Source organism: Novosphingobium sp. BL-52-GroH, from assembly GCF_044813085.1.
Lineage (GTDB): Bacteria > Pseudomonadota > Alphaproteobacteria > Sphingomonadales > Sphingomonadaceae > Novosphingobium.
The window spans coordinates 1-56,618 of the sequence record NZ_CP171149.1 but is presented as its reverse complement, the minus strand read 5'-3'; the positions used below and the strand labels follow the sequence as shown (position 1 = coordinate 56,618).

Sequence of the window (56,618 nt, the reverse complement as noted above, 5' to 3'; positions counted from 1 at the left end):
GCGAGCGCCTTGGCAGCGAAGGTCGTTTCGTTGGCGCCTGCAATTCCCGCGAAGCTGGAGATCGCCCACTGGTTGTTGGTGACGCACAGGATGCAAGGCGCCCGGTAGACCGAAGCGAACGTCAACGCCTCGTGGAAGTCGCCCTCAGCCGTGGTACCCTCGCCGATATAGGCCAAGGCGATCTTGTCGTCGCGCTTGTACGCGGACGCCATCGCCCAGCCCACGGCATGACCGAAGCGGCTGCCGACATTGCCGGACAGGGAATAGAAGCCATAGGCGCGCGCCGAATAGAGGATCGGCAGTTGGCGCCCTTTCAGCGGATCCTCCGCGTTCGAGAAGATTTGGTTCACCATGGCAGTCAGCGGATAATCCCGCGCGTGCAGCCAGCTCATGACGCGATAGGTCGGAAAGCACATATCGCCTGGGCTGAGCGCCAGCGACTGCGCCGCGCCGATGGCCTCTTCCCCAGTGGACTTCATGTAGAAGCTGGTCTTGCCCTGCCGGTGCGCGCGGAACAGCCGTTCATCGAACGCGCGAGTCAGCAGCATAGCCCGCAGCCCCTTGCGCAGGACCTCAGGCGTCAGGCCGGGGTTCCACGGGCCAACTGCTTCGCCCGCTTCGTCCAGAACCCGGATCAACGTGTAGGGCAAGTCGCGCATCTCCGCCTCATCAGACGCGCTGTCCGGCCGCCGAACGAGACCCGCGGGCGGTATTGCGACATGGTCGAACGTCACCGGGTCACCCGGCCGCGCGGGCGGTTGGGGTATGTGCAGTTCCAGCCGAGGCAGATTCATATGGCGGGTGTCCGGTTTTTGCGGCTGCCCCATAGTGCCATGCGAAGGCAGGCATATCTTTGCCAATTTCGCGACATGGATGCCATTCTGAGCAAAGTTATCCTATCATGCCAACCTCATGTAGGATGTTTGTTCCAAAGATGATTCGAGGTGGATATGGATGAGATGGACCGGAAACTGCTGCGCCATCTACAGCATGACCCTGACCTGTCCGTCGCGGCCCTCGCGGAAAAGGTGGGGCTTTCGCACACACCCTGCTGGCGCCGGCTCAAGCGGATGGAAGCCGACGGGATAATTCTGGGGCGCGCATTGTTGCTCGATCCACGCCGTCTCGGTCTGGGGGTGGATGTCTTTGCCCATGTCCGTCTCAAAATGCATGACGAGCAGACACTGGAAGCGCTTGAAAGGGAAACGCTGGAGCATCCCCAGATAGTCGAATGCTTCTCGATGAGCGGCGAGTGCGATTACGTGATGCGCGTGGTGGTAGGCAGCATCGACGACTATGAGCGTTTCCTCAAAAAGGTTCTGCTCCATCTGCCTGGCGTGGCATCGATCAATTCCAGCTTCGCGCTACAGCGCGTCAAGATGACGACCGCCCTCCCCGTGTGAGACGATTACAGCGTTACAATGGCGAGGGCTGGAAGGGGACGGCGCAACGCCCCCTTCCCTACGGGTCAGAACCTGTAACCCACGCGCAATCCATAGGTGCGCGGCGGCAAGTAGCTCATCTGGATGGGCGCGCCCTGGAGGACGCTGCCGACCAACCCGCCGACAGCGACGTCAGCATCCGCCAGATTACGCACGAAACCGGCCACGCTCCATCTCTCGTCAGACGTGCGGTATGTGACAAATGCGTTCATCACGTCATAGCCTCTGCCGCTGAACTGCGGCTGGTTGAACGCATCGAAAAATACCGGGCCGGAGAAGGTATATTCGCCGCGCAGGGTAATGCCGCCGTCGAACGCCGGTATCTCGTATTGGGCCGCCACGAATCCCGAATGCTTGGCCGCCTGCGCCAACCGGTTGCCCGATAGATCGAGCACGCCCAGCGACCGCCGGTTGGGATCCGTGGTGCGATAGTCCGAATAGGTCGCATCAAGCAGCGAGCCGTTTGCCTCGATCGTGAAGCGACGCGTCGGACGGATTGTGACCTCCGCCTCCAGCCCGTTCACCTTCGCGCTCGCCGCATTGGTGACAACCGACACCAGCCCCTGAATGAAGCCGACCTGCAAGTCGGTATAATCGTAATGGAAGACGGAGATATTGGTCCGAAGCGACCCGTCCAGCCAGGTCGCCTTCACGCCCGCCTCATAGCTCCAGATCGTCTCCGGCCGGAACGCGGGGGTTTTCGCGCCGACTGCGTAGCCGCCACTCTTAAAGCCACGTTGCACGCTCGCATAAAGGAGGATGTCCCGCGCCGCTTTGTAGTCGATGCTGAGCTTGGGCGTGAACGAATGGAACTTCGCTGTTGATGGCCCCGCCACCGCATCATCACGCAGTACGCGGTTTGGCAGCGTCCCGGTGGCCTCGTACACCAGCGCCTTCTTTTCTTCGGTATAGCGGCCACCGGCTGTAATACCGATCCAGTCGGTCAGTTTGTACGTAGCCTGGCCGAAAACGGCGTAGGAATTGGTTTCCAAAATGCCGACCTGATCGTTGTTGAACAGGTTGATCGACGGGATCGAGCCGAAACCGTTGGCGAAATTATGCTCGAAGAAATAATAGCCGCCCAATACCCAGTTCAGCCGCGGCATGGTGCCGACCAGCTGCAGTTCCTGTGACCAGCTATGCCCATCCTCATTGCGGCCGACACGCGCCACATAGAGGTTTGTGCCATCGCCGTCGTTATACCAGTAATATTTGTTGCTGCGATAGCCTGTGATAGACCGGACCAGAATCCGGTCATTCAGATTCCATTCGACATTGGCCGAAGCGCCCCAGAATGTGCGTTTATTGATCGTATCCTGATCGAGATTGACATCCTGCTTGCCGGGCGCGCTCGCTCCCAGCACGACGCTCGTTGCGACGTAGGGGCCCTCGAAATGTGGGGTAAAGAAGCTGTCGTTCTGATGATAATAGTCCGCGCTCAAATCGATGCGCAAATCCGCCACGGGTTCGATGCGTATCCGCGCGCGCATGGCACGGGTCTTCAGGTCGTTGACGTCCCTACCGTTGGCGAGGTTCTTCCCGTATCCGTCATGGTCGTCGGTACGGAAAGCGATGCGCGCCGACACTCCGTCCGCGATCGGCCCGCCCACGGCGCCTTCGACGGTCAGCGCGTTGAAATTGCCATAGCTGGCGTCGATGTAGCCGTTCAGCGTATCGCCTGGCGCGTGGGTGATGATATTGACGGCGCCTCCGGTTGCATTGCGGCCATATAGCGTCCCCTGCGGTCCGCGCGCCACTTCCACCCGCTCAAGGTCATAGAAATTCGCGATCGCAGCGGCGGGACGGGACACGTAGACACCGTCAGTATGCACGGCCACGCCGGGATCCGCGCCGGCGGTCGCAATCTCGAACCCGATGCCGCGAATGGTGATGACCCCTGACGCACGGCGTTGCTGCACGTTCACACTGGGAATGGTCGCAGTGAAATCCTGAAGATTGGAGACGGCCCGCGCCTGCAGGCTTTCTCCCGAAACGGCGGAAATCGCGATTGGCACGTCCTGCAGCCGTTCCGACCGGCGTTGCGCCGTCACGATGATGTCGCCCTCCGCCTCACCGGCCTGCTTCGCGGCAGCAGCGCCCGTGGGCGTCGCATCCTGCGCCCAAACGGCCGTCGCTGGCAGACACAGCGCAAGGACCAACAGCGACGCGCTGCGAAATTCTCGATAATGCATGTCTTCCTCCCCCTCATGGTGCGGTATATCCACATCGTCCATTGTCGTAAGCTGCTGGGAGGAAAGGCGCTTCGTCGCCTGCCTCCTCTCCGGGGCCCGATAAAAAGATCACCCCCTCGCGAACCTGAAGGCGCGCGTGCCGACTTTACGATGCCTTTCTGACATCCGATTATGATTATGTCATCAAAATATCTTTTCCGATTTTGGCGGTAAGCTGATAAAGCGCGATGCGCCGGGAGTGACGATGGATTTACACATGTCCGCTCCAACGAAATGGGAAGTTCGATATGAAACTATGCCGGGTTTTCGCGGAGGGCGCGCCTTTCTGGGGAATTGCCCGCGATTCCGGGCAGGTCGATCTGATCGACGGTCCACTTGAGGCCTGGGCCCCCGATCTGGTTGCGAGTCGGTTCACTCGTTCCCCGCCGTTGACCGGGCAGAGCGTCCCGCTTGACGGGGCGGGGCTCCTGGCGCCGATCGACCGGGTGAACAAGGTCGTGATCGCGGGCGCCAATTACCGCAAGCATGTCGCGGAATTCGGGCTCGATGCCGATACGCCGCCGGTCGCCTTCCTGAAACCCTATGATGCGCTGACCGGCCCCCATGATGCGATCCGCTATCCGCCTGTCACCGCGCAACTCGACTACGAAGTGGAGTTGGTCGCGGTAGTCGGCCGCCTGCTTGCCGAAGCGCCCACGCCAGGAGAAGCGATCCTGGGCTATACCATCGGCAACGACGTCTCCGCGCGCGACCTGCAAAAGGGCACGCCGGGCATCGGCATGGACTTTTTGGGTGGCAAAGGGCTGGACGCCACCACGCCGGTCGGCCCGTGGATCGTCACCCGCGATGAATTCGGCGACGCGTCGCCCGATCTGCGCATGACTTTGTCAGTGAACGGCGAGGGGCGGCAGGACGGTCGGTCCTGCGAGATGACGTTCGACGTGCCGCGCCTGCTCGCCTTCGTGAACACGCGCACGACGATGCGGCCGGGCGACATCCTTTTCACGGGCACACCCACGGGCGTCGGCCAGGCCAGTGGACGGTTCCTGCAGGACGGCGACCGGATAGAGGCGTCGATCGAGGGCATCGGCACGCAGCGCAACATTGTGCGCAAGTTCACCGGGGAATCGCCGCATGGCTGATGCTCCCGCCCCCCGTATCCGCCCGCTGCCCCCGCAAGAGGCACGCGGCGGCGCGGCCAAGGCGCTCGCCTCGCCGGTCGGCGACATGACCATCTTCCGAATACTCGCCCATGCGCAGACCAACATCGTTCCCGTCATGAAACTGGGCGGCGCGATATTGAGCGATCAGCAGCTGGACGCGCGCAGCCGCGAGTTGATGCTGCTGGCCTTGTTCGCGCTGGAGGGGGGCCGCTATGAGTGGGCACAGCATGTCGAGATCGCGCTGGACGCAGGCATCACCGAACAGGAAATCACCGGCATCCAGCGTGGCGATTTCCAATCCGGTTTTTCACCGCGCGATCAGGCATTACTGAAATTCACGGAAACTCTCATTAGTCATCCGAATGTTCCTGGTAATATATTCAGTACCGTTCGCGAATTTCTTGACGAACGCGAGATAATCGAAGCAATAATTGCCATCGGCTACTACATGATGCTCGTGCGCCTTACGGAATCGGTTGATCTGGGTGCCGAGGCCGTCAACGGCCGGAACGTGATCTTGTCGCTGGCGGACAGGCCCTTGTTAGCGCCGGCCGCGAGCAAATAGCCGATCAAGCGCAGAACGGTGCGCTTCATGGGAGAGAAAGGACAGCATATGCTCGACGAGGTGTCGCCACGCCTTCAAGACGGCACCTCATTCGATGACCTGATCGATGTCGACATGCACGAGGTGTCATTGCGACATTGCGTGACCATGAAGTCCATCAATTCGAAATGGAACGCGTTTTATGACGACCCCGGCTACCGCAAGATTTCGGGCGAGCGCCGTGATCTGCTGCGCCGCTTGGACGAGGCCAAATGGTAGATCGTCCGGCGCGAGATCATCCTCGACCAGACGGTGATCAGCATTTCCAATCTGGCCATCGTCCTCTGACGGACGCCATATGCAGGCACTGGGTCGACGGCCCGCCCAAACAGGAGCAACGACATTGACGGATTTTACACGGCCCCTGAACGGAAAGCGGGCGCTGGTGAGTGGCGCCGGGGCGATGGACGGCATCGGCTACACGACGGCGCGCACCCTTGCACAGGCTGGCGCGCGCGTCGCAATCGCCGATATCTCCGCCGACGGGCTCGCCCAGGTTGCCGCAAAATTGGCGATCGATGGCCTCGAAACGCTGCAAATCCCGCTCGACATTTCGGATGAGGCCGCCGTCATCGCAGCGATGCAGCAAGTGAAGGCCCAGTTCGGCGGGCTTGATATCCTCGACAATAATGCCGCGAGCCAAGGTCAACAGGGCGACCGACTGATCGGCGACATGTCCACGGAGCTTTGGGACCGCATCTTCGCCGTGAATGCGCGCGGCACGATGCTCATGTGCAAGCATGCCTTGCCGCTGATGATCGAAGGCGGCGGCGGGGCCATCGTCAACATCAGTTCGGGGACCGCCCATGCCGGTGACCTGTTCGCCACTGCCTATGCCGCATCGAAGGGCGCGGTGAACACGCTGACCCGCTATATCGCGACGCAATATGGCGCGCAGGGCATCCGATGCAACGCGATCGCGCCGGGCCTGGTGATGACCGGAAAGCTACGCGAGAACATCCCGCCGCCAATGCTCGATATCTTCCTCGCGCATAGCCTGAACCAAAGGGTGAGCGAGGCCACGGATATCGCCAACGCCGTCCTATTCCTCGCCTCGGATGCCGCGCGGATGATTACTGGGCACATCCTTCCAGTCGATGGTGGTTTCTATGCCCACATCCCGACAGTGCCGCAGACGGTGGCGCTCTTTTCGGGGCAATAGGCTCGCGTCGGGAGATTGTCTTTGAAACTCTTGCGTAACATCCTGGCCTGCGCGACCGCGAGCCTATCGCTGACCTCGGTAGAACCCGTCATGGCCCGGAGTGGGTCGCCGGCCGCCGCAGCGCGGCCGGATGTTTCGGCTCAGCGGGCTGCGATGAGAGCCCTCGCCTTCCTCCATGGCCGCTGGGTCGGCACGGCGACGACGTATCAGTCCGATGGCAGTACCGTCACATCGCTCAGCATGGATGTGATCACGCCGCTGATGGACGGCGAATTGCTCGCCATTGCCGGGTCATCCTATGCCCCCGGCGCGACGCTGGACGATGCCCCTGTGATGCAAAATTACGGCATCCTCCATTTCGACGACCGCCACGCCACACTTGCCCTCACTTCTTTCGCCATGGGATCTCAACTGCGCGGAGAAGGGCGGATCGTGGCGGCCGGGCATGCCGAATGGCTGATGCCTTCGCCGGTCGGCACGCTCCGCTTCACGGTGACGGCGCAAGGTGGCGATGGATGGCATGAGTTGATCGCCGTCGCCCAGGACGATGGCAAGAACTGGCGCCCCTATGTCGAGATCGCCTTTCGCCGCCTACCGTAAGTAGCCGGAGTCGATCCGCCCTGCTGGGCGTCAGGCATCCTGCTCCACCGCGCGATGCGTCACCGCCCATCGCACCAGCGCATCGATCACCGGCTGCAGGCTTTCGGATCGCTCCGTCAGAGAATATTCGACGCGTGGGGGAACTTCCGCAAAGACGACCCTTGATACCAGCCCGTCCTGCTCCAGCTCCCGTAGACAGTTGGTCAGCATATGCTGGCTGATGCCATCGACAGCGCGCTTCAACTCGCCGAAACGGTGGGTCCGCAAATAGAGGTGCCACATGATCTCCAGTTTCCATTTGCCGGACAGCAGCCCAAGCGCATAACGCAATTCCGCGTGCATCCGCGAAGGGTCGATCTCGACTCCTCCAATAGTCACATTTTCCATGCTAATAGGCATAAATCCATCCTACTTGCCGGCTTGTTACCATTGGTTATCACCCTGTGTGACAAGTGCAATGGGAGCAAGACGATGGACGTCAGCGCATGGCTGGAGCGCCCGCTGCAACACGCCAGTTTCGTATTCTTCGGGGGGGGGGGCGGCAGGATCGGCCGGGCTACGGCGCATGCACCTGCCACACGCGGCGCTTATATCGCGATCGTCGTCCGCGGTTAAGCCGAAGGTGAAGCATGTGCAGCTGAAATGCGGGCCGCCGGCACGTCCAGCGCAGTGTTCATCAAGGTGGACCTCTCGACCCTCGCCGGCATGGAGGCGGCCGCTGGTCACGTGATCGAATGGCGTCACGCGCTGCATGGCGGTCTGCACACCGCCATGGCGACTTTCGATGCCAAGACGCTGGCCGCCGATCGATTGGAATGCGCCTTTGCGCTGCAATGTATGGCGCGCGCCGTACCCAACCGAAAGCTCGCGCTCGCGCTCGCTGCGACGGGCGACGGACGCATCGTTCGTATTGCCGGCAATGGGCCACCACGTTCATGCCCGACCTGGATGACCTCGAGTTCGAGCGGCGGAAATGGTCTTTTTCAAATCTGTTCTCGGCACCCATGTTCTCGGTTTCCTGTATCTTCAGGAAGCTGCGCGTCGTTTCACTGCCCCGCCGGTATGGGTGGAAGCCGCTTGCATCAAGTTGACCAAGACCAAGGCGATGACGGATCGTCAGATGCTGCTCAGCATGCGGTTGATGGGCAAGTTCGGCGCGTGCCCCGAAGATGCCGCCGTCAATGCCATCCGCCTGCTCACATCCCGAACCCCCGAAGTGCCCTCCGGCAGCATCGTGCGCAATCCAGGTAAATCATCCCCGAACCGATAGCACCAGACCCCGGCAAGGGTGCGCGGGGAGGCCAGGCGGCTAGGCTGCGACCTTCCCGTCCTTCACAGGCCGCAACGCGGGGCCGGATCCGGTGGCGCTGGAATCGAGCGGACGGACGGTGGTCCCCACCATCGGTCCCACAACCTTATGCCCCCAGGTGGATAGCGCCGTCGGATTGACCTCGAACCCGACATTGGCCTCGATCCAGGGATGCTCCTCCCATAGGCACTCGACCGGAAACTGGCCGGGCGTGAAATGATAAAAGGAAATGATAGGGTCGTTGGTGTGGCGGCCCAGCGTCATCTGCATCTTCAGTTCGCGCTCGATCACGCGGTCCTGCGTGATACCGACATCGTCCAGCGCATTGAACGCGAGCCCTAGATGCTGCAACCCTTTGTGACCCGGCACGTAGGCGTAGGCGATCGAGTGGCTCCGGCCGTTGAGCGGCGTCCGCAGGAAGGTCATGTTCGTGCCGCCGAAGCCGTAGCCGAACCATTCGAAGCCTAGGATGCCGATGAAGAACTCGTCGATCACCTCCAGCGGTTGCGGCGAAATCAGCACGACATGGCCCAACCCGTCGGGTCCGGCCGCAAATCCCTTGTGCCCGCGGCGAGGACTGGTGAACGAGTCCGGGTGCCAGCGCTGGCCGTAGAAGATCTCGTGCTGATAGCCCGCGGGATCCTTGAACCGGGCAACTTCGCGCACGCCGCGCAGCTTGACGAGATTCGCGTCGCCCAGCTCGAACGGGACGTTTCGCTCGCCAAGGCGCTGGAGCACCTGGCGATAGGCGGTACGGTCCTTCGCTTCCCAGCCGATATATTCGATGTCGTCCAGTTCAGCCGGCCGGATCGCAATCCGATGCTCGCGATCGTCCATTCGCAGGTACAGGGTTTCGGGATCATAGCCGGCCCGCGTCTCCGCGACTTCCATACCCAGAACTGCGGTCGCGTAGTCGCGCCAGGCCTCGACCGACGGGCTCGACAATCCGAGATAGCCCAATCCAAGAATATCCATGTCAGCTCTCCAATATACCGCCGGTTACACCGCCACGACGGGGTTGCGCAGCGATCCGATCAGATCGTTGCGGATTTCGACGATGGTGCCGTCGCGCAGCAGCACTGGTGGCTTGCGTGCGAGGCCGACGCCGGGGGGCGAGCCGGTGGTAACGACGTCACCCGGCCGGAACTGGAACTGGCGGGAATAATGCGCGATCAGCCATGGGATCGAAAAGATGAAATCGCTGGTGTCGCCATGCTGCATCTCATTCCCGTCCACGATCGTGGTGAACGTGACCGCGTGCGGATCCGTCATCTCGTCGGTAGTCACGATCGTAGGCCCAAGTGGCGCGAATGTGGGAAAGGACTTGCCAAGGGTGTTCGACATCACGGCCTGATTGGCCTCGGTCGTGTTCTTCGCCTTGCCGATATCCATCGCCCAGTCACGCGCCGACACGTCATTTGTCAGCGTATAGCCCAATACATAGTCCATGGCCTGGGCTTCGCTCACTTCATGGCAGTGGCGGCCGAAAACGAAACAGAATTCCCCTTCATAGTCGACCCAGTCGGGATGCGCGCGCGGCAGCCGGATCGGCGAATTCGGCCCGATCACCGACCCGCTATATTTGATGAACGCGCCCGGCCGCGTCGGTAGCTCGGCGTCGAACTCGCGCAGATGCGCCCTGTAGTTGGTCCCACAGGATAGCATCAGGCCGGGCCAGGGAATCGGCGCCTGCAGCCTGACCTCGGCTGCGGGCCGGATGGCGCCTATATCCCGCAGGCGGTCGCCATCGGCCCCTCCCGCGCGATCCACCACACGCCGGACCAGGCCCAGCCCCTCATCCTCGGCGGACAGGATGGCGCGCCAGCTTCGCGGGAGCAGGCGCGCGCCAGGAACGATCGCCGCGGCTGCGACGAGGTCCAGCACGTCCCCGTCCATGAGCACGCCCGCATGTCCGTCGGAATGATTATCGATTGTTACCAGCTTCAATTCGCTCTCCCAATCCGGTGCGCCCCGGTCGACGGCTGACGCAATGGTCGCGACGTCGGGCATCTGGGCGTCACTCTACGTCGCATCGGCGCTTCGTCAAGAAAATTAACTCAATTGAGTTATTCTGACGAACGTCCTACGTTGCCTTCACAAGATGACAAGCATGAAGGAGAAATGCTGATGACTGATACGGATGTGCTCGTCCGCAACGAAAGCGCGGTACGCGCCTTTCTGGACGGTATGGAACGGCAGGACGAGGCGCTCGTCCGTTCCGGTCTCCACGACGATGTCATTCTCCGGCTGCCACGGCCTGGCCTGGCGCATCGCACAATCGAAGGCGGCGACAATCTCGCCCGGTTCGTCACCGAGCTGAGCCAGACCGTCTATGTCGAACCCCAGGCTTCCACGGACATGCTGCTGGTGTCGCAAACGCACGCCGTAGCGGAATGGCGGCTTCGCGCAAAGCTGGTCCACGGCGGCGATTATGACCAGTTCTACTGCTGGACATTCGATCTCGCCGACGGCGCCATTACCGAAATCCGCGAATATATCGACACCGCCTATGGCATGGAAAAGAACGGCCAAGTCGGCCGCCCCGCGATCGAACGGCACAGTTGATCGCGCCATGGCCGGGCGCGGGTCAGATACCGCAGCGAAGCGCGACGGCTCGCGCCCGGTCGATGATTTCGGCCTTGCGGACGGGATCGGCGGGGCCGGCCATTCTTGCGGGCAGAGGCGCGGTGTCGAGCAGTTTGTCGTCGCCCATGGGCCGCCCCACGAACAGGAAATGCGTGTGACGGGCATTGTCCCCCAGATGAGCGGCGGCGACGAAATCGAACCGCTCATCCTCAACGATCGCCCGGCTGATTTCTCGAACGAACGGCCCCAGCGTCGCGGCCGCCGATTCCGAAATTGTTGCCAGCCCGGCATCGTGCGTGTTGGTCATCAACATGAAGGCACCTGGCACATGGCCGAGCGCGACGATCGTCCATTCCCGGCCACGATGGATCAGCTCGCTGCTCTGGCCGCTCGCCATGCCGCACACATGGCAATCATGCATATCACTCATTCCTGCTTCTCCCGTCAGCCGACCAGGCGGCCGCCATCGATGACGAAATCCGTCCCGGTGATGTAGGCGGCGGCATCGCTCGCCAGGAACAGCGCCAGTTCCACCACTTCCTCTGGACGTCCCGGCCGCTGGATCAGGCTGCGTTGCAGCACCATCGCGGTCAGTTCGGCATTGTCGACGATCTCTGCGGTGCCGGGCGTGGCGATCAGGCCAGGACTGATCGCGACAGCGCGGATGCCAGCCGCGGCGCCCTCCTGCGCGAGTTGCCGCGTCAGCGCCGACACCCCGCCTTTGGCCGCAGCATGCGCCGCGCAACCCGGCATGCCTGCCGCATGGCCATTTACCGAAGCAATGTTGATGACCACCCCGCCCTGCCGCGCCAGCCAGGGCCACGCCGGGCGCGTGACATGAAAAATGATGTCCAGCTCGTTTCGAATGGTGAATGACCAGTCCGCAAGCGTCATCTCCGCAAAGGGAGCGAAACGGGCCGCAGAGGCATTGTTGTAGAGAATGTCGATCCGGCCATGCAGTGCCGCAGCCGCCTCGACCCATTGCCCGGCGGCGCTCCCGTCTCCCAGGTCTACCCCGTCGAAGAAATCCGCGCGTCCGCCCTCGCGTTCGATTTGCTCCTTGGCATCGGCATGGCCGTACCCATGAAGGTCACAGCCGATTATGGTGGCTCCGGCCCCGGCGAAGCGGAGTGCGGCCTCCAGGCCCTGACCACCACCCGTACCGGTGATGAGGGCCACCCGCCCTTCCAGCGATCTCGTCGGGCTCATTTTCCCTAATCCTCTCAAATCAGTTCCTGCTGCGTTATTTCGGAAGGGCCAGTGGCATCCGGCTCGATGTGCCGCCATCCAGGTGCAACGTGGCGCCGGTAATGAAACGCGCCTCGTCAGAGGCGAGGAAAGCGGCCGCCGCAGCGACATCGTCGCCATCCCCGAACCGGGCGAGCGCCTGCATCGACTGGATGAGCGCCCCGCGCGGAGAGTCCGCGACCGCCGCCTGGCGCGGGCCACTGACGATGAAGCCGAGCACGAGCGTGTTGGCGCGAATGGCGTCACCGCCCAGTTCGACCGCCAGCGAGCGGGTCAGCGCCTCGATTGCGGCCTTCGAGGCCGAATGCGCCGTCATGCCATGCACGCCGCGCGTCGCCACTGAGGTCGAAATGTTCACTATGGCTCCGCCGCCGGCCGCCCGCAGCGCCGGAATCGCCGCCTGACACATGCGCAACGCCAGTGTCGCGGCCCCCTCGACGATGCCCCGCCAGTCCGCAGCGTCTATCGCCTCGACCGTGGAGTCCCGCGCCGTAATCAGATCCGTCGGCGCCGCGTTGTTGACGAGCAGGTCCAGCCGCCCAAAGGTTTCCCGCGTGCGCGCGACAAGGGCGGAGGGCGCATCGTCCACGGCAAGGTCGGCAGCCTGGAAACGGGCCTCGCCCGCAAACCCCGCCAACTCCGCGACGGCAGCCTCTCCCGCGACCCTGTCGCGCCCGGTCAGCATGACAGAGCCGCCCTCTGAGACGATCCGACGTGCGATCGACAGGCCAACGCCACGGCTCGAACCCGTCACGATCGCCACCTTTTCGGCAAAGCGCATGACTAGCCTCCGCAAGCTGCGTTCGGGCTACTCCACTGCACGGAAGCGCTCGACAGAATGACGGCCTTTACCGAACGCGGCGCAGCGCGGGCGACAATGCGCGCGACATCCGCAGTCGTGCCTAGATCGACCCCCATGTCCATCTGCATCTCCCAGCCTGGCGCCGTTCAGAAATTGCTCGCCCTGATCCCCGACCCTGGAATTTTCGCTCCGTCCGTTTCGTAGCGATAGACCCCGGCCCCGGTTTTTCGGCCGTAACGTCCCGACGAGACCATCTTCACAATCAGCGGGCATGGGCGAAATTTCTCGCCCAGCGTCGAATGCAAATAGCGGATCACGCGCAGCCGCGTGTCCCACCCGGTCAGGTCGCCCAGTTCGAGCGGTCCCATGGGATGATTGAACGCCAAGCGATGAGCGGTATCGACGTCCTCCGGCGTCGCAACGCCTTCATAGACCATCCACATCGCCTCGTTACCCATCATCGCCGACACCCGGCTTGTTGTGAGACCGGGGGAATCATTGACGACGATGACCTGCTTGGCAAGCGTCTCGCCATAGGCGCGCGCGCGTTCAACGGTCTCTACCGAGGTTTCCAGCCCCGACACGATCTCCAGCAGCTTCATCTTGTGGACAGGATTGAAGAAATGCATTCCCACCACGCGCGACGGATCGGCACAGGCGCCGGCGATTTCGGTGACGCTGAGCGCCGATGTGTTCGTCGCGATGATCGCATCGGACGCGACCACCTTGTCGACCCTGCTCAGAATATCGAGTTTGACCGTGATATCCTCGACAGCGGTCTCGACCACCAGAACTGCGCCGGTCGATGCCGCGATCAGATCCGTGGAAACCGACAGTCGCGCTAAGGCGCGATCCGCATCGGCCTGCGCCATCTTGCCGAGCTTGACGCCACCGGCAAGGATATCGGCGATCTTGGCACGACCGCGGTCCGCTGCGGCGGCATCGACATCGACCAGCGCTGTTTCATATCCCGCGCTCGCGAACGCGTGCGCGATGCCGTGCCCCATCAAGCCGGCCCCAATGACCGCCACTCTTCCCTGTTTCGCCATGTCTCTCAGATACCCTCGTCCCGCCAGATATTCGGCTTACCCCAGCCTAGCCAGCGGGCTCGCCCACATCAAGTGCCATTCTGTATAAGGATAAAAATTTCAATAATCGAATGCGACAGACGAAAATTCTCCATTGCGAGTTGACACCTTACATCAGAATTGGAAGAAGCGACTTCACAGCACCCGCTTTTCCGCGCAAATTCGGCGCATATGGCTGGAATCGGGCGCAACGCAGGCAGGATGAAAATGCTTACCTTCCCGGAATATATGAGCCTGTTCCCGCACGATCAGTGGACAGTGCCGGCAGTTCTTGAGCACCAGGCTCAAGCGCGCGCAGACAGTCCGTTCCTGAACTTCAATGACGGCGCCTGCCGCCTCACTTTCGGCGAAATCAATCGCGAAGTGAACCGCTTTGCCCATGGCATGACGGCGCTCGGCATCCGAAAAGGCGACCGGATCGGCCTGATGCTGCCCAATTGCGTGGACTTCCTGTTCGCCTGGCTCGCGCTGGCCAAGCTGGGGGCTGCGGAAGTGGCCATTTCGGACGCTTACAAGGGCGCGTTTCTGGAGCATCCCCTCAACCTCGCTTCGGCGCGCATGGTCGTCACGACGAACGAATTGCTGCCGGCGGTCCAAGAGGCCGCTCGCAATGTCCCAGGGCTTGAACGCATCATCGTCTGCGGCGGCGATGCCCTCGCCGAAGACGGATCGGTCCCGCTTACCGCCTTCGCCACCCTGCGGAGCGACAATGAGAGCAACCCCGGCATCGACGTGCGGCCGTCCGATCTGGGTGCGATCCTGCTCACATCTGGCACCACCGGGCCATCCAAAGGCGTCATGATGCCTCATTCGCAGATGTATTTCTTCGCTGAGGAAAATATCCAGATCACCGGCCTGACCGCCGACGACACCTATCTGACCGGCTTTCCGCTGTTCCACGGCAACGCACAGATACTGACCGTCTACGGCAGCCTAATCGCGGGTGCGCGCTGTGCGCTCTACCCCCGCTTCAGCGCCTCCGATTTTATCGGACGCATACGTCGTTCCGGAGCCACCGTCACCAATCTGCTGGGCGCGACAATGGCTTTCGTACTGGCCCAGCCCAAAGCGCCAGACGATCGCGAGCATTCGCTCCGGACGGTCTATGCAGCCCCGCTCTCCCCGGACCTGGGCGCGAAGTTCGTGGAGCGGTTCGGTCCCACGGAGTTTGTCGACGGTTTCGGGCAGACCGAGATTTCCCTTCCATTTCTCACGCCGCGCGGCGCTCCCCGTCCCGCGGGCGCTGCCGGCGTACTCAATGCCCAGTTTTTTGATGTCCGTCTGGTCGATGAGTCCGGAGCCGAAGTCGCGACGGGTCAGGCCGGGGAATTACTGGTCCGCAACAAGGCAGATGGCATCATGTCCATGGGCTATGTCGGCATGGCGGACAAAACGGTCGAGACCTGGCGCGACTTGTGGTTCCACACCGGCGATTCCCTGAAACGCGACGAGGACGGATGGTATTATTTCGTCGGGCGCGTGAAGGACGCGCTGCGACGCCGGGGCGAGAACATCTCCGCATTCGAGGTCGAGGAGGTCGTCCGCGCCTTCCCGGCGGTCGCCGAATGCGCTGTCGTGGGCGTGCGCGCCGATCAGGATGCCGGCGAGGACGAGGTCAAGGCCTGTGTCGTTCTGAAGGAGGACGAAACGCTCGATGTCCGAGCGCTGATCCAGTGGTGCGACACGCGCATGCCGGGCTTCATGGTCCCCCGCTATGTCGAGGTCTACGCGCGCCTGCCGCAGACCCCGTCGGAAAAAATCAAGAAGAACGAGCTTCGCGACGCAGGGATCACTGATACGACTTGGGACCGCGTGGCGGCGGGCGTGCTACTCGCTGGAGAACGGGATCGCACCCAGGCCGCCTGAACGACAGAGCAATCGATTATAGGGAGATGGAAATGGCTAATTCAGATCAGATTCTCGTGGAGAAAAAGGACCAGGTCGCCTGGGTTACATTCAACCGGGAAGATCGCTTCAACGCATTCGACTATGAAACCTTCGGCGCGCTGCGCGATGCGATCGAGGAGATCGGCTACGATCCCACGATCGGGGTGATCGTGCTGACCGGCGCGGGCGACAAGTCCTTCTGCGCTGGCGGCTATCTCGCCGATCTCCAGGATTTCGACATCATCACCGCGCGCAAGCTCTACAACATCTCGCAGGAGCTGTTCCAGACGATGCGCAAGGTGCCCCAGCCGATCATCGCAGCGGTCAACGGCTATGCGATCGGCGGCGGCAACGAGATCGTGATCTGCTCCGACCTCGCGATCGCGTCGGAACATGCGAAATTCGGCCAGACCGGACCCAAGATCGGCTCCTCTCCCATCTTCGGCGGCAACAACCTGCTAGCCATGTCGATCGGCGAGAAAAAGGCGCGCGAAGTGTGCATGCTGTGTCGCCAGTACACGGCGGCGGAAGCCGAAAATCTTGGTTGGGTCAACAAGGTCGTGCCGCACGAGGAGCTGTATGCCGAAGTGCAACGCTGGGCCGACGAGATTCTGGACAAGAGTCCCTCTTATATCGAGATCACCAAAATCTGTTCGAACGTATGGTGGGATTCGCTTACACCGACGATGGAACATGCCAAGCAAGGCATGCTGCGCTTGGCAGGTGGCCCGGAAATGACCGAAGGGGCAACCGCTTTCATGGAAAAGCGCAAGCCGGACTTCCGCAGCTTCCGCCGCTGAGGCCATAGTGGCACGTCTCGATCCGGATCGCTTGCTCGCTGCCCGGGTCGAGACGCAGCAGCACTATACGGCGCGAGACGGCATTCTATACGCTTTGGGCCTGGGCATCGGTGCCGACGCGGCGGCAACGGACCCGGCGGCGCTGCGCCACCTGCTTGAGCACGACCTCGTCCCCGTACCGACGTTCGCGACGATGCTGGCTTACCCCGGCGCCTGGTATGCCAACCCGGACTATGGGCTGGATCCGACGATGATGGTCAACGGCGCGCAATCACTAACCCTGCATGCAGAACTGCCTACCGAAGCCCTTGTCACCAGCCTTCTGGAAGTAGACGCCCTGACGGACAAGGGGCCGGGGCGCGGTGCGCTGATCCATACACGGCGGACGCTTTGGCTAGAGGAAGCCGGATCGCCATTGGCGACCATTCGCCAGACCTATTTCTGCCGGGGAGCCGGCGGTTTCGGGGGCGCCAGCACCGGGCCGGAGCTTGCACCGACTGAGATGCCGGATCGCGCAGCCGATGCAACAGTCCTATTGCCGACGCGCCGCGACGCGGCGCTGCTCTTCCGGCTTTCAGGCGACTGGAACCTGATCCACGCCAGTCCGGACGTCGCCCGCACTGCAGGCTTCGAACGGCCAATCCTGCACGGGCTGGCAACGTTCGGCATGGTCGCACATGCAGTGCATGAGTTCCTGCGCGGCCGACTGATCACCGTGGAGGCCCGATATTCGGCGCCGGTATTGCCCGGCGACCGACTGAATTGCGAAATTTGGAAGACCCCGGAGGCCGCGGCGTTTCGCGTCACCAATGAATCGACGGGCCAAATCGCCCTCGACCATGGCCGCATCGTCGTGACCCACGAAAAACAGAATCAAGGAACGATGCCATGAACAGTCCCAAGACCTTCCCCTCCTACGAAGTCGCGCGCTGTCCCTATCCCTTCTACGAGCAAATGCGTGGCTGTCCCGTCGCGCCTGCGGGAGTGGGCGGTGAGTTCATCGTCAGCGCCTTCGACGACGTCTCCTTCGTCCTCACCAATCCGCAGATTTTCTCCAGTGCAAGCACGTACCCTGAGAACGGGCGGCACCGCACGCGCACGGTGCAGGAAGCGCGCGGAGCGACCTCCGGCGGTTTCGTGATGCTCGATCCCCCGGTGCAGGCCAAGCGTCGGCGGGTCGCGCGCCAGATTTTGAAGGCCGACGACATCAACAGTCTCAAGCCGCTGATCGAGTCGACGATCGATGAGCTGATCGACGAGATCGAGGCACGCGGCTCGTGCGAATTCATCAATGACTTCGCCGAAAGGCTGCCGGCCCGCGTCGTGCTGACCATGCTGGGCCTGCCGATGGAGGACCAGGACCGCGCAATCGGTTGGGCGCGTTATGACGGCCGCGGCACGCGCTTCCATCCGAGCGAGCGCCAGGATGCGATCCAGGGCACGCTGCTGGATGTCGCAGAGTATATGAAGAGCGCCATCGTCGAACGTTACGAGACCCCGCGCGACGATGGCCTCAGTCGCTTCATCAAGGAGCATGTCGCGGCGGAAGGCGAATTCAATCTAGTCAACGTTCTGTCCGATGCATCCCTCCTGATGTTCGGCGGCGTGACCACGACTGCCCACATGCTTGGCAACACGATGAAAATCATCCTGGATGATCCGGCGTTGCACGCGCGTGTCATGTCCGATGCCGCCTCGATCCCCCTGATCCTGAACGAAGGCCTGCGGCTCGAATCGCCGGTTCAGTGGGTGGATCGACTGTGCATGGAGGATGTGGAGGTGGGCGGCGTGCATATCCCCGCCGGCGCCATTGTCATCGTGCTGCTCGGTTCGGCAAACCGTGACGAGGCTGTGTTCGAACGACCTGACACATTTGCCTTTCAGCGCCGCCAGCCGCATGTTGCCTTCGGCAAGGGTATCCATACCTGTATCGGTGCGCCCCTGGCATTGGCCGAGGGGAAGCTAGCGCTTGAAAAGATCTTCCGGCGCTTGCCGAACATTCGCTACGATGATGCGCGCAACAATTTCGACACGATCGGTGATACGATGCTCTTTCGCGGGCTGGATGCGCTGTATCTGACCGTAACATAGGCCGCCGAAGCGAGCCTGGCCGGCGGTCCAACGCCGCAGGCCCGGCTCCTCACCCACGTTTGAACTTACAAAAGCGCCGACCAGACTTGCACAAGTCTGGTCGGCGCTTTTGCCGGAGCGCGACACAGGCCGCGCCCCGCCCCCTTACTTGCCGAAGGTGAAACGCAAACCGACACCATAGGTGCGCGGATCACCCGGATAATTGGTCGCCACGCCAAGTGAACCCACGAGCGACGCGAACGTATTCGTGATGTATTTCTTGTCCGTCAGGTTCCGTCCGAACACGAACAGTTCAAGCCCGTTGTCCATCGTGTAACCGACCCGTCCATTGAGGAGGCCATAGGCCGGAGTCTTGGACAATTTGTTGGCCAGGTCGTTGAAGGCAAGCGCGGCGGCGGATGCGCCGGGCGATGCCGTGAACGGATTGGTGTAGGTGTCGCCTATCCAGGCATAGTCAGCATGCAACGCCAGTCTCCCCGGTCCGACCGGAACGGTATAGGTCGCGCCGACCGCAAACTGCCATTCGGGCACCTGCGACACAGGTTCGCCGCTGCGATCAACGGTGATGAAGCCCCCCGCCCCGTTGGGCCTTTGTTCGGTGAAGGTGCCAGCCTGATACCTGGCGTGTATGTAGGACACATTGCCGTTGAGCACCAAACCCTGCACCGGGTTCACGAACAATTCCAGTTCACCGCCATAAATGCGGGTATTACCGGCGGGCACGATATAGCTGGTCGAGTTGTTCGTAACCGGATCCACCGTCAGGATGCTGCGCTGCACCCCTTTGGTCCATGTGTGGAATCCGGCGAGATTGGCGCGCAGCAGGCCTGATGGGTGATTATATTTGATGCCCAGTTCGACGTCCTCCGCCCGCTCCGGATCGAACGCCGGCGCATTTTCCGACCCCTGCCGCACATTGAAACCACCGGACTTCGACGCGCGGCTGGTCTTTGCGTAGACGAACAGCGCGTCAGACACCTTGAAGTCGAGCCCCAGCGTATAGGCAGGATAGTTGAAATTGGCGTTGCGAACGAGCTTGCAGATGCCTGCTGCGGTAACGTTCCCCGTCACATTGGGGTTAACGCAGTTGAACCCGGTGCTCGAAGCCGGCGCAGGAATGGGCGTAGTGCCGGGCAGGCCGACCTGGGCCAGGTTCTTGATCACGACCTGCCGATAATCCCATGTCCAGCGCAACCCTGCCGCCAGCCGCAGCCGGTCCGTCAGGTCATAATAGCCCTGGCCATAGAGGCCCGTTGAGTCATTCTTCACATCAGCATCATTCAGGGCCGTTCGGGATGACAAGCCCGGTGGCGTCAGGAACGCGAAGGTCGCGAAGTTCGAAAACTCGACACCTGTTTCATGCGAATAATAGATGCCGCCGATATAGTTGAACCGGTCGCCCCAGTTGCCGCTCAACTGGAATTCCTGGCTGATCTGCCTGGACTCGAATGACGTCTCGGTCGCGATCAGATCGATTGGCGAGGCGTCGAGGTCGATAATTCCGATATTCTTGCTGTAGCGATAGCCTGAGATCGACTTGAACGCGAAATTATCAAGATCGACGTTGATGGTGAGCGAGCCGCCATAGGCATTGAGCCTGTCATAAGGGCGCCGACCCGCGCCATAGGTGCTGAAGTTGGCGAAGCCTTTGCCGTAGCTCGCGTAATAGTCGTTCCGATTCTGCACATAGGGTGCAAAGCCCGCAAAGATGGCGGCCGTGCTGAACGGCAGCGCTGGCGATCCGTTGGGATTATAATAGGCCAATGCGTTACCGACGCCCTTGTCCGTCATATGGCTGTAGTCAGCGGAAAGCAGGACACTGATGACGGAGTCAGCCGGAGCGAAGCGCAGCTTGATGCGCCCGGAATCGCTCTCGCTGTTATTCTGGTCGACGTTGAGAAACCGGTTGTAGACATAGCCGTCATGCTGGGAGTGCTTGTAGACGGCGCGCAGGGCCAATTCGTCGCCCTTGAGCGGAACGTTGACGATAGCACCCCCGCTCCAATAGTCATAATTGCCATATTCGGCGCGCACCGTCGCACTCAACGTCCCATCCGGATCGTTGGTGAGCATGTTGAGTGCGCCACCCGTCGTGTTGCGGCCGAACAGCGTGCCCTGCGGGCCACGCAACACTTCAATCCGCCGAATGTCCTCAAGTTCCACGACACCCTGCGAAGGGCGCGGAATATACACGCCGTCGAGATAGACGCCCACGGCCGTGTCGTTCGTCACGCCAGGATTGAGATTGCCCTGGCCACGAATGGACAGGTAGACGAAGCCCGATGTCGCGGGCGCGCCGCGCTGCGCCACCAGACCAGGTGCCGATCGCTGAAGGTCGGCCTGATTGGTGACTTGCAACTGACTGAGCTGGCCCGATCCCAGCGCGGTGACGGCCACGGGCGTGGTCTGGATATTTTCCTCCATCCGGCGGGCCGTCACCACAATATCGGCCATGCTCAAGCCGTCATCGACTGACTGCGTCTCTGATGGCGCCGTGGCCGTGCCCGCACTTGCCTGCGCGGGCGTCGCCAAAGTTGCCGCAACTGCCAGAAGCGCGCTCCCGGTGAGCATGCACCTGTGCGCGATGGAAATATGGTTCATCAGTATCCTCCCCAGGCTTTGCGGATACGAGCAACCCACCCGCTCCGCTTCATGCGCAATCTAAATTCGAAAGACTGTACCGTCTACAGAATAGTTGCTTTTACTGCCGGAGAAGCAGCAGTTTTCCATGCTCATCGGAACAAGAGATAGTAACAATAAGATGACTATAAGGAACTCCAACGGGAAACGCCGTAGGACAGAGATATGCTACCTCGACTCCAAATTCTTGATCGAGACCCTTTACATTACCATATTGTTGCAGCGCACAATTTTGCCTGCGAAATGGTCGGCATGCCCCACATTCGCTCGGGCAACTTTATTGAGCGGCTTGGCGTGTCTCATGGATGCCACGGTCTGATCCGTCCTACCAGGCCAGTGGGACAGCCTCCGGCTGGATCATGCCGCCCAGCCGAAACGTCATTTGCGTCCCTTCCTTCAATCGGAACGCGGGGAGCGTCGCCAGCATCTCTTCCATAGCGATACGCAATTCGCGGCGCGCAAGGTGCATGCCCACGCAGACATGCGGTCCGAAGCCGAAGCTCAACTGGCGCGGCTTGCGGTCCAGATCGACAATCTGCGGCGTTTCATATTCGTCCGGATCGCGCCCCGCGAGCGAGGTCGACATGGCCACCCGGTCGCCGGGCATGATCGTCACGCCCTCGATCTCCGTTTCCTGTACGCAGGTTCGGAACGTGGTAACCGCCGGATAGGCACGCATCAGTTCCGAAATCGCATCGCCGATCAGGGCCGGTTCCGCGCGTAGACGCGCCTGATCCTCCTGATGGGTCGCCAGATGCCAGAATTGCAGGCCCATATTGGTCGACACCGTATCCAGCCCGCCGATGAACAGGTTGAAGGTAAATCCGATCAGTTCGTCCCGGTCCAGCTTGCGACCGTCAAACTCGCTATGCACGCCATAGCTGATGAGATCGTCAGTGGGGGTGGCCCGGCGCGCCTCGATTTCCCCGTCGAGATAGTCCACCACCTTGCGCGTCGCGGCCTGGATGCCTGCGAGATCATGGCCGTGCAATAAGCCCATTTCCCATTCGAGAAACTCCTTCGTCCGCTCTAGCGGTAGCCCCATCAACTCCATGAAAACCTTGATGGGAAATTCGAATGCGAAGTCCGCCATGAACTCGCATTCCCCCTTGTCACGAAATGCATCGACATATTCGCGGGCGTAAAGGCGGATCTTGTCGTCGAGTGCCGCCATCGCCTTGGGCGTGAACAGCGGGTTGACGAAATTGCGATACAGGCGGTGCAGCGGCGGATCCTTTTCCGCCGGCAGATTGCTCCATTTCTCGCCGATCAGCTTGGCGAACGGCGCGAAATCGGCGCTCGAAAACCGCTCCGGGTCGAAGTAGATTGTGCGAAGTGTCTCCGCACGGCGAACGATCCAGGCCGGGGCGCCGCCGGGATAGGCATGGGGAGCGTAGAATATCGGGGGCGCCGTCTCATGCAGTGGGTCGATCAGATCGGTGAATGGATTCAATTTCGTCCTCGCACCGAAATTGAGCGGGAAGTCCGGTCGCACGAGTTCGGGCGGCACATGCGCCGGCGCGGACTGCGACGTTTCGGGAGTTTGCATCCTGTTTCCTCTTCTTATATCCAAATTAGATTTGTACATGAAAATAGCAGCCGCCAATGCTGCGTCCGATATCATCTGTGGGCGACCGAAATCGTGAAGCCCTGCCATCCCAGGAGAGGCCATCTTGGCGAACATCATTGACGTGCACGCCCATGCCATGCCGCAACGCTATACCCAGTGCCTGATCGACCTTGGCGTCACGTTCCCGGTCATGCCGCCGCCACCGCCGGGAGTCGTAGCCAACCCTATTGCGCCGATGCGCGATACCGATGCGGATATCGAGGCGCGCATCGGGTTGATGGACAGTGCCGGGGTCCGCGCACAGCTTCTGTCGCCCACTTTCGCCCCCTATCTGGAGGACCGGGTTGCCGCGACGACGGCCGCGCGCTGCATCAATGACTCGCTGGCAGAGCTGGCGACGCGGGCGCCGACACGCCTCCACGCCTATGCCTCGCTGCCGCTGCCCCATGTCGAGGCATGCATTGAGGAACTGCGGCACGCGCTCGACGAGCTCGGCATGATCGGCGTTACGATGCAAACGGCGTGCAATGGACGTTCGGTGGCCGATCCGGCATTTGATCCCATCTATGCCGAACTCGACCGGCGCGGCGCGGTCTTGTTTCTCCATCCCAATGTCAACGGCCTGTGCTCGCACTTGCTTACCGAATGGAAACTCGGCTCGGCCGCCGGGCCAACACTCGAAGACGTGGTCGCCGCGATGCACCTGATCGTCGCCCGCATCCCCAGCCGCTTTCCCAACATCCGGATCATCGTACCGCATCTTGGGGGTGCCCTCGCCACGCTGGTTGCGCGGCTGGACAACCAGCTCCCCTTCTTCGCGGAGCTGCCGGAGCCTCCCTCCGTCACCGCACGGCGGTTCTATTACGACACATGCTGCCACGGATCGGCGCCTGCCATGCACGCAGCGGTCGCGGCCTTCGGTGCCGATCGCCTGCTGCCGGGCAGCGATTATCCCTTGTTGACGTTGCATGAGGACTATGCCGAAACCTTTGCGTTCATCCAGCGGATCGGATTGTCGCAGGCCAATGTGGACTCGATCCTGGTAGAGAATGCGGCCGCCCTGTTTCCGTCGATCTAGCGCCCGGTAAATTGCGGCGGCCGTTTCTCGCGAAAGGCGGTCGCCGCCTCAATCCGGTCTTCGCTGGTCAGCAAAAGGGCGAAGGCGGTTTGCTCCAGTTCCAGCCCCACAGCCAGTGGCGAAGTCGCCGCGGCATGCGCCGCGCGTTTGGCAGCGATCACGGCATTGGGCGGCATGGCGGCGATGCCCTGCGCGATCTCGAACGCGACATCGAACAGGCGCTCCCGACTCTCCGCAAGTCGGGTGACGAGACCGATCCGGAGCGCCTCCTGCGCATCGATTGTCCGCCCGGTCATCAGCATGTCGAGTGCCGGCCCCAGGCCGACCACTCGCGGCAGGCGCTGCGTTCCGCCTCCACCCGGAATCAAGCCCAGCCTGGCCTCCGGCAGGGCAAAGCGGGCGTCGGGCGAGGCAATGCGCATGTCGCACGCCAGCGCAAGTTCCATGCCCCCACCCATACAGGCGCCGTGGATTGCCGCCAGCACCGGCTTGCGGGCTGTCGCCACACCCTCGATCCAAGGGTTCAGACCCATGCGACGCAATGCTTCGAGCGGGGTTTCCGCGCCGCGCTGCTCCTTGACGTCCGCGCCCGCGCAAAAGCCGCGATCTCCATTGCCGCTCAGGAGGATGACGCGAATATCGGGATCGCGGTCGAAACTCGCAATTGCGGCCGGCAGGCCGTTTCGAATGCTGTCATTGACCGCGTTGATCTGCGCGGGCCGGTTTAGCGTCAACAGTCCTATCGCCCCGTTGCGCGCGACCTGAAATGCCGGTTCGGTCTGATCGTTCATAATGACACCTATGGTTGAGAAGCCGGCTCCGGCGCGGGCCGACTATTGGGACGGGGCAAAAGCATAAAAGCAAAGGCAGCGACGCCGAGCAGAACCGACGACAGCAGCAGCGCCGCGAAATAGCTGCCTGTGCGATCGTGGATCGCGCCGAAGGCCAGAGGGGAAACGGACGCGGCAGCTACTGTCAAGGCATAGATGAGGCCATACACCCGGCCAAAGCGCGCCATCCCGAAATATTGCGCGACCATATACGCCATCAGATCGAATTCAGCCCCGATCGACAGCCCGATCGCGATCGCGCCGATCCACGCGAAACGGCTGTCCACATAGGCAAAGGCGCCAAGCATGGCCGCCGCGACCAGCATGATGATGGCAGCGAAGCGCGAAGCCGTTACCCGATCGACGATATAGCCCGACAGGAGACGCCCGGCGATCAGGAAGATGCCTGTCAGCCCGGCAATCGACGCTGCCTGCTGCGGCGGGACGCCGCGGTCGATCAGCATGGGGACATAATGGATTATCAGGCCAGTGGCTGCATAGGCGATCAGTGGGAATGCCAGTGCCAGGATCCAGAAGGACGACGTGCGCCACGCATCGCCCATCGTTCCACCCTGGAACCCGACCTGCTGGCGCTTGATCGCGTCGCGCGCCGACTGGGATCGAAGGATTGGCCAGACCACGAAGGGACTGGCGAGCAGGATGAAGGCGGCTACCGCCAGATATCCCCCGCGCCAACCGAACGTCGCGACGACCCAGGCAACGACCGGGGGGCCGAAGAGGGCAGCCAAACCCGTACCCGACAGCGCAATGCCCAGCGCGAGCCCGCGCTTCAGAACGAAATGCGTGCTCGCAACCTGCGAGAAAGTCAGTGTCGTCGCGCCAGTTCCAAACAGCGCCAGCAGGGCGAACAGAAGCCAGTAGATTTCCACCGACCCGTTCATCCGCGACAGCAAAAATATCGGAACGACCATCAACCCCAGCGAGGTCGCGACCACCCTGGCCTCGCCCCACCTGTCGTTGAGCAATCCGACCAGCGGCGATGTCAGCGCGAAGATGACCGGAACAATCGTTTGCGCAAAGGACAATTGCGTCCGCGACCAGCCAAACTCCTGTTCCAGCGGCGTGTAATAGACACCTGCGGTATAGGTGATGAGTGCCTGCGGCCCCACAAGCAGACCGATTATGCAAGCCAGAAGGATCGTCCAGGATCGCGCGAACTCGCCTTGTGGACGCGGCGAGAGGCGATCGCTCGCCCAATGCGCGATGAGCCTGTCGATCACCGAATTTGCGCCTGTGGGAAGCATGTCCCGGCCACTTTCGAGGCCACGTCCATCGTCAGGCACCCGCAACCCTGTTGTGATCGGGCACGCCGACCGACGCAACCAGCGAACGACATTGCGCGACCGTCGCATCCAGCAGTTCGAGGACGTGGCCGTCGGGATCGGTGGCGTAGACGAAATGATGGCCGCCCCATGGTCTGATCGGGAATTTGCTGTCACCGCCAGCGCGCCTGATCGCTTCAACCGTGGCGGGTACGTCATCAACCCAGACGCACAGATGCATCAGGCCAGCTTCGAACTGCTTCGTGTCACCTGTCGGCAGGCCGGGGACGAACTGGAAAATCTCGATCGCCCAATCGCCGAACGATATCAAGCGGTTCAGCCCACGCGTGCCGACCGGCGCGCCGAAAATGCTGGCGACGAAATCGGGCGCGAGCTCCAGCTCAATCACGACTTTCCCGCCGAAAACCGCCTCGTAGAATCGCGTGGAACGATCCAGATCGTCGACACGCAACGCCACGTGATGATAAGCATTGCGTGCCACGTCTCTCACCGTTTCAGAACGGACTGAGTGTAGCCGTCGATGTAGCTGAGGAAGAAGCTGTGCCAGTCGCGCGGCGGATATTTGCGCTGCTCCCCCGGCGCGACCGCACCAGGGACGGGATCGTTGACCGCCTCATCGTTGGGATTGATGAACACCGGCATCGATATGCGGTCCTCATTCGGCGCGGTCACGCGGTGCGGCGTCGCAAGATAGCGGCCGTTGGTCAACTGGTTCAGCCACTCGCCGGTATTCACGATCAATGCCTCGGGAGTATAGGCGGCGTTGATCCATTCCCCTTTGGGCGTTCGCACCTGCAGCCCTGGAACCGGCGATATCGGCAAGAGCGTAAGGAAACTGTGGTCGCTGTGCGGGGTCACGGCGACAGCGGCGGTCTTTTTCATGAAGTTGTTGCGCGAATACCATTCGAGCTGGGCGAAATCCTTCGCGAAATAATCGCGCGGCAGATCGAGTGAGAGCGCATAGACCTCTACCAACTTCAGTCCGAGCTTCACCATCTCGGCATGGTAAGAACTCACGATCGCACGATAGTCCGGCAACAACTCAGGGTTGGGCCATTTGTTCATGGCGCGGTGGCGCATGTTGGATACCACTTTGGGATCGTCCGCTGCGCGCTCGCGCAGAAACGTCCAACCACCCAGTTGCGACCCCTGCTCGCTCTCGCCTTCATAGCCGGGGCGGATCGCCACGATCGACTGCATCGGCCAGTAGCCCTGCATGTGACCCTGAAACTCATACGGGCGACGGGCTTCTTCGGGCAGCGCGAACAATTTGCGGTTCTGTTCATAGGCCTGCTCGATCAGCGCGGGATCGAAGCCAAAATTGACGATGCTGTAAAAGCCCAGGGTTTCCTGGATCAGCCGGATGTCCGCGGCCAACTGCAATTCAGCGCCCGGTTCGCCCGCGATGAACGCGCCAAGGTCGAGCACCGGCAGTGCGCGGCCCTCCTCAATGACGCGCACAACGTCGGCGCTCGGCGCTGGAAGTGTTTGAGCTAGCTCTGTCATTTCAATCGCTCCCGGCGGATCATTCGGATTCATAATCGGTGATCGTCAGTTCATCGACATGCGGCATCAGCACCGCTCCGAGTTCGGCATGCAAAGGGTGCGGGCCGTACCGTTCCAGCGCCGCTCGATCGCGCATGCCAACGATCAGGATGCTCTGGATGCCGCGGCCGAAGGCAGGCTGGGCAAGTGCCAGGTTGGCGTGGAACTCGACCGTTTCCACTCCTTCTATCCCCAACAGAACAGGTGCCTTCGCCTTGATCGCGGCGACCTGATCGGCGGTCGTGCCTTCATTCCACCGCGCCAGCACGAGATGCGTGATCATGTCACACGATCCGTCCGGCATAGGAGGTCGCGGGATCCAGATGCGTTCCGTCCTTGCGCCATGCCTTGATAGCCCGACCGATATTGGGATCGATCTCCATCGGCCACCGTCGACCATGCGGATCGCTGACCTTCACGGTGAGGCGGCCAACGCCCTCCACCTCCAGCGTACTGGTTTCGCCATCCTGCATCGGACCAAGTCCCTGATGGTTGGTGCCGCAGGCGATGATGTCACCGGGGTAGAGCCGCGTAATATGCGAGGCATACGCAATCAGGTTGCGGATCGGATGCTCCATGTCGCCGGTATGATAGTCCTGGCGCGGTTGATCGTCCTCCCAGAAGCGGACGGCCACGTCCTGCGGGTCCGGGATCTCGTCCTTCAGCGTGATCCAAGGCCCCATCGGACAGAATGTCTCGAAGCTCTTGTCGATGAAGCCCACGCCCGCACCCATGCCCCGGGCCGACACGTCGATGATCCCGGTGTAGCCGAATACCTGGTCGAGAGCGTCTTGGGGCGCGACGTCCTTGCATTCCTTGCCGATCACGACCGCAATTTCCGCCTCGTGATGGAAGATTTTGGCATCGTCGGACGGCAGAACGACCGTGCCTCCGGGATCAAGGATCGACGAGGACGCCTTGAGGAACAGGCCAAGCGGCCGCGATGTCCCTTTGAGGCCTTCATGATAATTGCCCATCGCGAACAGCATTTGCACCGGGCGGGGCACTGGCGCACGCAGACGCACATCGGTCAGCGAACGGCCTGCCCCCGTCCCGGCTGCCTCAATCGCGCCGCGCAGGTCCGCGAAGCGTTCGATCAGCAGGTTCATTCGATAGTGACCGGGCACCGCCATGATATCCGGGAGCACGGACGAGAGGTCAATGACGTCCTCACCGCGGATAAGCGCGGGAACATAATCGTCGATCAATGCAATTTTCATGATGTTGCTTTCAATGAACAGCCAGGATGCACTTGTTATTGGGGCGCAAAAGTAATCGCGCGGATTTCTCCGAATTCTCGCTTAACTTTTTCCCAGCTATCGCCGCCGTCTCGGCTGATATAAATATAGCCGTACATGGAACAGGCGACGATCGTGTCCGGCGCTTCGGGATGCACGGCAGCCCAGTACATTGTCGTGTTAGGCGGCACCGGCAATGGTAGCCGCTCCCATGAATGACCCTTGTCCTTGCTGCGATAAATTGCGCCGTTCTTGCCCGGCGTATAGTCGCCTACCGTAACGAAGATAGTATTCGGATCGTCAGTCTTCACAACGGTACAGCGGCAATAGCTGACGATGTCACGCTTGATGGCGGTCGGTTCGCGGTCGGGAAATGGTTCGAATACATGCCGGTTGAAGGTCTTGCCGTCGTCATAGCTGACCTGCACACCGCGCGGCGTTGCGATATAGAGGTTGCCCTCCGGCCCGATCGAGAAGCTGTGGATATCCTCGAAGATGTTCGCTGCAAGATCGGGATCGGCCGGCCCCAGCTCATCGGTCTTGGTCCAGCTCTGTCCGTCATCCTTGCTGTACCACAGGCCGCCGATCTCGGCGCCTGCCCACATCGTCCTTGGGTCGCGCGGATCATAGGCCACATGGGTGATATGGGTTGCGCCATAACCCGACCTGCCGATAAGCGGATGCTTCAAATTCTCCCAAGTCTTGCCTCGGTCGCGCGTTCGATAGACCGCCTTGTCGGTTTCAAACGGCGCCGCGCCAACGAGGATGGTGTCGGGTTCATGCGGATGCCAGGTCGTCGACCAGACCCGCATGCCATTCAGCGGGGAGTCGATGAACTCCCAGCGTTTGCCGCCGTCCTCGCTCAAGTGAATGCCGGAATCGCTGCCGCCGATCACATGATTCTTGTTGAACGGCGACACGTTCACGGACCGGAACTCGATCCAGGGCGCCCAAGGCGCAACCGGCATCTTGAGCACCGCCTGCTCCCAGGTTCTGCCGCTGTCATGACTCCAGAAAGTGCCGGAACCGATTGTGCCGATCACGATATTAATGTCGTTCATCTCGGATGTCCTTGAATGTCACTAAGCGGCGTTCAGCCGACTTTTTCCTTCAACAGATGGGGCATGTGTGCCGCCACGGTGCGGCGTATGCCGTCACGCCACTCAACCTGGGTCGCGCCCACCAGCGCCTTGCGCTTGGCTGGATCGGAAACATATGTGTCTCGCGTCGTTGGACTGCGGACAAAGTCCACCGGAAGGCCGGTTATTTCAGATACATAACCCATATATTCCGGCATGGTCACGACCTCGTCGCCACCCAGGTTGACGACTGTGGCAGGCACCGAAGCCGCCGCCCAAAAGCCGGGCATGAACCGAGCGATGTCGTCGGTATGGATCAGGCTGCAATGATTTTCGCCGTCCAGTGGCGCCTCAATCGGCTGCCCCTCCATCATCCGCTTCAGGAACAGGATAGGCACGCCGCCCCAGCCATAGGGGCCGTAGATCACGTTCGGACGGACGATGGTGGTAGGGAGATTGTAAAGACGGGCGAGCGCGCGAGCGACGCCTTCGCTGGCGATCTTGCCGACCACATAGGGGCCCATGGACGAATGGTCGCCGCCCAGCGCATCCGTCTCCACATAGGGATAATCGCGCGCGTTGCGCTTGTAGACGCCCATCGTCGACACGAACACAAAGGACTCTGCATTGCGGCAATGCGTCATCAGCCGCGCCACGGAGATGCCGTTCGTCTCGACGGAATCGTCGTAGCTCGTCGTGTCCCGCAGCATCGCGGTGTGCAGCACATGAGTGAAATCACCGGGTAGCACGTCGACGCCGTCGCGCGACATATCCCAGGCTACGGTGTGTATGCCTTGCGCGTCCAGCGCCTCACGCACTGGCTGCTCGGACTCGTCGAACAACGACGAAACCCACACCTCGTTATCGGGTGCCAGCATCTCGGCCACTGGGCGACCCATCATGCCCGCCCCCCCGGTAACAAGGATTTTTTTGCCGGACATCATGGCAGTTCTCTCTCCTCGACTCGAGCACGATCTCCGCCGCCCTCTTGGTTTATTTATTCAACACCCGTTGAAACTTGTCAAACGTGAAAGCGTGCCTCCTTCAGATTTCACTGAGCCGAAATTCCGGTGAGGATGAAGGCGCGCGCCTCGGCTGCCGCACGCGCGACATCGCGCATATCCACGGCCCCTTCCGACATATTCCACACGCGCGGCGTCGAATGCAGGACTTCGATCACGACTGCGGCCATGAAGGCATATCGGAAATAGAGCGATCCCGGATCGACCTGCGGCAGCGACCGCTGTAACTCCCGGATGAAAACTAGGCTGAATTCGTCCACCTCCTCGCGCTGGTGGGTCAGAACGGGAGGCGTCGAGTTGATCCGCGCGGCGATCCGCCCCCAGTTCCGCCAGCCCGGTGCCTTGGCGACCAGCCGTTCAAAGATCGGTTCCAGAAAGCAATCCACGATCCGGTCGACGGCAATCGGGTACGGCGCTGCGTCGTGCCGCGCCTGTTCGAGCTGCTGCAATCGCTTCCGGTTGATGGCTGTGTTGCGGCGCGACAGGATGGCGATGTACAATCGCTCCTTGGAACCGAAATGATAGTTGACCAAGGCCAGGTCGACCCCGGCCCGCGAGGTTATCTCTCGCAATGACGCGCTTTCATAGCCCCGTTCGGCGATGACCGCCTCCGCCGCGCGCAGGATGCTGAGCCGCGTCCGGATTCCCGATCGATGGGCACGCCGTTCCGAAACGCCCTTCTTTTTGTTAGCCAATGACATCTCCCCTCGCATCGGTGTTCAGCCCCTCCTATCGCGCGTGCAAGCGCAGATGACAAATAGGGGCGGCGGCAGCCGGACTCGGCCAAGAACGCACCCTTCTCTGGACAAAAAAACCCACCGCACGGTGTCGCGCGGTGGGCCTTGTTTCCGAAATGCAGGTTTCGCCTTACAAGGGCACCGCCATCGCATCCACAGCCGGACTGCTGCAGCGCCCGATGTCGCTCTCCTCCTTGTGAAACAGCTTGAGCGCGTTGAGATAGCGGATCTTGTCCTTGTCCTCGTCCGACATCCGCAGATCCGCAGTCATGTCGAAACGGATCGCATCACTGCCGCCGAAATTGGTGCCATAAACCAGCTGGTCGGCGCCAATTAGTTCGCACATTGCCTGTCGCATCGGCAGGGCGTGAATTTCCGGGTCGAACCAAAAATTCTTCATATAGTGCATCAGGTCGTGCTTGTTGTGTCGCACTTCCAAGTTCTTGTTGCATTCATCAAGCCGTCCCAGCTGGTAAGGTACGAAGCCGCCGGCATGGGTGATGTAGACCTTGAGGTCCGGGAACCTGTCGAGGACACCCCCGCAGATCAGGTTCCAGAAGCACTGCGTCTCGTCATAGTTCATGCCGACGATCGCAGTGGTCTCATAGCGATCGTCATTGGCCTTTTCCCCCCAGGTCACGGACTGATTGTAACCGTGAACGAAAATCGGCAGATCGAGGTCACACATTGTTTCCCAGACGGTGTCCAGTTCCGGCGAATCGAATTCCAGGCCACCGAAGTTCGCGCCGCCGGCCGAAAGGCCGACCGCGCCATATTCCTTCACCGCATGCCGTATGATTTCCGGGCAGGCCTCAGGGACGTTGAGCGGCGCATGCGCCCAGTAAAACAGGCGATTATCGCTATCGGCGCAATAGGTGCCCAGCACCTCGTTGCAGCGCTTGGCAAAGCGGGTCGAGAAATCGGCTGGCGTCCAGTACATATAGCAGTGTGACGGAATCGACAGGACTTGGGCGTCCTGACCGGCTGCGTCCATGCTTTTGAGACGGTTGCGGCTGTCGCGTACCATCTTCCAGTGTTCTTCCAGGCTCAACGCGGTTCCCGCTTCCACGGCGGCGCGGCGCTCCGGCTGGCCAAGGGTGAGGATCCAGTGGCCCACTTTCAGGCTGAAATCGCCATTGTTCTTGACCGCGAATTGAGGCCCCCAAAACGGATCCTGATCGTAAAAATCGGGATGCACCGCATGGGCGTGGAGGTCGATCAGCATCTTGGTTACACCCTCTCTATAATTGTCGGACTCGGCATCTTGGCGCTGCTTGATGGCTAACGTCTAAAACATAACGTGGCAAACATTTCTGCAAATGGAATCTAATTCCTTTATCAGAACATTCAACGAGGCGATCCGTCTCTACCGGCTGACGGGCTCGGCCCCGGATGGCGAGCCGTCGAACCGCCGCGCAAAACGGCGCAAGACCGCATCAAAAATTGGCAGACAGTGACAGGCCGTAAGTGCGGGGTTCGCCAACGACGATGGAATTAAAGTTCGCTGCCGCCAGCGACCCCGTCCGCCCGGCATAATAGACGTTGGTCAGATTCTTGCCAAACACTGAGAGCGTCAGTTCCGACCGAGGCAGTGTGTAGGATATGCGCGCTGCAAGCAGGCCATAGCCCTTCTGCGTCACAGCCGCCTCCTGAAAGGCCGAGTAGGGAACTAAGCCGGCCGCGCCAACCGAACCCACATTGAGGAAATTGACCTTCGAGCGCCAATTATAGTCGGCATGCAGATCAATCCGCCCGCCACCGGCCATCTCAATGGGGAAGTCGCCGCTGACCGCCCATGTGACCTTCGACACCGCCGGGACAGACGTGTCCTTATACGGGCCCGCAGTGAATTTCGGCTCGATCAGGCCAACCGATCCCGCCAGACGAAGATCGCCAAGCAGCGCGGTTGCCTCAAACTCGGCGCCGTAGATGCGCTCCTTGCCAGCATTGACCACGGCGATGACGATGGTCGGCGTGCTGGACAGCAGCGAATTCTGCTGCACATTGTCGTAGATCGAATAATAAGCCGCCGTGGAAAATTGCAGCTTGCGGTCAAACAAGGAGAGCTTTGCACCGACTTCGTAACTGTCGACCTTCTCCTCCTTAAAAGGCGTAAAGAACGTCACTGTGGTGCCCGTCGGTTGCTGATGGCCGCCCGCGCGATAGCCGCGCGCGAACTTCGCATAGAGCAGACTGTCGGTATCGGGCTTGTAGTCGATGCCGACGGTGAACGGGACCGTCTTGAATGTGATACGCTTCGGGCTGAAGCTACACGCCGCGGCATCAGCGGTCAGCCCAAGCGCAGCATAGGGGCATGTCTGCGCACCGATCGCACCGTCCGGCAGGTTGGCAGTGACGACACCGGCGAAAGCGGCAGCAATCGGAAATATCGGCCGGCGATATTTGATGTCGCGATCATCAACGACATAGCGAATGCCGCCGGTTATCCGCAGATCGGGCAGAGCTTCGTAAGTCAACTGCGCGAACGCGCTCATCGATTTGTTCTGGGGTGTCAGTTCATTGACCTGCAAGCTGGAGCCGGCGCGGACGAGACCCGTATTGCGTACTTCCTCCCGAAAATAGTAGGCACCTGCCACCCAGATCAGCCGGGAATCATCGCTCGTCCCCGTCAATTGGAATTCCTGGCTGAACTGGTCGCCGACAAATTCAAACTCCAACACATCGACGGTCGGCAGCGGCGTGCCGTCCTGATCGCCGGCGCCCTGGAAGTTCATGTTGCGATAGCCAGTGATCGACTTGAGTTCCGCGAACCCCAGATCCGCCGTGGCAATGCCCGTTAGTGTGTAGATTTGCGTCTTGTTGAGCGGGTTGATGCCCTGCTGACTTACCCGGCTGCCTTCCGGCGCAACATAGGGCGCGTAAGCGGCGGGCGAGGTGCCTGCCAGATAGTCGCGCAGCACCCAGAGAGACTGGCGGTTGCGGCCGGAATAATAGTCGCCGATCAGGTCAATGCGAACCGCATCGCTGAGATCGGCCCGCAGACTACCACGGACGAAATTATCGTTCTGGTTTGCGACATCGCCAAATTGCGCGCTTTTACCCCATCCGTCATGCTGGACATGCGCTAGAACTGCGCGCGCCGCCAGCTTGTCATCAACCAGCGGGAGGTTGATGACGGCCTGAGCGGTCAATGCATTGTAATTGCCATAGGCGAACTTCAGCGATCCGCCCCGCTCATAACTGGCCTTGTTGGTCGTGACATTCAGCGCGCCGCCAATGGTATTGCGACCGAACAGCGTGCCCTGCGGACCACGCAGCACTTCGGCAGACGCGATGTCGACAAGCGCGAAGTTGCTGCCCTCTGGCCGCGCGTAATAAATCCCGTCCACGTAGGTGCCTACGGCCTGGTCGACATTTGGCAGGACGCCGCCCGGTGCGACGCCGCGAATGGCGAGAATGAGGTCATTGGTCCCATAGGGCGTGGCCGAGAAGGTGATCGCCGGCGCATTCTGGGTCAGCGCCTGTACATCTGTGATCTGGCGCTTTTCCAGCTCAGCAGTACCAAATGCGGTCACTGACACCGGCACGTCCTGCAACCGCTCCGCGCGGCGTTGAGCGGTGACGACAATGTCCTCCAGCCCCTGCGTATCTTCGACCTTGGCCGCAGCAGGGGGCGTCGGCGCCGCGGCCTGCTGAGCCAGCGCAATCGCCGGCCAGGTGAGAGCGGGGCCAATCATCAGTGCGCGCCGGAAAATCTTCATGACTTCCTCCCTTTAGGATCAGGGCCTCTGCGGGCCTTGGTAAGGCGCACCTAACTATTAGCTCTCGCCGACGCAAGCGATATTCTATCATCAGACGGATATTCTTATTTGCTCTTTTGCCGACAGCTGCCCGGCTCAGGCGGCTGCGGCGGCGATGCGCCTGCCTACGGTCGCATAGGGCCGCTGACTCGCGAACGCGACAATCGTACCGAGAAGTGCGGTCGGGAATCCCACAATCGCCAGCGACCGGCCCACTGCGGCCTCATCGGCAAACACATAGTCAGTGATCAACGCGACGGCCGTCGGCGCCAAGGCAATGCCGCCCAGTCCGGCGATGAGCAGGTAGATCGAAACGATCTGCCCGCGCATGCGGTTTGGCACGACTTCCTGCACCATCACCGGCGCGCAACTATGCCCCACCACGGATGCGAACAGCATGATGCCCAGCATCGCCAGGCTAAGTCCGGCGGTGGGCATCAAGGTCCAGATTCCAGCCATCGCCAGCGTGAGAAGCATCGAGAACTGCATGACCCGAAGCCGCGCTGCCTGCACACCCCGCGCGGCCAGCCAATCGCCCAGAAAACCGGAAAAAAGCGTCCCCATTATGCCCCCTGAGGCGACGACAATACCCAGCGTCACGCCGATCTGCTGCGGCGACAGGCCGAAAGACCGTTCGTAGAAGGCGACCGCCCAGTTGACCGCAGCGTATCCGACCACAGCAAGCGCGGTTGGACACAGGAAAATCGGCCAGAGCGCTCCCCTGTTGGAGCGCATGAACGCGAACAAATCCCTGAGCGATGGAATGGCGCTGCCACTACCGCCGGCGGCGGTTTCGCGCCTCGCCGGCTCGCGCACCAGAAACAGCAGCGATGCGAGAACGATACCCGGAGCACCGGCGATCAGGAACGCGATTCGCCAGGCCTCGGTCAGGCCGACCAACGGCAATTGCGCGCCGGCTGGCGGGATCAACTTGAGGATCAGTCCGCCGATCAGCAAGGACGCCCCCTGCCCGATCGCCAATGACAGATAATAGACGGAGATCGCCCGGCCGCGCCTGGCAGGAGCGACATAGTCGGCGATGATCGAATAGGCTGCCGGGGCCAGCACGGCCTCGCCCACACCGACCCCCATCCGGGCGATGAACAAAACTGAATAGCTGCTGGAAAAAGCGGAGAGCGCGGTCATCGCGCTCCACACGATCACCCCGCCGACGATGAGATTGCGCCGGTTGGTCGTGTCTACCAGGCGCCCGAAAGGCAGCCCCATCAGCGTGTAGATCAACGCGAAAGCATAGCCCTGAAGCAGGCTGAATGCCGTATCGGAAATGCCGAATTCCGCCTTGATCGGGGCGACTAGCAGCGCCGGGATCTGGCGATCGAGCTGCGAAAGAAGGGTTACGACGAACAGAATCGCGACGACCGTCCAAGCCCGCCACGCAGGCGGATACGGCTCGGCAACATGGTGCTCGACTGCATGATCGGTTTCGACGGACATTTCCACTCCTGAACCTTGTCGACGTCATTCTTGGGGACTGCGATGGTGCAATTTTGGCCCCTCTGCCCGCGGCAGGCCGCGGCGTTCAGATGCTCCAGCCCCCACAGACATACAGGGTCTGTCCGGTGGTGTAGCCGGCTTCGTCGGAGAGAAAATAGGCGACGGCGGCGGCGACTTCGTCCGCTTGCCCCAACCGGCCGAGCGGAACTCGGCTCAAGTCCCTTTGCGTTTGCGGACTGTCGGGCGGATTGTTGCGCTCGAACATCTCCGAATAGATGAAGCCGGGCGCGACCGCGTTCACGGTAATTGCGCTGTCGGCGAACTCGATTGCCCAGGATCGCGTCAGGCCTTCGACCGCCGCCTTGCTCGACGCATAGATCGACGTCCGCTCTCGCCCCAGCATCGCGCGGCTGCACATATTTACGATGCGCCCCCTGCCGTTCGCGCGCATCGTCGGAAGTAGTGCCTTCGTCACCCTGACTGTCGCGTGGACGTTTAGTTCATACATCGCGTGCGCAGCGTCGATGTCGACATCCTCCAGCGCAGCGCGGCCCGACGCGCCAGCGTTGTTCACCAGATTGTCTATTCGATGTTCGGCGAGAATTCCGGCCAGGGCTGCTTCCGTTGATGCGGCGTTCGCCAGGTCGACACTATAGAAAACACCCGCAAATTCCGCGATCGGTCGCCGCGCGATCCCGATCACCTCATGGCCGCGGGCCGTCAGATCGGAGCAGATGGCGGTGCCCAGTGTCCCGCCTGCCCCTGTTACCAATGTCGTCGGCATCGCTCTCCTATCCCCTTTTTGCCGCCCTTAAAGAGTGCGTGCAATGATTTCGCGCATGATTTCCGAGCTGCCTGCATAGATGCGCATGACCCGCGCATCGACCCAGGCCCGCCCGATCACATATTCGCTCATATAACCGTAGCCGCCGTGGAGTTGGAGCAGTTCGTCAAGTACGGCACCCTGCAGTTCAGCTCCCTTGAGCTTGACCATGGCGGCCAATTCGGGCGTCAGTTGCCCCTTCAGATGCAAGCCCAGACATGTATCGACAAACGAGCGCAGCATCACTGACTGCGCCTTGGCATCCGCCAGCTTGAAGCGGGTATTCTGGAAATCGAACACCGATTGGTCGAACGCTTTGCGTTCGCGGGTATAGGCGATCGTGCGCTCCAGCATGGCCTCGATCGACGCGGCGGCGCGAACGCCGACCACCAGCCGCTCCTGCGCCAGTTCGGTCAGCAGATAATAGAACCCCTTATTTTCCTCGCCCAACCGGTTGCCGACCGGCACCCGCATGTCGTCGAAGAACAGTTCGGCGGTATCCTGCCCATGCAGTCCGATCTTCTGCAGGTTACGCCCTTTGGTAAAACCGGGCGTTCCATCCTCCACGACGATCAGCGAGATGCCCTTGCGCCCTGCATTGGGATCGGTCTTTACGGCCAGGATCACCAACCCGGAATTCTGTCCGTTGGTGATAAATGTTTTGCTGCCGTTGATGACATAATGGTCGCCATCCCGACGAGCCGTCGCCCGCATCGCCTTGAGATCGCTGCCGATACCCGGCTCGGTCATCGCCAGCGCGCCGATCAGTTCGCCAGACGCCAATTTGGGCAGATAGGCACGCTTCAACGCTTCGGTCCCATAACGCAGAATATAGGGCGCCATGACGTCGGAATGGAGTGTAAAGCCCAATGCGGTGGCATTCACCCGTGCCAGTTCCTCGATAAGCACCGCCGAAAAGCCGAAATCGGCGCCCGCGCCGCCATACTCGACGGGTATCAGCGGACAAAGAAAGCCCTGCGCGCCAGCCTTGCGCCAAAGCTCGCGGGGTACGATACCCTGCCTCTCCCATTCGTCATGATACGGAACGACCTCGACCTCCAGGAAACGCCGGACCTGGTCGCGGAACATCTCATGCTCTTCGGAAAATATCGTGCGGGGAAGATCAACCATCAGTCAACGCGCTCCAATATAGTGGCAGTCCCCAATCCCCCGGCACAGCAGATTGACTGAAGCCCGTAACGAACACCACGACGCTCCATTTCGTGCAACAGGCTCGTCATGATGCGCGCCCCGCTGGCGCCGAGCGGGTGCCCAAGCGCGATCGCGCCGCCATTGACGTTGAGCCGGTCGAACGAGACGCCCGTCTCATGCATCCAAACCATCGGGACGGGCGCAAACGCTTCGTTAACTTCGAACAGATCGATCTCGTCAATCGTCAATCCCGCCTTCGCCAGCACGCGCGCGGTCGCCGCGACGGGACCGAGGAGCATCAGCGTAGGGTCCGAGCCGATAGTAGCGACCGCGCGGATGCGGGCCCGGACCTTCAGCCCGCACGACAGTGCCTTTTTTTCTGGCATCAGCAGCACTGCGGCCGCGCCGTCCGAAATCTGCGAACTGTTGCCGGCAGTCACCTTTCCGTCGGGACGGAACGCGGGCTTCAGGCCCGAAAGCTTCTCGCGGGTCGTGTCACGCCGGATCGTCTCGTCATGCGCCAGCGTGTCGATCGTGCCTACCGCATCATGCTGGCGCCATGCGGCAACCGGCACCGGAACGATCTCACGGTCGAAATAGCCAGCATCTGCGGCTGCAGCCGCACGGTGATGGCTTTCGATCGCATAATCGTCAATCGCCTCGCGGCTGAATCCCCATTTGTCGGCGATGCGCTCGGCTGCCTCGCCTTGCGAAATCTGGGGGAAACGCTCCTGAAGAGCCCAGCCGAACTGATCCCCGTAGATTTCCTTGTTCCCGCCCATCTTGACGCGCGACATGCTTTCTGCGCCGCCGGCGGCGACGATCTCGAATGCCCCGCTCGCGATCTCGCCCACACCCATATGGATGGCCGCCTCCGACGAACCGCACCGCCGGTCGACAGTGATCCCCGGTATCGATTCCGGCCATCCGGCCGACAGCAGCGACGTTCGTGCGATGTTGCCCGACTGCTCGCCCACCGCCGTCACGCATCCCATGACGACATCCTCGATGTCGGCCGGTTCGATACCGGCCCGTTCGGCAACGGCATTGAGGACCACGGCACCCAGATGGTCCGACCGCACCTCAGACAACCCTCCCCGCGCTTTACCGATCGGCGTTCGCACGGCGCCAACAATCGAAATTCCTGTCACGAATGACCCTTTCAAAGTCAGAATTCTTGAGCCATATGAGCGCACGGTCGACGGAACGCAACGTCTAACGTTAATTGCTTGTCGACTGAGGCACAGAGAGAGGATTCGAATGCGTACCGTCATAACCGGCGCCGCTAGTGGGATAGGCCAGGCCGTTGTCGACCTGTTGCTCGAAGATCCGGACGCGCATTTGCTGCTCGTAGACTTGAACAGCGAAGGACTCGCGAGAATTGCTGCGCAGCATGGCCCGCGCGTTTCGACGCTTCAGGCAGATCTATCCGCTCCGGATTGCGGCAAGCACGTTGTTACGGCGGCGATTGAAAGGTTGGGCGGCATTGACGGGTTGGTGAGCAACGCCGGCTTGCTACCGCGCGGCCCCCTGGTCGACGCAACCCTTGCTGACTTCGACCTCTCCTTCGCACTCAACGTTCGCGCCACCTGGCTGCTCGCACAGGCCGCCTATCCGCATCTGCGCGAAAGCGGCGGTAGTCTGGTCGCGACTGCATCGATGGCCGCGAGCGATCCGACGCCAGGATGCAGTTTCTACGCACCCAGCAAGGCGGCCCTGTTGATGGTTGTACGGCAGCTCGCGAATGAATGGGGGCCGGACAATATCCGATGCAACTGCGTGTCGCCCGGACCCACGCTGACCGGCATGAACAACGACACCTTCGCGGACCCCGAGAAGCGGCGCGCGCGCGAATCCACGATTCCGCTACGGCGCATGAGCATGCCGCACGACATCGCGCGAGCGATCGTGTTTCTGCTCGGCGATTCCGCATCGCAGATTTCAGGCGCAAACCTGCCAGTCGACGGCGGCCTGACGACCACCCTGATGTCCGCAGGCATGGTCCAGCGAGCCTGAAAAAGCATTCCAAGGAGCAATTTCGATGAAGCAGTTCGAAGGAAAGACCGCGCTCGTATCCGGGTCATCGCAGGGCATCGGCAAGGCGCTGGCCGTCGAGTTGGGCCGGCGCGGTGCAGCAGTGACGATCAACTATCCGCGCGAGAGCGAAGAGCAGAACGCCCAAGCGGCGGTACGTGAGATCGGGGAAGCGGGCGGCCGCGCGACCGCGGTGATGGCCGACATCTCCAAGGTGGGCGACATCGTGCGCCTGTTCGATGCGGCCGAGGCGGCGCATGGCAAGCTGGACTTCGTCGTGGCCAACGCCGGCGGCAACATCCGCCATGCCACCGTTCTCGATACGGACGAGGAATTGTGGGACGCAATCAATTCGCTGAACGCCAAGTCCACCTTCTTCATGTTCCGCGAAGGCGCCCGGCGGATGAATGATGGCGGGCGCCTGATCGGCCTGTCGTCGTCCACCACCCGTGTCGTCTATCCTGGCACGGCTGCCTATGCCGGGTGCAAGTCGGCAATCGAGATGTATTGCAAGACGCTGTCGAAGGAGATCGGCCATCGCGGCATCACCGTGAACAGCGTCGCGCCCGGCATGACGATCACGGAGGGCCTGCGCGCCTCCACCGTCCCTGAGGAACGATATGAGTTGGTCAAGTCCATCACGCCTCTCGGTCGGCTCGGTGTGGCGCAGGATGTCGCGGACGTTATCCTGATGCTGCTCGGCGACGATGCCGGATGGGTCACGGGCCAGCATGTCAATGCAGGCGGCGGCGCTTTCCACTGATGCGTTGGTGTTCGACCGCATGGCGCGCCGCAACGCACCGCCGGGTGAAGGCTGTTTGCCAATACAGCCCGCCTCGCTTATACTCCGCAGGCGTCACGCAACAACAAATCTGCAACCTCACGTCCGTCGATCGGCCAGATCGATCCACGGCATCGCAATAAGGGACCAGCCGTAAGTGTCCGACAACACCGTATCTTTACCGGACTTGGCAAGCTCTCCCAAGAAGGAAAATAAGGCTAGGAAAAGAGCAGAAGCCTCTTCGACCAAGGTTACTACGCGTGCACGAAGCGCGAAGGCGAAGCCTGTAACGGCCGCGCCAGCGGGCGAACCGGTGGATGCCAAATGGGCAGGCATGGCGGCTCTGGAACTCAAGACCCCGGTCAGGCCGGTCACGAACGCCATTCGTATCCTGCGCCACCTGAGCGACGGGAACGCGAGCACTTCGACGCAGATCGCGCGCGACCTCAAGATCAATGCCAGCACCTGCTTCAATATTCTGCGCACTCTGGTGGCGGAAAATATCCTGAGCTTCGACCATGCGGGCAAGACTTACAAGCGCGGCGCCGGCCTTCTGGGCCTGACGGCCGGGATGATGAGCCAGGAAGGACGCATTCTCGCCGCGCGCGAACGACTGTTGGATTTCGCGCGAGAGGAGAATGCGACGGTCGCGCTGTGGGAGCGCGTCTCACTTGACCGCAACGTGCTCGTCGCGACGGAACATGGCAGTGGCAATGTCCGTATCTACCTGCAGGTACAGGATCGGTTTCCCGTTCTGCTGGGATCGACCGGACGCTTGCTGGCGACACGGCTGGGCCTGTCGAAGGCGGAAATCCGGCGGCGCTTCGCCGAAACCCGTTGGTTCAACAAGCCCGATTTCGAAGCCTATTGGGACGATGCGGTCGCAGCGGCGGAGAATGGCTACGCCATTGACGACGGCGATTTTTCGGCCGGAGTGCTTACGGTGTCGGTCGCGGTAGAGGATGGTGCGGGGAATATCGGCTATTCGTTGACCGCGCTCACCTTCCGCGAATTGTGCCGTGGCCGGGCGGTTGGACGCATGACCAAGAAGCTCATGGAATTGGCGGAAGAAGTGGCCAAGTTCCTCTATTGATCCCGCCACCGAAGATGCGTGCGCGCAATCGATGTTTCAAGCCGATCATGTCCCGTGACGTGGTAGTTTCTCGTAGCCCCCGCACATTTCAGCCGCGATTTGAACCGGTCATGCGCCGGGTACAGCCGAGAGCATGACGATGGGATTGTCGCTAACGGGGCCATGGTTTCAAGGGTCATGTAGCGGGCGCGCCCGACAGCCCACTCGTTGCTCTATTCAACAAGGGTGGTGCCTATGAGGCGCGCGGCTGCGGGTCATTGAGGAAGATCCCGACACCTCCGTTCGTAAGCGTCCGACCTCGACCGTTGACTGTAGGAGACGCCCCAGAGCGAACGTTGCGATCTCGAGGCTGCGGTGCAGCTTGAATGAATGATAGCGCGAAACAGCCCCACAAAACGTGACGCCCTTCGGAAGCGGTATTGGTCGATCAAAGACGAGCACGGGTGTGGTCTATGCGAGCCCATCTTGTGGCATCTCGCCTTGGGCGGCGATTTCTCGGCAATGGTCACGCTCGCCGACACCTTTCCTATGGAGGGGCAGGTTGCGGACCGGTTCAGCAGGGCTGGCCTGTATTATCGAGCGCATAGGGACGGCTACGAATATGCTGCACAACACCTTGCCATGGACGCTTTCAATCGCGGCGATCTTGCATCCTACAGATACTGGTTACGGCGGGCAGTTCGGTTCGATCCTGACTATCTGAAACAGCTCAGACGATTTGAGACGCGGCTACCTCACCATACCGCCGGGGAGCGTGGGCGAGGTCGTCCCTACCGATCATATGATTAACCGCCTGTCGTAAGCTCGATGGTCCGCCCCTCACCCAAAAAGTGCGCGGTCACGCCTGCCGGGAGGACCATTCCCACGGTAGCAGTTAGTTGATCCGGTTGATCGGGGGGCCTTGCCGATGCGGTCGAGGATATTGGCAAGCCACTCCTGTGGATTGACACCATTGAGTTTGGCGGTCTCCAGCAGTTAAAGCATGGAAGGGTACCTCGGCGAGATATGCCCCATCTGCAGCGGTCGACAGTCAAAGCGCGACTGTCACCTGCCTGTGGACCTGCGAGCCCTCCAACCGGGGCATGACCCCACCCGCCCGAAATCGGCACCGAGAGCGGTGGGCGAACGGCAAGCTTAGTAAGCGCGGAGTCCGGCCCTAGACAAAAGGGCGGCGATTTTAGCTTCGATGCCGTCGACCCGCCGCCGCGCCGCAGGAGATTGCCTTACCGTATCGACCGATGCGCAGAGAGGTAAAAAATTCTCTTTACCGAATTCCATTCTGTATTGATCCATTCTCTCCCTGGCCTTAACTTGCCAAGATCGGTACAAGGTCTTCAGAAGAGCGATCGGGGGAGTTGAATGCAGGACAAGGAGGAACCCATCCTGTCGATCGAATCCAGGCTACGACGACTGGAGGACGAAGCGGAAATCCGCAATCTCATCGCCATCCATCCTTTATTCGCAGACACTGGGTCTTCCCGGTTCATCCGACGCTTATGGGCCGAGAATGCGGTATTCAAGCGGAGCGACGGCCAGGGCACCATGACGTTGGAGGATATGGAAAAAACCTCCGTCGGCGCAGCGCATCAAACGGCGCTGGAGGGCGGCCTCGCGCATTTTTGCGGCAACCCGTTCATCCGGCTTGAAGGCGAACGGGCGACCGCGATCAGCTATCTCCAGTTGCTAACCCCCGACCCGCGCGGGGAACTTACCGAAGTATCGGGCCACGGCGCCTCACGCGGCTTTTTCACCATGAAGGTGGTCGCAAATCACTGGAGCCTTGTCCGCACAGCGCAGGGATGGCGGGTCGAGGATCGGATAGCGCGAACCTTGAACGGCGATCCGGAGGCGCGGGCACTCCTCGAAAGCGGCGCCGATTAAACCGGGAATTGGAGACGACATGGACGATCTGCCACGCATAGCGCAGGGAAAATATTGGCATGAACTGCCCGTCGGCACCGCCCTGCGCACCCATCGACGAACGATCACTGAGGCTGATCTGGTCAACTTCATCAATGCCAGCGGCATGCTCGAGCAGATTTTCGTGGATGCCGAACATGGTGGAGCAATGGGCGGGCGACCAGTCCCCGCGGCGCTGACCTATTGCTTCATTGAAGGGATGCAGATGCAGACGCTGGTGCAGGGCACCGGCATGGCGCTGCTGGAGGTGAACACGAAAGTTCTGGCTCCCGTGCGTGTTGGCGATTCGATATGGGCAACGATCACGGTCACGCACGTCAGGCCGACGTCCAAAGGCAATCGCGGCATCATCACCTTTCAGGTGATTGTCTATAACCAGGCGTCCGATCCGGTCCTGTCCTACGAGGTCAAGCGGATGATGGCAGGCCCACCGCAAGACGATAGCTCCGACCGATAAAAAAATTATATTCTCGTAACGAAACAGCTTGATCTCCAACGTCAACTTATCCACGATGTAGACAAGTTGACGTTGGAGAGGGGCAGAGTGGCGCAAACGCCAAAATCCGGCGCGACAGCATCCGCCCGTCGTTTGCCGCGGGTGAAGCCGGGGCCGCAGCAAGGCAGGCGTGCCCGGCAAACCGCCGCTGCGGGCCCCGCCCTAGACCGCGACCGCCTCATCGACGCGCTCAAACGTCTGGCACGTGCAGAAGGCGTGGAGGCGCTGAACATGCGCCGCGTGGCGGAAATGCTGGGTGTCTCGGCGCGATTGCTCTACCAGCATATCCGCTCGAAGCGGGACATGATCGACCTGCTTACCGACGAGATTATTGGCCTTTGCGATCTCGATCTGGTTCATGGCGACTGGCAGCAACGCATTCGTGACGTCCATGTCGCAATGCGCGCTGCCTATCTCGATTTCCCTGGCGTGGCGGCGATCATCATGACGCGAACGCTGCATGCCGATACCCGCCCCCATGCGGGAGCGATACGCGACGGCATGTTCGCCATCTTTCGCGAAGCCGGCCTCGACGCCGAGGCGAGTCAGATCGCCCTGGTCCAGTTCGCGATCCTGACACTGGGGGGACTCGTTGCCCATGAAAACACGGATAACGACATCGATTTGATGGTGCCGGCCGACCAGATCGGTCGCGCCGCCGCATTGGGAATCGAAATGCTGATTGCCGACATCGCCCAGCGTGTCGCCACCTGAACGCGGACGGACCGACGCGTCCACCCGACCGACAATATCGCAATATGGAGAGCATGAATGGCAAGCTTTGACGTGGTGATTGCGGGCGGTGGCCATAATTCGCTGATCGTGGGATGTTATCTTGCCAAGGCAGGCCAGAAGGTCTGCATCGTCGAGAAGAACCCTAAGACAGGCGGAAGCGTCGCCACCGAGGAACGCATTCCCGGCTTCCTGCAGGACACCTGCTCGGTTGCCCATTCACTGATCCTCGGCAACCCCCTGATGCGCAACGACGAACTGCAGCTCTTGTCGAAATATGGCCTTCATTACGAAATGCCGGACAAGCTGACGGCGATCTATTTCGATGACGGAACATCGCTCGAATTTTTCGATGACATCGACGAGACCTGTGCCTCGGTCGCCAAATTCTCCGAAAAGGACGCGCGGGCCTACCGGACCTTCGTCGAGGAGGTGTACAAGACACTCGACATGATGGTCATGGGCATGTTCAGCGTGCCCCCCGCCCCCGGCGTGCAGGCGATGATGATGGACCAGTCACCCGAAGGGCGCGAGATGATGCGCCTGCAACAGATCAGCTCGTGGGATTTGATCTGCGAATGGTTCGATCATCCCAAGGTACGCATCGCCCTCGCACGCTATGCTTCCGAAGCGATGATGGACCCGTTCGACAATGGCACCGGCTTCGGCTTTTACCTGATCCTGCCCTATATGCACAAATATGGCATGGGTATTCCGCGCGGCGGATCGGGCGAACTTGCGCGTGCGCTGACCGACTGCTTCAAGGATCATGGCGGCACCGTGAAGCTCGACAGCGAAGTCGTGCGGATCAAGATCGAGGACGGCGAGGCGAAGGGGCTGATTCTTGCATCCGGCGAGGAAGTCCTCGCGTCGAAGGCGGTCGTGACAGGCCTGCACGTGACCCAGGTTTTTCCCAAGATGGTGGACGGTTTCGATCTTCCCGCCGATTTCGTCCACCGCCTCAGCCGGATCAAATATGCCACGCTCAAGCCCTTCGTGGTTCAGCTTGCCCTCAAGGAGCCAGTGAAGTTCAAGGTAGGCGAGGCGATTTCCGATTTCTACTGGGTCGACAAGTCCCATTCCGACATAGAGGAATTCGCCGCGAAGCTGAAGGAACTGCAGAACGGCCGTATAGTCCGCGACTTCGCCGCCTGGTGCCAGATGTACAAGGCCGATCCAACCCGCGTCCCCGAAGGACAGGGCATGATGCATATCTACGCCTTCGCCCCGCTCGACCTCAAGGATGGGGGACGCGAAAAATGGGATGAGATTGGCGAAGAGGTCGCGCTCGGCTTCGTCGACGACCTGCGTCAGCAGTGCACGAACCTGACCGACGACAACATCATCGGCATGCATTTCCGCACCCCGCTCGACATCATGCGCTACAATAACGCGCTCGTGGAAGCTGACATCCAGCATATCGGCTTCTATGCTTGGCAGCTTGCCGGCAACCGCCCCGCTCCCGGCTGGGCAAGCTACCGCTCACCGGTGCCCAAGCTCTATATGACAGCCGGCAGCACCCATCCGGGCGGCGGCGTAACCGGTGGCCCAGGCCGCAACGCCACCCAGATCATCATGGAAGATCTGGGGCTGGATTTCGATTCGGTGACGGGCTGACTCGGATGAAATTGTTCAGCCAGGACGGGATCGAGATGATGGACGTAAAGTCGATCGATCAGGATGGCGACCGCATCGTAATCAAGGGCAAGATGATGGGAACAATGGCGACCAAAATCTATGTAAAGCCGGAGGATATGTGGGCAGCCTTCACCCTCTTCCCCTGGTCGCTCAAACTTCGGCTGCCATTGCTCCTGCTCAAGGGCTATCGCGCAAAACGGGCGAAGGCGATCGCACCAAAATGAGCGGGATAGACTGCAACGGGAGGATGACATGAAAGCGATCGTCTATGACGATTATCGCGGCATCGCAGGCATGGAGATGCGCGAAATGCCGGTGCCGCACCCAGGGCCGGGCATGGCTCTGGTCAAGGTGCGCGCGGCCGGAGTGAATCCGGTGGACATCGCCGTTGCAGACGGCGCGCTGCAGCACATGATCCCCCTCGACTTCCCGGTGGTCGCAGGCAGCGAACTGTCCGGTACGATCGCTGCTTTGGGCGAAGGCGTGACGGGCTGGCAGGTCGGGGACGACGTCCACGCCCTGCTTGGTGTGGCAGGCGCATTTGCCGATCATGCAATCGTCCCCGCCTCAAACCTGGTCAGCAAGCCGCCCGCCATGAGTTTTACCCAGGCTGCCGCCCTGCCAGTCGCCGCTGCCACGGCAATCGCGGCACTGGACGCGGGCAATGTCGGCGAAGGTACGCGGGTGTTGATCCATGCCGCCGCCGGTGGCGTCGGTACGGTACTGGTCCAGATGGCCAAGGCGCGCGGCGCTGACGTCACGGCCATGGCTTCCCCGGCCAACCTCGCCTTTGTCGCCGCCCTGGGTGCGGACGTGGTCATCGATCGCACCACCACGGCATCGCGAGGAGTGCGAGACATGGATGTGGTGATTGACGCCTATGGTCCGGCTGCGCAGGACATATCCTGGACCATGCTGGCGCCTGGCGGCGCACTGCTCAGCCTCGTTACCGATCCCTCTCCCCAGCAGGCCGAGCGCCATGGTGTCCGAGCGCAGCGCATTTTCGGCAATCGTGATCCCGAAACGCTGCGCCAGGCGGATGCCCTGTTTCGAAGCGGCCAGCTCATGCCGCAGATTGAGAGACGCTTTCCCCTTGAACAGGCCATGGATGCGCTGCGCCTGATCGAAAGTGGCAAGTCGCGCGGCAAGGTCATTCTCGACATTGCGAAAGCGGACGCGACATGACCCCCACGCCGCGCGCCATCGCCGACCATCTTGTTAGCGCCCTGCGCGCCGGCGGTCCGGTCTACGCAGACGCGCTCACCGAATATTGGGGTGACGGCGCCGTCGATCTCGTTCATGAGCCGGCCCTGCCGATGGACGCCCCGATGACCGTCGCCACGATGCGGCAGGAACGCGCTACGATCGACCGCGCCTTCTATTTGCTGATGCCTGATTTTCACTATGAAGCGATCGAGGCGAAGGTGATCGGCGCCGTCGTCTTTCTTTTCTGCGACCAATGCGGGACGCTCGCGAACGGCACCACGATCCGTTCGCCACTTTGCACTCGGCTGACCATCGAACAGGGACGGATCGTCAAGGTCGTGCTTGGCATCGACCTCGACGCCAATGCGCCGCTGACCGCCGCGTTCGAAGCGATGGCGAAGAGCGCGTGACCCGGCGGCTTACGATTTCCGTCGGTAGATTGCTCATGGCGCCGCCACACTCAGGCCTGACCGCGGGATCCAGCGGAAGGGAGGAGAAGCACAGACGCCGCAAGATTTTTGAGTTGACGGCAAGCCTTGCTATGGGGAGCCGATGCACCACAATACCGTTGTTAATCTCGCGCGCGCCAGCAGGGCCTTCAAACCGCCCGCCAAAGGTTCAGCTCCCGCCGATCTGATCGTGGCGGCGGAGCGGCTGTTTGCCGAACGCGGTATCGAAGGCGTGTCATTGCGGACGATCTGCGTCGAATCCAAGCAAGGCAACACTCGTGCGCTCCAATATCATTTCGGGGACAGGCAGGGCATCGTCGCCGCCATCATGCTCACGAGGATGGCACGGCTCGAACAGCGCCGCTCCGAACTGCTCGATGCTACGATCGAGCGCGGCACGCCTGACATCGCCACCTTGCTCGGCGTACTACTTCGCCCGATCAGCGAATTTGCCGGCGCAGACGGACGCAACCTGTTCGCGCGCTTCCTGCTGCACATCACGACGCACAGCCATGCCTGGGGCTGGGGTCCGTCGCAGCATATAGACTTCCCGGAAGTGGAACCCACCGCGACCGAGCGGGCCTATGATCTGCTGCGGCAGCGCATTGACCCGCAAATTGCGTGGCGGGTGGACAATCGCATGTCGCATATCCTGCGCATGTTCCTCGGTGCACTGATTGATCGGGAGAATACCGTGCTGGACGGTGGAGAGGAGGTCGCGTTGGAAGAGGTTGTGCAGGACCAGATTTTGATGGCGGCCGCCGCGCTTTGCGCGGTTCCAGCCGCTTGACAGCGAGCGCCGCAGCGCACATTAACTCAACTGCATTAGAATGAACGGAGAGAGTATCGATGGGCGCACAAATTTCCGATGGGGCCCTCGACCAGTTATTTCGTACCGCGCGCAGCTATAATGGTTATCTGGACAAGCCCGTAAGCGAGACGCAACTGCGCGCGATCTGGGATCTACTGAAATTCGGCCCGACATCCGCAAACCTTCAACCGCTAAGGATTGTGTGGTGCACCAGCGAGGCAGCCAAGCAGAAACTTGCAGAAATGGCGACCGCGACGAACGTGGACAAGATCCGGCAGGCACCAGTAACGGCGGTCCTGGGTATGGACATGCAGTTCTACGAAAAATGGGAGCTGCTCATGCCATACCGCGATGTGAGCGGATGGTTTCGCGGCAATGAGCAGCTCATCACCGACACCGCGATGCGCAACAGTTCAATGCAGGGCGCCTATTTCCTGCTCGCCGCGCGCGCGATTGGGCTGGATACCGGCCCGATGTCGGGGTTCGACCACGCGGCCGTCGACGCCGCCTTCTTTGCGGGCACACCGATCCGCTCCAACTTCATCTCCACCCTGGGCTATGGCGATCCGGCTTCGCTGTTCGATCGGCTTCCACGGCCAGAGTTCGACCTGTTCACGTCCACCGTTTGACGGCCGGGCTTCTACTTCATAACGCTTTCAGCAAGGCTGCGCGGATATGGGCAGCACAAGCATCCGTGCATAGATGACGCGCTGGCGCAGGCTGGTACGCGACTATGAGAAGCGCCTCGACGTGTCGGAGGCAATAATCCATCTTGCCATGGCAAGTAACCTGCTCCGGCGGCTCACTCCTTGAACGGACACCTGATGCGCAAGCCAGAAATCATCACCACCGACAACGGCTTCGCAATCGTCACGACCAAGGGAACCGACGCCGTTTCCCTCGACGAGGTGAGTGCGATCGTCGCCTACAAGATCGACGGACTGACCACCGACCTGGTCTGCTGTGACATCGTGACCGGTTCGGGCGACGGCCAGCAGATACGAACCGTCCATGAGGAAATTTCCGGTTTTGAAACGGTCATGGCTCGCTTCGAGGCTCTGCCCGGCTTCAATAAGCAATGGCGCGAAGCGGTCATCTTTCCGCCCTTCGCCACCAACCGCAACACCATCTACAATCGGTCCGCGAACGCCACCTGAAGCATTCTCAAACGGACTCTAAGCTACATCGTACACTTGGACGGCAAGCACGGCACCTTCGAAATCGCTGGCGTTTAGAAGGCGGTGATCGATGCCAACAATACCCGGCGTGAGGAGATCCTCCTCAAGTCCGAGCAGCTTGCTACAGTTTCGCCAAAAGGGCACGGCCGCGTCACTGTGAACACCCGCGACCCAAAGCTGAACGTCGAGGCGTGGAATATGGGTCAGACCTCAAAAAAATGATGCCGGTCTTCTCGCAAAGGCCGGACCAACGATGGGGGGCAGGCTCAGGCGAGAACCAGTTTTTTTCCCCAACGCCTCGCAGCCTCGATCTCGACTGCGGGCGCAATGGCGGCGGGCCGGGGGCGGATCAAGACGATTGGCGACCAACTCCTCGCCGTCGGCGCCGTACCTGACAGTGTTTTCAAGGGCCGGCTGACCTGCTCGGCCCTGTGACCAGTCTAGCGGCCTTTCACGATTTCAATGGGCAGGCATGGCGGGCAGGCAGGCGGTCGCGGGAATTTGGGAGAGCATGCCCCCTCTCCGCCGCGAGGGCACTTCAGACGCTGCCCGGCGTTGATCCGGCACCACAAGGAGGCGTTGCCATGAAACCCCAGTATCCCATCATATTCGCCGTTCTGGCCCTCGTCGCCTGTGATGGCCCGAAAGAAAAGGCTGGAAAGGAACAGGACAAAGCCGCTGCAAGCGCTGCCGGCCAGGAGTATACCGGTTCAGGGCCGGCCGAGCGGGCCGGCGAAGTTCAGGACAAGGCGGACGCTGCCGCACGCGATGCGAAGAAAGCTTCCGCAGACGCCATCGAGGCGCAAGCAAAGAACATCAAAAAGCAGGCTGATGTCGCTGCGGAAAAACTCGAATCTGACGCAGATGCAGTCCGCGATGCGGCCGAAAAGCGCGCCGACGCCCTCGAGCGCGAAGCCGCGAAGGTGCGGGCGCAATAGCCGCCATCGTGGGACCGCTCTGGGCACAGCGTTACCCCCCACCGCCGCGCAGCAGTGAACAGGTAGCGAGAAGTCCTCGGTGCGGGCGGGAACTGCGTAAAACCGGACCAGTTACGGGCTTGCAGGGCGGACAATTCAGTCGGCCCTGGATCAAGGAGTTTCAGATGATCCGGAAAGTCGTAACGGCGCTCGTCGCTGGCGGGATCATGTTTTCAGTGTCGGCGTGCAATACCGTCAAGGGTGCTGGCCGTGATGTGACCTCGGTAGGCCAGGCTGGCGAAGACGCAATCAAGTAACGCCGGCATTGAGCCGTCCGCCCTGTGAGGCGGACGGCGCCTCAAAGGCATCGGCGCACGGCCAATTCGCGGGTGGCTGGCAGCGCCTACAATTCCGTTCGGACCAACCGATGGCGCCCGCATCGCAGACGGCTTTTCATTAACACAACACTGCTACCTTGGAGGCGATGGATACCCTGTTACGGTCAGTCTTCCACTGCATGGTGCACGAGCATGACCCGCGGCTCGTGGTCATCGCGGGGCTGGTGTGTCTCATCGGCATTTTCGCATCGCTTGCGACGGCGCAGCACGCCGCTCGCGAGGTCGGCGCATCCCGTACCAGGTGGGCTGCCGTAGCGGTGATTGCGAGCGGTTGCACGGCGTGGACGACGCATTTCATCATTCTGCTGGCATTCAGGCCGGGGCTGCCTTCGGCGTTCGACCCCCTTCTGACGGGCTTGTCGCTGATTTGCGCCATCACCGGCATTGCCGCGGGGATCTTCGTCGCCGTTGGCGGCCGGCGCAAAACTGACCACTTCATAGCCGGCGTAATCGTGGGAACGGGCGTCGCCGCGCTGCATTACGTGGGACAGTTTGCGTACCTCGTGCAGGGCAAAGTCGAATGGGACCCAAGATTGGTCGTTCTCTCCCTGGCGATCAGCCTGCCGCTGTTCGGATTGGGACTGTTGTCGGCTGCCGATCGGAACCGCCAGATCCGCATGCTCGCGCTGCCCATTCTCCTGCTGGCAATAACCCTGCTGCATTTCTGCGGCATGGCGGCGCTAAGGTTCAGTCACGACCCGTCCTACAGCTTTCCCGCCGGAGCGGTTTCGCCGGCCGGGATCACTCCGATCGTGTTCGCAGTGGCCGGCGCCCTCATCTCCCTGGCGGTTGCGGGATGGCGCTTCGAAGTCGAGGCCAGGAGGCGTCTCCGCCGCGATCGGAGCCGGCTGCGGGCGCTGGCCGATATGGCGCTGGAGGGCCTGATTATCTGCGAGGATGACGCCATCGTCACTGTGAACAGCACCATGGAGGCAATGACTGGCCACGACGCGGCGACCCTGACCGCGATGCAGGCAAGCGCCCTGCTGCCGGGTCTGGACATCGCAAACCTACCTGACCGAGAGGAGCGCGAAGCCCGTCTGTTGGCTGCGAATGGCCAACTGATCCCGGTGCGCGCGCTGCGACGGCAGGTCGAACTGGGCCAACGCGTCCAGGCGGTAATAGCGGTCAGAGACCAGCGCGAACGCCTGCGCACCGAGGCCGCCATGCGCGCGCTGGTGTTCAAGGACCCGCTGACCGGCATGGCCAATCGAACACGGTTCTTCGAGCTGCTGGCGATGCACACCAAATCGAAGCGGGAGACCGAGCAGTCGTTCGCCGTGCTGATGATCGACCTCGATCGGTTCAAGCTCATCAATGACACGTATGGGCATGCGGTGGGCGACGTGATCTTGTGCGAGGTCGCCCACCGCATGCGCGGCGCCTTGCGACGCGGGGACATCATCGCGCGCCTGGGCGGCGACGAGTTCGCCGTCCTGGCCCTTGCCGTTGAGAATTTCGCCGATGCGGAGGCGCTCGCGGCCCGGATCATCGATGCGGTCAGCGCTCAACCCTATCTCGACGCGGGTCGTCCGTTGTTCCTGGGTGCGAGCATCGGCCTGAAATGGACCCAGGACAACAGCGAAAAGCCGGACGACCTGCTGCGCCATGCGGACCTGGCCCTTTATGCCGCAAAGGAGGAAGGCCGGGGACGCACTCGGCGCTTTGACGCGCGCCTGGAAGAGCGGCTTCGGGAAAGCCATGCCATCGAGGAAGGCCTCCGCGTCGCGATTGCGAAGGGCCAGCTGGAGCTTCATTACCAGCCACTCGTCGATGCCCGGACAGGAAGGATCGTCTCGGCCGAAGCCCTCGTCCGCTGGCGTCATCCCGAGCGGGGACTGATCCCGCCTGCCGAGTTCATCAAGATCGCGGAAGAAACCGGCTTGATAGTTCCGCTGGGCGAATGGGTGCTGCACACCGCGTGCCGGGAAGCGGCGTCGTGGCCTGGGCAGGTCAAGGTCGCGGTCAACCTGTCTCCCGTGCAATTTCGCGAGCCGTCGCTCGTATCTGCCGTGATGTCTGCGATGGGGGCGGCAAAGCTGTCTCCGGAGCGCCTGGACCTAGAAATAACCGAAGGAGTCTTGCTGGGCGACGAGCAGCAGACGCTCGATACCCTGACCAAATTCAGCGCATGGGGCGTGCGGATTACGATGGACGATTTCGGGACCGGCTATTCCTCGCTCAGTTACCTGCGCAAATTTCCGTTCAGCACGGTCAAGATCGACCGTTCCTTCGTGCAGCAGCTGCCGCATGATGCCGAAAGTGTCGCGCTTGTCCGCGCGATCATCTCGATGACGTCCGCGCTGGGAATGGCAACGACCATCGAGGGCGTCGAAACAGCCGAGCAGTTCAGGTTTGCCGTGGCCGAAGGGTGCACGAGCATCCAGGGCTACTACATCGGACGTCCGACCGATGGTGCAGAATTCGGCCGGCTCGTGAAACGCGGCGCGATCATCGCTGCCTAGGGAAGTTTGGCGAGGAAAGGATCGGGTCGGGAGGTACGATGAAGCCGATCGTTTCTTCATACGTTGCCATCGCGAGGGGGGCGATGGAGATACGCTGACGCCAGGGCTCGTTACCGGCTCCGAGTAATCGCGCCACACTGTCAGCGATCGTCCGCTGAGCATCGCGCCGTGAAGCGATGACCCCACCGGCAGCGTCGCACGATCACGTCGCCGTAGCGCAATCTGCCCACGGACGTTTCCACGTGGGGATGATGACGCTGCCTGACGATGGACCCCGGAGACCGAATCAAGCCGCGAGGCTTAACGGCTCCGCGGAATTGGACAGGACTTGCGTGACCTCGTCCGTATGCACCTTGAACGATGCTAGCCGCACCGAGCCGAAAGCTGTGGTCAGCGCTGTGTCGGCAGCATCCCGTCCGCACGCCATGAGGATGCGGCCGATTCGGGGGACACGGTGACGGGCATCGAAGCTATGCCACTCGCCACTCAGATACACCTCGAACCAGGCGTGGAAATCCATCGGAACATCGACCGGATCGATCCCAATGTCACCGAGGTAACCGCTGCAGTAGCGCGCCGGAATGTTCATGCAGCGACATAGCGCGACCGCGAGATGCGCGAAGTCCCGGCACACGCCGACGCGCTCGTTGTAGGCTTCCCACGCGGTTCGCGTAGACCGGGCATATTGGTAGCCGTAGGTTAGATGATCATGGACGAAGTCGACGATGGCCTGGACACGTTGCCAGCCGGGTGCGACGTGCCCGAAATGCCACCAGGCGCTCTGGCACAGCAGGTCGGTCTCGCAATAACGGCTTCCGACGAGATAGAGGAGGACCTCGTGAGGCAGATCTTTCACATCATGTTGTATCGCATGGGGGCTCTGCGGGTCGGGAAGCCCGTTGTCTTCGATCGCAAAATCGCACGAGACCATGGTGAACCCCACTGGCAGCGTCATGCGAGTGCAGATGTTGTCGAAGGCATCGCGGTAATCGTGAGCCGGTATCGAACTACTCGTCTCAATGCGATGTGGCGTGATCAGGTCGGGGAATCGCGAAGGCCGAATGGACAGCATGGAAATCAACGGGGTGGGCGCACTGGTTTCTAGGACCAGTTCATAGCCGGCACGGATAAGCATATGTGACCTTCAACTTCGAGGCGTGATCTAGGAATGCAAAAGCCTCAAAGCGGTCGAGAGTTTCTCGTATGAAGTATTATCGGATAATAAATTGCTCTGTGTAATAGTTGTCGTTTCCATCCAAGTTGATCTCGTCGAGGCATGCGCTCGGCATTCA

Annotated in this window: 58 protein-coding genes and 2 pseudogenes (1 of these 60 running past the window's edge); 31 read left to right on the top strand and 29 right to left on the bottom strand. The window is 61.3% G+C overall.

The annotated features are described in order from the left end of the window. Positions 1-794: the 5' portion of a thiamine pyrophosphate-dependent enzyme gene (locus ACFFDA_RS00300; protein ID WP_404478310.1), read on the bottom strand. It extends 433 nt beyond the left edge of the window; the window shows 794 of its 1,227 coding nt (coding positions 1-794); the start codon lies at positions 792-794; its stop codon lies beyond the left edge, outside the window. A 165-nt stretch (positions 795-959) separates the two neighbouring features. On the opposite strand from ACFFDA_RS00300, the gene ACFFDA_RS00295 reads away from it, so the two are divergent. Further along, positions 960-1,403 carry an Lrp/AsnC family transcriptional regulator gene (locus tag ACFFDA_RS00295; protein WP_404477600.1) on the top strand — a complete coding sequence of 148 codons (444 nt, stop codon included), beginning with the start codon at positions 960-962 and terminating at the stop codon, positions 1,401-1,403. Positions 1,404-1,468: 65 nt separating this feature from the next. Here the strand turns inward: ACFFDA_RS00295 and ACFFDA_RS00290 are convergent, their stop codons facing one another. Continuing rightward, complete coding sequence (locus ACFFDA_RS00290) at positions 1,469-3,676, bottom strand: TonB-dependent receptor (RefSeq protein ID WP_404477599.1); 2,208 nt, start codon at positions 3,674-3,676, stop codon at positions 1,469-1,471. 245 nt (positions 3,677-3,921) lie between these two features. Here ACFFDA_RS00290 and ACFFDA_RS00285 point away from each other — a divergent pair, with 245 nt between their 5' ends. The 5 genes from ACFFDA_RS00285 (at position 3,922) to ACFFDA_RS00265 (ending at position 7,163) form a co-directional block, all read left to right on the top strand. Continuing rightward, complete coding sequence (locus ACFFDA_RS00285; protein WP_404477597.1) at positions 3,922-4,776, top strand: fumarylacetoacetate hydrolase family protein; 855 nt, start codon at positions 3,922-3,924, stop codon at positions 4,774-4,776. Further along, a complete protein-coding gene (locus ACFFDA_RS00280) occupies positions 4,769-5,362 on the top strand; it encodes a carboxymuconolactone decarboxylase family protein (RefSeq protein ID WP_404477594.1) in 594 nt (197 codons plus the stop codon). Before ACFFDA_RS00285 ends, ACFFDA_RS00280 begins: the two co-directional genes overlap by 8 nt. A gap of 48 nt (positions 5,363-5,410) precedes the next feature. Further along, the gene (locus ACFFDA_RS00275) at positions 5,411-5,620 is read left to right on the top strand and encodes a hypothetical protein (RefSeq protein ID WP_404477593.1); all 210 of its coding nucleotides are present in this window, start codon (positions 5,411-5,413) and stop codon (positions 5,618-5,620) included. A 184-nt stretch (positions 5,621-5,804) separates the two neighbouring features. Beyond that, entirely contained in the window at positions 5,805-6,563 is a 759-nt protein-coding gene (locus ACFFDA_RS00270; protein ID WP_404477591.1) for an SDR family NAD(P)-dependent oxidoreductase, read from the top strand. Positions 6,564-6,716: 153 nt separating this feature from the next. Then, complete coding sequence (locus ACFFDA_RS00265; RefSeq protein ID WP_404477589.1) at positions 6,717-7,163, top strand: hypothetical protein; 447 nt, start codon at positions 6,717-6,719, stop codon at positions 7,161-7,163. 30 nt (positions 7,164-7,193) lie between these two features. Here the strand turns inward: ACFFDA_RS00265 and ACFFDA_RS00260 are convergent, their stop codons facing one another. Beyond that, positions 7,194-7,562, bottom strand: a complete 369-nt coding sequence (locus ACFFDA_RS00260; RefSeq protein WP_404477588.1) for a winged helix-turn-helix transcriptional regulator — start codon at positions 7,560-7,562, stop codon at positions 7,194-7,196. A gap of 574 nt (positions 7,563-8,136) precedes the next feature. Between ACFFDA_RS00260 and ACFFDA_RS00255 the strand changes: the two genes are divergently transcribed. Next, entirely contained in the window at positions 8,137-8,433 is a 297-nt protein-coding gene (locus tag ACFFDA_RS00255; RefSeq protein WP_404477586.1) for a hypothetical protein, read from the top strand. 39 nt (positions 8,434-8,472) lie between these two features. On the opposite strand, the gene ACFFDA_RS00250 is transcribed toward ACFFDA_RS00255, so the two are convergent. Next, a complete protein-coding gene (locus ACFFDA_RS00250) occupies positions 8,473-9,447 on the bottom strand; it encodes a VOC family protein (RefSeq protein WP_404477584.1) in 975 nt (324 codons plus the stop codon). 24 nt (positions 9,448-9,471) lie between these two features. After that, positions 9,472-10,482 (bottom strand): fumarylacetoacetate hydrolase family protein, encoded by a 1,011-nt coding sequence (locus tag ACFFDA_RS00245; RefSeq protein WP_404477581.1) that lies wholly within the window; start codon positions 10,480-10,482, stop codon positions 9,472-9,474. Positions 10,483-10,533: 51 nt separating this feature from the next. Between ACFFDA_RS00245 and ACFFDA_RS00240 the strand changes: the two genes are divergently transcribed. Then, positions 10,534-11,037: a nuclear transport factor 2 family protein gene (locus ACFFDA_RS00240; RefSeq protein ID WP_404477579.1), complete on the top strand. Its 504-nt coding sequence runs from the start codon at positions 10,534-10,536 to the stop codon at positions 11,035-11,037. Positions 11,038-11,059: 22 nt separating this feature from the next. Here ACFFDA_RS00240 and ACFFDA_RS00235 read toward each other — a convergent pair whose 3' ends face one another. The 4 genes from ACFFDA_RS00235 to ACFFDA_RS00220 all read right to left on the bottom strand — a co-directional run bounded on the left by ACFFDA_RS00235 (position 11,060) and on the right by ACFFDA_RS00220 (position 14,157). After that, the gene (locus tag ACFFDA_RS00235; protein ID WP_404477577.1) at positions 11,060-11,455 is read right to left on the bottom strand and encodes a hypothetical protein; all 396 of its coding nucleotides are present in this window, start codon (positions 11,453-11,455) and stop codon (positions 11,060-11,062) included. Positions 11,456-11,502: 47 nt separating this feature from the next. Beyond that, complete coding sequence (locus ACFFDA_RS00230) at positions 11,503-12,237, bottom strand: SDR family NAD(P)-dependent oxidoreductase (RefSeq protein ID WP_404477575.1); 735 nt, start codon at positions 12,235-12,237, stop codon at positions 11,503-11,505. Between the two features lie 64 nt (positions 12,238-12,301). Further along, the gene (locus ACFFDA_RS00225) at positions 12,302-13,087 is read right to left on the bottom strand and encodes an SDR family NAD(P)-dependent oxidoreductase (RefSeq protein ID WP_404477572.1); all 786 of its coding nucleotides are present in this window, start codon (positions 13,085-13,087) and stop codon (positions 12,302-12,304) included. A gap of 167 nt (positions 13,088-13,254) precedes the next feature. After that, on the bottom strand, positions 13,255-14,157 hold the full coding sequence (locus ACFFDA_RS00220) for a 3-hydroxyacyl-CoA dehydrogenase NAD-binding domain-containing protein (RefSeq protein WP_404477571.1): 903 nt from the start codon (positions 14,155-14,157) through the stop codon (positions 13,255-13,257). A gap of 240 nt (positions 14,158-14,397) precedes the next feature. Here ACFFDA_RS00220 and ACFFDA_RS00215 point away from each other — a divergent pair, with 240 nt between their 5' ends. The 4 genes from ACFFDA_RS00215 to ACFFDA_RS00200 are packed head-to-tail and all read left to right on the top strand — an operon-like array spanning position 14,398 to position 18,974. After that, entirely contained in the window at positions 14,398-16,062 is a 1,665-nt protein-coding gene (locus ACFFDA_RS00215) for an AMP-binding protein (RefSeq protein WP_404477570.1), read from the top strand. Continuing rightward, positions 15,999-16,883 carry an enoyl-CoA hydratase/isomerase family protein gene (locus tag ACFFDA_RS00210; protein ID WP_404477568.1) on the top strand — a complete coding sequence of 295 codons (885 nt, stop codon included), beginning with the start codon at positions 15,999-16,001 and terminating at the stop codon, positions 16,881-16,883. Before ACFFDA_RS00215 ends, ACFFDA_RS00210 begins: the two co-directional genes overlap by 64 nt. Positions 16,884-16,890: 7 nt before the next feature. Next, the gene (locus ACFFDA_RS00205; protein WP_404477564.1) at positions 16,891-17,775 is read left to right on the top strand and encodes a MaoC/PaaZ C-terminal domain-containing protein; all 885 of its coding nucleotides are present in this window, start codon (positions 16,891-16,893) and stop codon (positions 17,773-17,775) included. Continuing rightward, a complete protein-coding gene (locus tag ACFFDA_RS00200) occupies positions 17,772-18,974 on the top strand; it encodes a cytochrome P450 (protein WP_404477563.1) in 1,203 nt (400 codons plus the stop codon). The genes ACFFDA_RS00205 and ACFFDA_RS00200 overlap by 4 nt, the downstream gene beginning before the upstream one ends. Positions 18,975-19,118: 144 nt before the next feature. On the opposite strand, the gene ACFFDA_RS00195 is transcribed toward ACFFDA_RS00200, so the two are convergent. Continuing rightward, a complete protein-coding gene (locus ACFFDA_RS00195; RefSeq protein WP_404477561.1) occupies positions 19,119-21,575 on the bottom strand; it encodes a TonB-dependent receptor in 2,457 nt (818 codons plus the stop codon). A gap of 364 nt (positions 21,576-21,939) precedes the next feature. Beyond that, positions 21,940-23,301: a cytochrome P450 gene (locus tag ACFFDA_RS00190; protein WP_404477559.1), complete on the bottom strand. Its 1,362-nt coding sequence runs from the start codon at positions 23,299-23,301 to the stop codon at positions 21,940-21,942. On the opposite strand from ACFFDA_RS00190, the gene ACFFDA_RS00185 reads away from it, so the two are divergent. Next, positions 23,288-24,262 carry an amidohydrolase family protein gene (locus tag ACFFDA_RS00185; protein WP_404477557.1) on the top strand — a complete coding sequence of 325 codons (975 nt, stop codon included), beginning with the start codon at positions 23,288-23,290 and terminating at the stop codon, positions 24,260-24,262. The genes ACFFDA_RS00190 and ACFFDA_RS00185 overlap by 14 nt on opposite strands. Here ACFFDA_RS00185 and ACFFDA_RS00180 read toward each other — a convergent pair. The 15 genes from ACFFDA_RS00180 to ACFFDA_RS00110 form a co-directional block, all read right to left on the bottom strand. Continuing rightward, the gene (locus ACFFDA_RS00180; RefSeq protein WP_404477556.1) at positions 24,259-25,053 is read right to left on the bottom strand and encodes an enoyl-CoA hydratase/isomerase family protein; all 795 of its coding nucleotides are present in this window, start codon (positions 25,051-25,053) and stop codon (positions 24,259-24,261) included. The genes ACFFDA_RS00185 and ACFFDA_RS00180 overlap by 4 nt on opposite strands. Before the next feature lie 8 nt (positions 25,054-25,061). Then, complete coding sequence (locus ACFFDA_RS00175; protein WP_404477554.1) at positions 25,062-26,333, bottom strand: MFS transporter; 1,272 nt, start codon at positions 26,331-26,333, stop codon at positions 25,062-25,064. A 55-nt stretch (positions 26,334-26,388) separates the two neighbouring features. Further along, positions 26,389-26,877, bottom strand: a complete 489-nt coding sequence (locus ACFFDA_RS00170; protein WP_404477552.1) for a VOC family protein — start codon at positions 26,875-26,877, stop codon at positions 26,389-26,391. Positions 26,878-26,882: 5 nt separating this feature from the next. Next, positions 26,883-27,902 carry an isopenicillin N synthase family dioxygenase gene (locus tag ACFFDA_RS00165; RefSeq protein WP_404477550.1) on the bottom strand — a complete coding sequence of 340 codons (1,020 nt, stop codon included), beginning with the start codon at positions 27,900-27,902 and terminating at the stop codon, positions 26,883-26,885. Positions 27,903-27,921: 19 nt separating this feature from the next. Next, positions 27,922-28,224 carry a Dabb family protein gene (locus ACFFDA_RS00160; RefSeq protein WP_404477548.1) on the bottom strand — a complete coding sequence of 101 codons (303 nt, stop codon included), beginning with the start codon at positions 28,222-28,224 and terminating at the stop codon, positions 27,922-27,924. A gap of 1 nt (position 28,225) precedes the next feature. Further along, positions 28,226-29,149: a fumarylacetoacetate hydrolase family protein gene (locus tag ACFFDA_RS00155; protein ID WP_404477547.1), complete on the bottom strand. Its 924-nt coding sequence runs from the start codon at positions 29,147-29,149 to the stop codon at positions 28,226-28,228. A 47-nt stretch (positions 29,150-29,196) separates the two neighbouring features. Beyond that, a complete protein-coding gene (locus ACFFDA_RS00150; protein ID WP_404477545.1) occupies positions 29,197-30,240 on the bottom strand; it encodes a WD40/YVTN/BNR-like repeat-containing protein in 1,044 nt (347 codons plus the stop codon). 32 nt (positions 30,241-30,272) lie between these two features. Beyond that, positions 30,273-31,202: an NAD-dependent epimerase/dehydratase family protein gene (locus ACFFDA_RS00145; RefSeq protein WP_404477543.1), complete on the bottom strand. Its 930-nt coding sequence runs from the start codon at positions 31,200-31,202 to the stop codon at positions 30,273-30,275. Positions 31,203-31,309: 107 nt separating this feature from the next. Continuing rightward, a complete protein-coding gene (locus ACFFDA_RS00140) occupies positions 31,310-31,975 on the bottom strand; it encodes a TetR/AcrR family transcriptional regulator (protein WP_404477541.1) in 666 nt (221 codons plus the stop codon). A 172-nt stretch (positions 31,976-32,147) separates the two neighbouring features. Next, on the bottom strand, positions 32,148-33,242 hold the full coding sequence (locus tag ACFFDA_RS00135; protein WP_404477539.1) for an amidohydrolase family protein: 1,095 nt from the start codon (positions 33,240-33,242) through the stop codon (positions 32,148-32,150). 211 nt (positions 33,243-33,453) lie between these two features. After that, positions 33,454-35,739, bottom strand: a complete 2,286-nt coding sequence (locus ACFFDA_RS00130) for a TonB-dependent receptor (protein ID WP_404477537.1) — start codon at positions 35,737-35,739, stop codon at positions 33,454-33,456. Between the two features lie 135 nt (positions 35,740-35,874). Beyond that, complete coding sequence (locus ACFFDA_RS00125; protein ID WP_404477535.1) at positions 35,875-37,233, bottom strand: spinster family MFS transporter; 1,359 nt, start codon at positions 37,231-37,233, stop codon at positions 35,875-35,877. A gap of 85 nt (positions 37,234-37,318) precedes the next feature. After that, positions 37,319-38,017: an SDR family oxidoreductase gene (locus ACFFDA_RS00120; protein WP_404477534.1), complete on the bottom strand. Its 699-nt coding sequence runs from the start codon at positions 38,015-38,017 to the stop codon at positions 37,319-37,321. A gap of 27 nt (positions 38,018-38,044) precedes the next feature. Next, positions 38,045-39,187, bottom strand: coding sequence for an acyl-CoA dehydrogenase family protein (locus tag ACFFDA_RS00115; RefSeq protein ID WP_404477532.1), 1,143 nt, complete (start codon positions 39,185-39,187; stop codon positions 38,045-38,047). Then, positions 39,187-40,359 carry a thiolase family protein gene (locus ACFFDA_RS00110; protein WP_404477530.1) on the bottom strand — a complete coding sequence of 391 codons (1,173 nt, stop codon included), beginning with the start codon at positions 40,357-40,359 and terminating at the stop codon, positions 39,187-39,189. Before ACFFDA_RS00110 ends, ACFFDA_RS00115 begins: the two co-directional genes overlap by 1 nt. A 109-nt stretch (positions 40,360-40,468) precedes the next feature. Between ACFFDA_RS00110 and ACFFDA_RS00105 the strand changes: the two genes are divergently transcribed. The 3 genes from ACFFDA_RS00105 to ACFFDA_RS00095 all read left to right on the top strand — a co-directional run bounded on the left by ACFFDA_RS00105 (position 40,469) and on the right by ACFFDA_RS00095 (position 43,116). Then, positions 40,469-41,224 (top strand): SDR family NAD(P)-dependent oxidoreductase, encoded by a 756-nt coding sequence (locus ACFFDA_RS00105; protein WP_404477529.1) that lies wholly within the window; start codon positions 40,469-40,471, stop codon positions 41,222-41,224. 25 nt (positions 41,225-41,249) lie between these two features. Then, entirely contained in the window at positions 41,250-42,005 is a 756-nt protein-coding gene (locus ACFFDA_RS00100; protein ID WP_404477527.1) for an SDR family oxidoreductase, read from the top strand. 175 nt (positions 42,006-42,180) lie between these two features. After that, positions 42,181-43,116, top strand: a complete 936-nt coding sequence (locus tag ACFFDA_RS00095) for an IclR family transcriptional regulator (protein ID WP_404477525.1) — start codon at positions 42,181-42,183, stop codon at positions 43,114-43,116. 108 nt (positions 43,117-43,224) lie between these two features. Here ACFFDA_RS00095 and ACFFDA_RS00090 read toward each other — a convergent pair. Further along, positions 43,225-43,390 (bottom strand): annotated as a pseudogene (locus ACFFDA_RS00090) (IS256 family transposase); the annotation flags it as partial. Positions 43,391-43,935: 545 nt separating this feature from the next. Beyond that, positions 43,936-44,088, bottom strand: coding sequence for a transposase domain-containing protein (locus ACFFDA_RS00085; protein WP_404478309.1), 153 nt, complete (start codon positions 44,086-44,088; stop codon positions 43,936-43,938). Positions 44,089-44,475: 387 nt separating this feature from the next. On the opposite strand from ACFFDA_RS00085, the gene ACFFDA_RS00080 reads away from it, so the two are divergent. From ACFFDA_RS00080 to ACFFDA_RS00010, 15 genes and pseudogenes are all read left to right on the top strand, one after another. Beyond that, complete coding sequence (locus tag ACFFDA_RS00080; protein ID WP_404477524.1) at positions 44,476-44,997, top strand: nuclear transport factor 2 family protein; 522 nt, start codon at positions 44,476-44,478, stop codon at positions 44,995-44,997. Positions 44,998-45,016: 19 nt separating this feature from the next. Further along, positions 45,017-45,493 (top strand): MaoC family dehydratase, encoded by a 477-nt coding sequence (locus ACFFDA_RS00075; RefSeq protein ID WP_404477522.1) that lies wholly within the window; start codon positions 45,017-45,019, stop codon positions 45,491-45,493. A gap of 87 nt (positions 45,494-45,580) precedes the next feature. Then, positions 45,581-46,246: a TetR family transcriptional regulator gene (locus ACFFDA_RS00070; RefSeq protein WP_404477521.1), complete on the top strand. Its 666-nt coding sequence runs from the start codon at positions 45,581-45,583 to the stop codon at positions 46,244-46,246. A gap of 57 nt (positions 46,247-46,303) precedes the next feature. After that, positions 46,304-47,881 carry a phytoene desaturase family protein gene (locus ACFFDA_RS00065; protein WP_404477520.1) on the top strand — a complete coding sequence of 526 codons (1,578 nt, stop codon included), beginning with the start codon at positions 46,304-46,306 and terminating at the stop codon, positions 47,879-47,881. Positions 47,882-47,886: 5 nt separating this feature from the next. Next, the gene (locus ACFFDA_RS00060; RefSeq protein WP_404477518.1) at positions 47,887-48,126 is read left to right on the top strand and encodes a hypothetical protein; all 240 of its coding nucleotides are present in this window, start codon (positions 47,887-47,889) and stop codon (positions 48,124-48,126) included. 28 nt (positions 48,127-48,154) lie between these two features. Beyond that, positions 48,155-49,087: an NADP-dependent oxidoreductase gene (locus ACFFDA_RS00055; RefSeq protein ID WP_404477517.1), complete on the top strand. Its 933-nt coding sequence runs from the start codon at positions 48,155-48,157 to the stop codon at positions 49,085-49,087. Further along, complete coding sequence (locus ACFFDA_RS00050) at positions 49,084-49,518, top strand: hypothetical protein (RefSeq protein WP_404477515.1); 435 nt, start codon at positions 49,084-49,086, stop codon at positions 49,516-49,518. The genes ACFFDA_RS00055 and ACFFDA_RS00050 overlap by 4 nt, the downstream gene beginning before the upstream one ends. A 142-nt stretch (positions 49,519-49,660) precedes the next feature. Next, positions 49,661-50,347, top strand: a complete 687-nt coding sequence (locus tag ACFFDA_RS00045) for a TetR/AcrR family transcriptional regulator (protein WP_404477514.1) — start codon at positions 49,661-49,663, stop codon at positions 50,345-50,347. 59 nt (positions 50,348-50,406) lie between these two features. Next, complete coding sequence (locus ACFFDA_RS00040; protein WP_404477513.1) at positions 50,407-50,997, top strand: malonic semialdehyde reductase; 591 nt, start codon at positions 50,407-50,409, stop codon at positions 50,995-50,997. Positions 50,998-51,070: 73 nt separating this feature from the next. After that, positions 51,071-51,181: pseudogene (locus ACFFDA_RS00035) on the top strand (IS5/IS1182 family transposase); the annotation flags it as partial. A gap of 11 nt (positions 51,182-51,192) precedes the next feature. Then, positions 51,193-51,525 carry a hypothetical protein gene (locus ACFFDA_RS00030; protein WP_404477511.1) on the top strand — a complete coding sequence of 111 codons (333 nt, stop codon included), beginning with the start codon at positions 51,193-51,195 and terminating at the stop codon, positions 51,523-51,525. A gap of 84 nt (positions 51,526-51,609) precedes the next feature. Beyond that, positions 51,610-51,768 carry a hypothetical protein gene (locus tag ACFFDA_RS00025; RefSeq protein ID WP_404477510.1) on the top strand — a complete coding sequence of 53 codons (159 nt, stop codon included), beginning with the start codon at positions 51,610-51,612 and terminating at the stop codon, positions 51,766-51,768. A 362-nt stretch (positions 51,769-52,130) separates the two neighbouring features. Next, on the top strand, positions 52,131-52,484 hold the full coding sequence (locus ACFFDA_RS00020; RefSeq protein WP_404477508.1) for a hypothetical protein: 354 nt from the start codon (positions 52,131-52,133) through the stop codon (positions 52,482-52,484). A gap of 164 nt (positions 52,485-52,648) precedes the next feature. Next, on the top strand, positions 52,649-52,780 hold the full coding sequence (locus ACFFDA_RS00015) for an Entericidin EcnA/B family protein (protein WP_404477506.1): 132 nt from the start codon (positions 52,649-52,651) through the stop codon (positions 52,778-52,780). 167 nt (positions 52,781-52,947) lie between these two features. After that, positions 52,948-55,326 (top strand): EAL domain-containing protein, encoded by a 2,379-nt coding sequence (locus ACFFDA_RS00010; protein ID WP_404477505.1) that lies wholly within the window; start codon positions 52,948-52,950, stop codon positions 55,324-55,326. Positions 55,327-55,612: 286 nt separating this feature from the next. Here ACFFDA_RS00010 and ACFFDA_RS00005 read toward each other — a convergent pair whose 3' ends face one another. Further along, complete coding sequence (locus tag ACFFDA_RS00005; RefSeq protein WP_404477503.1) at positions 55,613-56,461, bottom strand: transglutaminase family protein; 849 nt, start codon at positions 56,459-56,461, stop codon at positions 55,613-55,615. Positions 56,462-56,618 lie beyond the last annotated feature (157 nt).

Excerpts from the sequence above, each read along its gene's own strand:
- ACFFDA_RS00295 (WP_404477600.1), top strand. The coding sequence starts at position 960 with ATGGACCGGAAACTGCTGCGCCATCTACAGCATGACCCTGACCTGTCC.
- ACFFDA_RS00290 (WP_404477599.1), bottom strand. The coding sequence starts at position 3,676 with ATGGACGATGTGGATATACCGCACCATGAGGGGGAGGAAGACATGCAT.
- ACFFDA_RS00285 (WP_404477597.1), top strand. The coding sequence starts at position 3,922 with ATGAAACTATGCCGGGTTTTCGCGGAGGGCGCGCCTTTCTGGGGAATT.
- ACFFDA_RS00280 (WP_404477594.1), top strand. The coding sequence starts at position 4,769 with ATGGCTGATGCTCCCGCCCCCCGTATCCGCCCGCTGCCCCCGCAAGAG.
- ACFFDA_RS00275 (WP_404477593.1), top strand. The coding sequence starts at position 5,411 with ATGCTCGACGAGGTGTCGCCACGCCTTCAAGACGGCACCTCATTCGAT.
- ACFFDA_RS00270 (WP_404477591.1), top strand. The coding sequence starts at position 5,805 with ATGGACGGCATCGGCTACACGACGGCGCGCACCCTTGCACAGGCTGGC.
- ACFFDA_RS00265 (WP_404477589.1), top strand. The coding sequence starts at position 6,717 with ATGAGAGCCCTCGCCTTCCTCCATGGCCGCTGGGTCGGCACGGCGACG.
- ACFFDA_RS00260 (WP_404477588.1), bottom strand. The coding sequence starts at position 7,562 with ATGCCTATTAGCATGGAAAATGTGACTATTGGAGGAGTCGAGATCGAC.
- ACFFDA_RS00255 (WP_404477586.1), top strand. The coding sequence starts at position 8,137 with ATGGTCTTTTTCAAATCTGTTCTCGGCACCCATGTTCTCGGTTTCCTG.
- ACFFDA_RS00250 (WP_404477584.1), bottom strand. The coding sequence starts at position 9,447 with ATGGATATTCTTGGATTGGGCTATCTCGGATTGTCGAGCCCGTCGGTC.
- ACFFDA_RS00245 (WP_404477581.1), bottom strand. The coding sequence starts at position 10,482 with ATGCCCGACGTCGCGACCATTGCGTCAGCCGTCGACCGGGGCGCACCG.
- ACFFDA_RS00235 (WP_404477577.1), bottom strand. The coding sequence starts at position 11,455 with ATGGCGAGCGGCCAGAGCAGCGAGCTGATCCATCGTGGCCGGGAATGG.
- ACFFDA_RS00225 (WP_404477572.1), bottom strand. The coding sequence starts at position 13,087 with ATGCGCTTTGCCGAAAAGGTGGCGATCGTGACGGGTTCGAGCCGTGGC.
- ACFFDA_RS00220 (WP_404477571.1), bottom strand. The coding sequence starts at position 14,157 with ATGGCGAAACAGGGAAGAGTGGCGGTCATTGGGGCCGGCTTGATGGGG.
- ACFFDA_RS00215 (WP_404477570.1), top strand. The coding sequence starts at position 14,398 with ATGAAAATGCTTACCTTCCCGGAATATATGAGCCTGTTCCCGCACGAT.
- ACFFDA_RS00200 (WP_404477563.1), top strand. The coding sequence starts at position 17,772 with ATGAACAGTCCCAAGACCTTCCCCTCCTACGAAGTCGCGCGCTGTCCC.
- ACFFDA_RS00195 (WP_404477561.1), bottom strand. The coding sequence starts at position 21,575 with ATGAACCATATTTCCATCGCGCACAGGTGCATGCTCACCGGGAGCGCG.
- ACFFDA_RS00190 (WP_404477559.1), bottom strand. The coding sequence starts at position 23,301 with ATGATGTTCGCCAAGATGGCCTCTCCTGGGATGGCAGGGCTTCACGAT.
- ACFFDA_RS00180 (WP_404477556.1), bottom strand. The coding sequence starts at position 25,053 with ATGAACGATCAGACCGAACCGGCATTTCAGGTCGCGCGCAACGGGGCG.
- ACFFDA_RS00165 (WP_404477550.1), bottom strand. The coding sequence starts at position 27,902 with ATGACAGAGCTAGCTCAAACACTTCCAGCGCCGAGCGCCGACGTTGTG.
- ACFFDA_RS00160 (WP_404477548.1), bottom strand. The coding sequence starts at position 28,224 with ATGATCACGCATCTCGTGCTGGCGCGGTGGAATGAAGGCACGACCGCC.
- ACFFDA_RS00150 (WP_404477545.1), bottom strand. The coding sequence starts at position 30,240 with ATGAACGACATTAATATCGTGATCGGCACAATCGGTTCCGGCACTTTC.
- ACFFDA_RS00145 (WP_404477543.1), bottom strand. The coding sequence starts at position 31,202 with ATGATGTCCGGCAAAAAAATCCTTGTTACCGGGGGGGCGGGCATGATG.
- ACFFDA_RS00135 (WP_404477539.1), bottom strand. The coding sequence starts at position 33,242 with ATGCTGATCGACCTCCACGCCCATGCGGTGCATCCCGATTTTTACGAT.
- ACFFDA_RS00130 (WP_404477537.1), bottom strand. The coding sequence starts at position 35,739 with ATGAAGATTTTCCGGCGCGCACTGATGATTGGCCCCGCTCTCACCTGG.
- ACFFDA_RS00125 (WP_404477535.1), bottom strand. The coding sequence starts at position 37,233 with ATGTCCGTCGAAACCGATCATGCAGTCGAGCACCATGTTGCCGAGCCG.
- ACFFDA_RS00120 (WP_404477534.1), bottom strand. The coding sequence starts at position 38,017 with ATGCCGACGACATTGGTAACAGGGGCAGGCGGGACACTGGGCACCGCC.
- ACFFDA_RS00115 (WP_404477532.1), bottom strand. The coding sequence starts at position 39,187 with ATGGTTGATCTTCCCCGCACGATATTTTCCGAAGAGCATGAGATGTTC.
- ACFFDA_RS00105 (WP_404477529.1), top strand. The coding sequence starts at position 40,469 with ATGCGTACCGTCATAACCGGCGCCGCTAGTGGGATAGGCCAGGCCGTT.
- ACFFDA_RS00100 (WP_404477527.1), top strand. The coding sequence starts at position 41,250 with ATGAAGCAGTTCGAAGGAAAGACCGCGCTCGTATCCGGGTCATCGCAG.
- ACFFDA_RS00080 (WP_404477524.1), top strand. The coding sequence starts at position 44,476 with ATGCAGGACAAGGAGGAACCCATCCTGTCGATCGAATCCAGGCTACGA.
- ACFFDA_RS00075 (WP_404477522.1), top strand. The coding sequence starts at position 45,017 with ATGGACGATCTGCCACGCATAGCGCAGGGAAAATATTGGCATGAACTG.
- ACFFDA_RS00065 (WP_404477520.1), top strand. The coding sequence starts at position 46,304 with ATGGCAAGCTTTGACGTGGTGATTGCGGGCGGTGGCCATAATTCGCTG.
- ACFFDA_RS00060 (WP_404477518.1), top strand. The coding sequence starts at position 47,887 with ATGAAATTGTTCAGCCAGGACGGGATCGAGATGATGGACGTAAAGTCG.
- ACFFDA_RS00055 (WP_404477517.1), top strand. The coding sequence starts at position 48,155 with ATGAAAGCGATCGTCTATGACGATTATCGCGGCATCGCAGGCATGGAG.
- ACFFDA_RS00050 (WP_404477515.1), top strand. The coding sequence starts at position 49,084 with ATGACCCCCACGCCGCGCGCCATCGCCGACCATCTTGTTAGCGCCCTG.
- ACFFDA_RS00045 (WP_404477514.1), top strand. The coding sequence starts at position 49,661 with ATGCACCACAATACCGTTGTTAATCTCGCGCGCGCCAGCAGGGCCTTC.
- ACFFDA_RS00040 (WP_404477513.1), top strand. The coding sequence starts at position 50,407 with ATGGGCGCACAAATTTCCGATGGGGCCCTCGACCAGTTATTTCGTACC.
- ACFFDA_RS00030 (WP_404477511.1), top strand. The coding sequence starts at position 51,193 with ATGCGCAAGCCAGAAATCATCACCACCGACAACGGCTTCGCAATCGTC.
- ACFFDA_RS00020 (WP_404477508.1), top strand. The coding sequence starts at position 52,131 with ATGAAACCCCAGTATCCCATCATATTCGCCGTTCTGGCCCTCGTCGCC.
- ACFFDA_RS00015 (WP_404477506.1), top strand. The coding sequence starts at position 52,649 with ATGATCCGGAAAGTCGTAACGGCGCTCGTCGCTGGCGGGATCATGTTT.
- ACFFDA_RS00010 (WP_404477505.1), top strand. The coding sequence starts at position 52,948 with ATGGATACCCTGTTACGGTCAGTCTTCCACTGCATGGTGCACGAGCAT.
- ACFFDA_RS00005 (WP_404477503.1), bottom strand. The coding sequence starts at position 56,461 with ATGCTTATCCGTGCCGGCTATGAACTGGTCCTAGAAACCAGTGCGCCC.